This is a genomic window from Lysinibacillus sp. PWR01, from assembly GCF_043359455.1.
In the GTDB taxonomy this organism is placed as follows: domain Bacteria; phylum Bacillota; class Bacilli; order Bacillales_A; family Planococcaceae; genus Lysinibacillus; species Lysinibacillus fusiformis_F.
The window spans coordinates 1-57,671 of sequence record NZ_JBHERJ010000012.1 but is presented as its reverse complement, the minus strand read 5'-3'; the positions used below and the strand labels follow the sequence as shown (position 1 = coordinate 57,671).

The following is a 57,671-nucleotide window of genomic DNA, read 5'->3' as shown; positions in this document are numbered from 1 at the left end:
AGCTCCCATTTAATTTCTACTTTTGCATCGTGCATAGAAGCAATATTTGTAACTATTTTCTCTAAATATTTTCGCGCATCTACACGAATTTTAGCATCTAGCGAGCGAATCGTTCCTCCAAGCTCTGCTGTATCTGCAATAATATTTAAAGCTGTTCCACAATGAAACTTTGCAACAGTTAAAACAGGAGCATGTGTACTTGGAACTTTGCGCGACACGATTGTTTGCAGAGCTACGACAATTTCTGAACCTATCATCAATGGATCTATGGCGACCTCTGGTGTTGATGCATGACCGCCTCGCCCATAAATTTTAATTTCAAAATCATCTGCTGCAGCAGTGAATTTACCATCTTTCATAGCAAATTGCCCTACTTCATAATCAGGACTTACATGTAGAGCAAAAGCGTAATCTACATTTTCTACAATTCCTAGTGAAACCAGCTGAGCAGCCCCTCCTGGAGTTACCTCTTCAGCATGCTGAAAAACAAAACGAATTTCTCCATTAAAATCGGTTCCACGCTCAGCCAATGCCTTTGCGGCACCAAGTAACATTGCAGGATGAGCATCATGACCACATGCATGCATAACACCTGGATTCTTCGACTTAAATGGCAAATCTGTTTCTTCTTCAATCGGTAAAGCATCAATATCGGCTCGAAGTAAAATCGTATGCCCTTTACCGTCTGTTTTTGTCCCTTTTAAAAAGGCACATACACTTGTTTCTGTTAAACGCTTCACCTCTAAATGTGGAAACGTTATTAATTGATCATAAATGTATTGAGCTGTTTTATACTCTTGATGTGATAATTCAGGATGCATATGCAAATGTTGACGCCACTTAATAACCTGTTGTTTTAAATTTACTGTTTCAATCAATTTAAACACCCCTATTATATATTCTATTAAAACGGTCCATAGTTCATGAGATGAGCAATGACTAACAAACTAATCGCTAAGCCTGTCTGTATCAGAAAATAAGGAAATACCCACTTAACCCACTTTGAAAATGGAATGCCTGCTATTGCTAATCCCGCTAATAAAACGCCACTTGTAGGAATCACCATATTCGAGATACCATCGCCAAACTGGAAAGCCAATACTGCTGTTTGTCTAGTTACACCGATTAAATCTGCTAAAGGTGTCATTATCGGCATTGTTAACGCTGCTTGTCCACTCCCAGATGGTACTAAGAAATTTAAGCAAAGCTGAAGTAAAAACATTCCTACCGCGTTAATCGAAGCAGGGAGCACACTTACAGTATTCGAAACAAAATGAAGAATGGTATCAATTAATCCTCCATTTGTAGTAATCACCAGAATTGTTTGCGCAAATCCAATGATCAATGCCCCTTCCACCATATCTCGAGCACCAGAAATAAAACCTTCAGCCATTTTATTCGGACCAATTTTACAAATAATCGACATGATAATGCTACTTAGTAAAAAGACTCCGCCAATTTCACTTATATACCACTGAAATTTTATTACCCCTACAATCAATGCTACAAAATTCGCCAAAAGTACCAGTAATGCTAGCAAATGTCGTGGGCTCATCTTAAAGTCCAAATCAATTTTAATGCTTTCTTCACGTTTAAACTTTCCATAGATCCCTTTCGATGGATCACTCTTTACTTTTTTTGCATGTCTGTAAATATAAAGTACAGTCAAAATATAAAACACAATGAATACCACTATTCGATATGACATCCCTGAATACATTGGAAGCTCTGCAATGGTTTGGGCTACACCGATGTTAAAAGGATTTGTAATACCTGAGGTAAAGCCCGTTGCTAAGGTACCTAGCATTACGATGGCAAAGCCAGTAATCGCATCCATTCCGAGCGCCATCGTTAACGGGATAATTATAGCTATATATACAAGCGTATCTTCTGCGGAACCAATTAGTGTTCCTAAACTAGCAAATATTAAAACTAGAATAGGGATTAATACGTATTCTTGTTTTCCAAACTTTGAGGCCATAACCTTAATAAAAGAATCAATCGCCCCTGTCTTTTGCATAATCCCTAAAGCGCCACCGAATAAAAAGACGAATAAGATAATGGAAGCACCTTCAAGCATCCCCAAATGCACACTATTAAATATTTCAAGAAAACCAACAGGATTTGAACTAATATATTGAAAGGATTCTGGATCTACAACCATTCTTCCATTACTCTCGACTCTTTCATACTGACCTGCTGGTAATATATAGGTCAATAAAGACATAACTAAAATAATAATAAACATTAATACAAATGCATTAATTCCTTTTATGCGTGGTTCATCTATCTTTTTTTCTTGCTGCAGGTTTACCATAACTTTCTCCCCCTAACAATTATTTTCTTTAATCTTTGAACCGAGACATAGGGCAAAATATCAATGAATTACTTTCTTAGAAACTCTAAATTTCCATCCAACGGAAAAACATTCCGATTAACGGAAACTTTATACAAAGAATAAAAAATAGAAATGAAAATGTCAATATTTTTTGATAATTCCGTCAAATTATTTTTTACTACCTCAATAAATGATGAAAAACAAAAAATAATAATAATTTCTTCAAAAATAGGAATAATTTATGTGATTTCTACATATAAAAAAGACTGCTCCACCTATTTGTGGACCAGCCTTTATCGTTATAATTCTATGTTCTTTATACTTTTATTATAGCATAAATTTACAATAATTTCTAGACTATACTTCTTTCCGAAGTAGATGTATGATAAATTTCCTGATTCAATCCCCCCTTATCACCTGCGTTTAGATACTTTCACTTTATTCAAAGGGTGGTTGGACAACCAGTTAAAAAAGTATCACAATTACCTTCTTCTCACCATCTATAGAGGTGAGGGTTACTGTTAAAGGAAGCGAATAACTATGGAGAGGAATGTGAGTAAACGTTGGAAAATCAAAAAGAATGGCTAGAAGAAAAGCATCACCTTGAGGATTCTTTAAACATCATTGTTCACAAAATTAAAGAGTTACAGCACAAAGAAAAAGGCTTTAAAGAAAATGCTGTCGCCTTAAAGAAATCCTTTTGGAACGATGTTAGAGTCAATTTAGATACTGCTGAGGATGTCGACGAAACCTTTTTTGCAATTAAGCAACAGGCGGAGCTTTTATCTGACTCAGAGCTTGCACGGGAACGTGCAATTCGCAACGTGAAGGTGTATGAACGTTTACAACAGTCACCCTATTTTGCTCGTATTGACTTTTTACAAAATGGTCAACAAGACCCTTTAAAAATTTATATAGGTGTAGCCACATTATTGGATAAACAGGATGAAAATATCGTCATTTTTGACTGGCGAGCGCCTATATCAAGTATGTATTATGATTACACACCTGGCGATGCTTCCTACGAAACGTTAGGTGAAGAAATTCATGGAGAAATGCTGTTAAAACGGCAATTTATTATTAAAAATGGTCAACTACAATCCATGTTTAACACAGGCCTTACAATTGGTGATGACTTATTGCTTGATATCCTTGCACAAAATGCAAATGAGCATATTCGTAGTATTGTTGCAACAATTCAAGCAGAACAAAATAAGATTATTCGCCATGTAAATTCACGCTATCTTATCGTTGAGGGCGTTGCAGGTAGTGGCAAAACAGCTGTAGCCTTACAGCGGGTAGCCTATCTATTGTATCGTTATCGTGATGAAATGACTGCCGATCAAATTTTGCTAATTACACCTAATCAACTTTTTAATCAATATGTTCATTCAGTCTTACCTGATTTAGGTGAAGACAATATGCAGCAATTAACGTTTATAGAATATGCTGAAAAACGATTAGGTAGACAGTTTCAATTGGAATATCCTTATGAGCAACTTGAAGACCTGTTAACAGAAAAAGATAGTGCTCATTATCAAACAAAATTAAGCATCATTTCTTTTAAAGCGAGTCTTGCTTACAAACATTTGATGGATCAATATGTTAGTTATTTATCCCATAAAGATTTGTTATTTAAAAATATCGTTTTTCGTGGAGAACGAATTATTACTGCAAAAGAAATTAATGAATACTTTTATTCTTTCCCTTCCACCATGTTGATACCGGATCGCCTACAATTAGTAAAAGAATGGTTATTGCAACAACTAACAAAATTAGAAAAGGCTGAACGTACAAAGGAATGGGTAGAAGAAGCAACTGAACTATTAGATAAAGAAGACTACTCCAAATCTTATAGTGAGCTTTTATATGAGGGACGCTATACTGAAAACTCATTTGATGATTTTGATCAAGAACGCTCTAGATTAGCGAGACAAATTGTCAAAAAACACTTTAAACCATTACGTAACTCCGTTAGCCAGTTAAAGTTTGTCCATATATTGGGTACGTATCGACAGCTCTTTGATTTGAATAGTTCTATTAACAAGGATTTACAGCACCTTATGCCAGACAATTGGGGGGATATTTGTCAGCAAACACTCCCTAATTTAGCAAAGCGTTTGATTGCCTACGAGGATGCTGCGCCATTTTTATACTTACAGGACAAAATTGAAGGACAGCAGACCAATAGGATGATCCGTCAGGTGTTAATTGATGAAGCACAAGACTATTCACCATTCCAACTGACTGTTTTACAGCAGTTATTTCCAAAAGCACGTATGACCATTTTAGGTGATGGTCATCAAACGATTCACCCGCATACCTTTAATAATCCTTCCCTACTCGACCCTCAATTATATGGTGAGCAGGCAGAAAAAATGATTTTAACGAAAAGCTATCGTTCGACAAAGCAAATCATTCAACTCACTTCCAAAATTTTGAATGATGGTAGTGAGGTAGAAGCATTTAACCGAACTGGCCCTGAACCATCGATTACTATTGTGCCAAATGAACTCGAATTAATGGATCAAATTATTCAAAACATCAACCATTTATCTACCAAATTTGAAACAATTGCTGTCATCTGTAAAACTGCAGCCGAATGCTCTGCTGTTTACAAGCAATTAAACAATCGAGTAGATATTCAATTGATCAACCATAATACGAAGCAATTTAAAAAGGGTATTTTATTACTTCCAGCTTATATGGCGAAGGGCATCGAATTTGATGCGGTAATCATCTATAATGCATCTGCCGCTAATTACTCAAGAGAAAGCGAACGGTACTATTTTTATACAGCCTGTACAAGAGCTATGCATGAATTGCACATTTATTCCATCAACAAATTAACCTATTTCCTTCAATAATAGGGACCAGGAGAATCTGTAAATAATAGATTCTCCTGGTCCTAGTGTTGAAAAGCAAAACAATCAATAGAATTTTTGTGAAAAGTGAAAATGGTTTCCGTTGCAGGCTACTTGCTTTCCTGTGGGCGAGCGCCGAGCCGCTTCCTCTGCTACCGCTCCGTTTAGTGGCTCGCCTGTCTCGCTATCCCACGGGAGTCAAGTAGCCTTCCACTCCAACCCACAAAAGTGTTACCTTTTTAGCAAAGGTTTTCAAATATAATGAAGATGTTCACTACTCTTTATGGAGGGGTGTTATCACTACACATTGAAAATAAGAGTCAATCCTATCTCTAATTATACAAATGATGAGCTATTTTGGTCGCTTCGGCTAGTAGGAAAGATAAGGTTGCACATGGTTGAGTGGAGTGGAGCCAGCGTCACTCCTAGGGGATTTAGCGTCACAGAGGAGACCCTGGAGCGAACGCAGTGAGTGAAGCGGCTCATCGGACGCCCCCTGGAAAGGACGTTGGCGGAACGGAAATCAACCCCTCACTTTGCCAAAAGTTCTTTTTCTGCTAGTGACATGATCTTTTTTCAACAACTTGAACAGGAAAAGCTGTAAATAACAGATCCTCCTGTTCTCCATGCTGTCTTTATATATAGAACGTATAATCTTCTGGAATGACACGTTTTAAAAATTTCTTTGTGCGCTCTTCTTTGGGGCTGACGAAAATATCATGAGGGTTGCCTTCCTCTACAACAACTCCTCCATCCATGAAAATTACACGATTGGCAACATCTTTGGCAAAGCCCATTTCGTGTGTCACCACAAGCATTGTTGTACCTTCAGCAGCAATATTTTTCATGACCTGTAGAACCTCACCTACTAATTCAGGGTCGAGTGCGGACGTTGGTTCATCAAATAAAATAATATCAGGATTCAATGCTACTGCACGTGCAATACCAACACGTTGCTGTTGACCCCCTGACAACTGACTTGGATAGGCATTATATTTTTCTGTTAAACCTACCTTATCAAGAGCCTTTTTACCAATTTCCACAGCCTGTGCCTTCGGAATTTTACGTCCAATGATTAACCCTTCCGTTACATTTTCTAATGCCGTTTTATTTGTGAATAGATTATAGTTTTGGAAGACAAATGCGACACGCTGGCGAATTGCATGTACGTCTTTTTTCTTTACATGTTGAAAATCAACTTGAATATCTCCAAATGTCGCATGGCCTTGATCAGCCTTCTCTAAAAAATTGATACAACGTAATAATGTTGTTTTTCCTGAGCCACTGGGGCCTAAAATAACAACAACATCCCCTTTATCAATAGCTAAATCAACACCCTTTAAAATTTCATTGCCACCAAATGATTTATGAATATTTTTAATTTCTAACATGCTCGTTCACCCCTTAGGCATTTGCCATTTTGTATTTGCTTAAATATTTTTCATAGCGCTTAAACAAGTATTCAACCGTGCTACATAAAATTAAGTACACGATAAAGATATCCAGATAGGCTTCCACATAATTGTAGCCAACGTTTGCGGCTACTTTTGCCTTCAGCGTAATTTCAGGAAGCGACATTGCATAGCCTAGAGACGTAGCTTTAATAAGATTGACAGTAGCTGTACAAATATTTGGCAATGCCACTACTAATGCTTGTGGAATGATAATTCGAGTATATGCTTGGAATGTTGTCAATCCCACTGAGTGAGCTGCCTCTAATTGTCCCTTTTCAATCGTACTTAATGCAGAACGAAACACCTCTATTAAAATTGCTGTTGAACTGAATGCAAACACAATAAACGCATACCAAATTGGATTGATTTTATAAATATCATACGCAATATGATACTTTTCAAAAATAATTTTTAACATTAACGGTATACTGCTATAGATAATAAAAATTTGTATAATGATTGGCGTTCCTCGCACAAAAGAAACATATATTTTTGCTAGATGATGGATAACTGGAATTTTATTAATCCTAGTTAGTGCCAGCAAAAATCCAAGTGGCAAAGCTATCGCCAATGCAACAACTGTGACAAGGAGTGCGATAGGAACACCAGATAATGCTACGAAAAATGTTTCAAGTAAAAATTGATAATTCACATTCACGCCTCCTTAAGTTGTTTCTAAGGTCTTCTTACCCTTACCAAATATTTTTTCTAACATAGTAAATATTTTTTCTATAATAATAGATAGCACCCAATAAATAATAGCCAATGCAATATAAATTTCTAAAGCATGCGCATTGATGTTACTCGCAATAATTAAATTCGCCTTGCCTACAATATCAATTAAACCGATTGTATAAGCGAGCGCACCTTCTTGTAATAAAGCAATCATGCCATTGCCAAAGTTCGGCAAAGCTACGACCAGGGCCTGTGGAAAAATAATTCGACGATAGGCTTGGAACGGTGTTAGCCCCACACTAACAGCTGCTTCAAACTGCCCTTTTGGAATAGCTAAGTAGGCGGATCGTATCACCTCAGACATTATTGCTGCGAATTGTAAGGTGAATGTGACGACAACAAATATGGCCGTTTCAATTGAGTGGAGATTAAGACCAACATTTTCTGCTAATGCTGGGACCCCATAATAGACAAGAAATAACAAAACAATGGAGGGTGTACAACGCATAATCGTTATATACAGATTGGCGAATTTAGTTAGCCACTTGACTGAAGATAGCTTAGCAGCCGCCAGCAATAAGCCGAATAGGGTACCTAAGATAATGGAGGACCCTGCAACTAAGAACGTAATTTTTAAAAATGGCAATAACACTGGGATTGCGTTCCAAATGTAGGTTGCGTCAAAATATTTATCCATTTCCTCACCAACTTTTGTTTTTATGAATAAAGACTGCTGAGCATTACTGACTCAACAGCCTTACTATTCGTTCCGTTTTAAACTAACGATTTACGTTTTCCAGTACTTCAAATAAATCACGGCCATAGAATTTTGTACTTAATTCATTTGTTTTCTTTTGTTCTTTAACCTGTGCTATTGCTTTATCATAAGCGTCAGCAAATTCCTGCTCTTTTTTATTGAACAGTGGCCATGTTTTTATAACAGCAAATTCGTTATAGACAACGTCATCTTTTAGGTTATAATATGGGCCATCTTCTGCAAGTACTTGTTGTTTAAATGGGCCTTCTATCATGACACCACCATCAACACGGCCTTCATTTACCCACTGCACTACATCGACAGTAAAGGCGTCACCGGCCTCAAGTTTTACTTTATTATCTGGATTTGCCGTATTATACTCATCGATAATTGTATATTGAGCATTATTTGCAGCAATCGGTGCTAAAGAATAGCCCTTTTTCGCAAAATCTGCTAATGTTTTCACGCCTTCATCCTCTTTACGCAAAACTAAACCTGCGCTACTTAAACCTAGGAATTCCTTTGGGAAAATAAATTTCTCTGTTCGTTCCTGAGTAAAGAATGCGTTTTTAACCCCTACTTGATATTTCCCTTGCTCCACACCAATTAATAAATCATCACTTGTTGTACCTACATACTCAAATTGATAGTCAGGTAGCAATTCATCTACTAATTTCATTACTTCTACATCATAACCAGTTGGATTTCCATTATCGTCGATGTAACTAATAGGCTTTGAGGCTTGATCGTAGGCTACTTTTACTGTACGTACCTTTTCACCATCACCTGAGTCTTTATCTGCTGATTCTCCTGAATTACAACCTGCTAATAATGCTATAGATGCCAAACCAATTGCAGCAAATTGAAAAATCTTATTCTTCTTCATATGTCATTTCTCCTTATTTTTCACGTGATTTAATGATTGATTTTCATATAATTTCTGCTGTTCAATAGCGGCAGTCGCTAATTTAATAATCGTCATATCATCCATCGGTGGATTATGAAGCCCTGCACGAACATTGCGGTAATAACGCTGTAATGGATTGGATAGTTGTAAGCTTTTTGCCCCCACTACACGCATCGCTTTATCGACTATATCTATTGCCATGTTTGTTACTGTGTGTTTAGCAACAGCCATTTCATTTGTTATTAGTCCACGTCTAGCAGGATCATCGTAAGCTTCAGCCACTCCGTATAAGACAAAACGTGCTTGATGGAGCTTTAATTCAATATCCCCTAAAAGCTGTTGTACGTTTGGCAACGTACTAATTGGCGCATTCAGGCTATTCGGTTGATGGTGATTAGCAAAATGAATAGCATAATCACGGGCTGCTTGTGCAATGCCTAAGTAAGTTGCTGGGATATGGAGTATCCAGCCATTTATTTTGCCACCACTCGGATGACTTGGTAACTCTACTAAATGCTCTGTTGCAACAAGCACATCCTTTAACACAAGGTCGTGGCTGCTTGTGCCTCGCATTGCAGACATCTCCCAATTCTCCTCAATGGATAGACCTGCTGCATCCTTATGAATGAGGAAGAAGCCAACTTGCTGCTTTTCTTCAATCCAAGCGGAGGTAAGGAAATAATCGAGCACCGGAGATGCAGTCGTAAAAATCTTGCGCCCATTTATTAGCCAGCCACCTTTAGTAGAAATGGCATTTGTCCCTGGCCGCCCTCCTCGCGTTGGGCTACCTGTTGCCGCCTCACTAACAGCTCTATTAATCATGGCACCTCTCTTTATTTCTTCAGAAAAAGCTATTAATAGATCATCAGTCCATAGTTTAGTTTCATAAATTTCACCAACAACACCTAATGTCCATCCAAGGGAAAGAGAGGCATTTTCGTCATAGCTTGCTAGCGTCTCTTGTACAAGCACCATATCATAAACAGATAACCCTTCTCCGCCATATTGTTTCGGTAAAGTAAGTTGAGGATAGCCAATTTGTAAAAGTAATCGATGAGCTTCGAACGGAAAACGAGATTGCTCATCTACCTCAACAGCCTCTGCCTTGATTGGCTCTGCTATAGCAGCTAGTTGATCTAGCCAATATCGTTGTCGCTCTGTTTTTACAAATAAATTCTTCAAATGAATCTCCTTCTTCCCAATATATATAAATCGTATAAATTTACTAAGGATTGATAATGAAAAAAAATCTCTTGCTACATGAATGTAGTGAGATACTATTTGGTACTGAATTTTCTGATTCGTTGACACTTATAATACTTTTCGCATTAGAAAATGTCAATGGGTGAAATTCAAGTTTTTTTGTAAGTTTAATATGTATTACAAAGTTTCAACTTTTACCTTTAATTTATGCACCAAGCTTTTCTTACAACATATGCTAAGACTAATGAAAGAGGTGCATATATGACCAATAATTTAAATTCGCCACTAAACGGTGGAATCATAACCCATTCGGCTCCACAAGTTATTCAAACTAAGTTTGGAGATATTAACGGGGATGGTTTTTTTGAAACCATTTTTTTAATGGGCACTAAACAGCCTGATAGTCCTTTCTGGAGAAATCTAACACTGTCTATTTTTTATGGTCAAACAAGACAAATGGAGCAAATTCCATTGAAACAAAATATGGGCTATAATCCGACTATTTTCTTGGGCGATTTTACTGGTAATCATATTGAGGATATTCTGGTTGTGTCTGATACAGGAGGTAGCGGCGGAATTGTAAATGGTGAGATTTTTTCCTCCATCAACAATCAAGTTCGTTCCATCTTTGATGCAGAGTCTTTTAATAATAAACTTAAATATAAGGTCAATTATGTAGATCATTATAAGGCTGTTGTTCAGAGTTTTAATCCTGCTATTAAATACACAATTGATTTACAGTATAAAGGAACCGACTACTTAGCTGAAATTTATAATCCAGATGGCACCTTGAAGCAACCGATTGAAGGCTGGGTAGATCCTTTTGGAGGACTATATCCTGTTGATTACGACCGAGATGGAACGTATGAAATTTTAGGATATCAAGAAATTGCAGGTAGATATCATGCTGATGGATTAGGCTATGTAGAAAATATTTTAAAATGGAATGGCCATGAATTTGTAATAGAACGACAAACGGTTGGTATTTTTGGTGAGGATTTATCATAGACGACAAATCTAGCTATTAAACAATCTAAAACAGGAATCTGCTCATTTTTACTTAACTCTAACAAAAAACAAGCAGATTCCGTTATTTATTTATTCTTTTCAACCAAGGCAAAGTAGTTATTTTCAGGGTCAGCAAAGTTAAAAACCCTACCCATTGGCATCATGACTAGATCTCCTACTTTTACGCCCTTTGCCTGAAAATCTTGGTACATCTCTTCAATTTTATCAGCGTAAAACATAATAGAAGGTGTTCCTAAATTTAGATCAGGTTGCATTTTAGCAATAATTTCTTTGTTATGAAGCACAAAGGATGTTTGAGCTTCCTTAGTTGGTGCAATTTCAATCCAGCGCATGCCTGCCTCTTCCTGTTCAGAAATGACCACAAACCCCACTTTTTCTGTCCAAAACTTAACAATTGCATCTTGATCATTAACATATAACATTACTTGTCCTATTTGATGAATCATGACTTCATTCCCTCCTCTTTTGAGCATTAGTATACATCAAAAAGCAGCTTTATATAGCTTCTAACGCCATCAATTTAGGGAAATTTCAAACAATTGATAATGATATACATTACTAAGAAATAATTAATTCAAAGTACTTAACTTTTATTTTATTTCTGATAGAATGAGTATTATTTACCTTTAAGGGAAAAGTATAGAATAAAATATTATGTGAGGATAATACAATTGAAACAACTAAGTTTAAGAAAAAAGCTTATTTTTTCGTTTTTAGCCATGCTTCTCATCCCAACACTCTTGATTGGAATAGTATCTTACCAAAGTGCTGAACAGCAAATTTCAGAGGAGCAACGCGCAAGTGCGACTGAAAGTGTACGCATTCTAAATTCCAATATTACAAACATGATTGAACCTAAATTGAAAGATGTACAATATTTTTCACAGAAATTTAGTGAAACTTACTTTCAAGATGAGAGCATTTTAGAACTGAAGTCATTATTAAGTGAATATGTCAACATGCACCCTGAAGTAGATCTGATATATATTGGAACTGCTGAAGGCAAACTGTTTGATCAGCCTGTTCAAGAGTATCCTGATGGCTTCGACCCTCGGACAAGACCTTGGTATAAGCAGGCTTTAGCTAATAATGGGAAGACCTCAATTACTGCACCATATGTTACACAATCTACAGGTGAAATTGTCATCACAATTACTCAGGCATTACCGGATGGTTCTGGCGTATTAGGATTAGATCTAAATATTTCTACATTAAGTGACATTACGAATAATATTCGTATTGGAGAAACGGGCTTCGCTTCTCTTTTAGATAACAATAAAATTTACATTGCTCAGCCAGATAAAGAAAGTGGTACAGAGGCAACGGAAAGCTACATAACAAAAATTTATGAGCAGGAAAGCGGTACTATCATTGAAAAAGACCGTCACTTACAATTTGTTACGAATGAGTTAACGGGTTGGAAAGTAATTGGTACAATGTTTACTGCGGAAGCTGCAAAAGCTGCAGCATCCACATTGAATATAAATTTAATTATCATTATTGTTTCCATTCTCGTTGGCGTTATTTTCATGCTCTTTATGATAAAGTCTATTGTTAACCCAATTAATCAATTGAAGCAAAGCGCATTAAAAATTAGTGACGGTAATTTAACGGAGTTTATTGAAATCCATTCTAAAGATGAAATAGGTCAGCTTGGAGAAGCCTTTATCTCTATGAAGGTGAGCTTAAAAAAATTAATTCGAAATGTTGATCAAAGCTCACAACATGTCCAAACAGCCGCTCAAAATTTATCTGCTAATGCAGAACAAAACATCGCTGCCTCAGAGCAAGTTGCCGATGCCATGCACCAAATGGCAATTAGTACAGAAAAACAAACAACAGGTATTGATCAGAATGCCATTTCAGTTGAAGAAATTGCTAAAGGCGTTGTTGAAGTGGCAGACAGTTCCATGCAGGTTTCTGACCTATCTAGTCATGCTATCCAATTGGCAGAAGAAGGTGGACAATCTGTCAAACAAACGGTACAGCAAATGAATTCTATCCATAATTCTGTAACGCAATCAGATACAATGATTAAAGCACTGTATGATCGCACGAAAGAAATTGGGTCCATTTTAGAAATGATTAGTGCTATATCAGATCAAACGAATTTACTAGCGCTTAATGCAGCTATAGAAGCTGCTAGAGCAGGAGAACATGGCAAAGGCTTCGCGGTAGTGGCAGATGAAGTACGCAAATTAGCAGAGCAATCTCATCAATCAGCAGAGCAAATTTCTGCGCTTATAACTACTATTCAGCAAGATACGGCAACATCTGTAGAGACAATGGTCAAAGCGTCGACAGATGTTCAAGAGGGCTTACAATTGACAGAAGAAACAAGTAGAAAATTCGCGAGCATTATCGAAAGTCTTCGAAACATCGCGCCGAAAATGGAGGATATTTCAGCATCTGCTCAAGAAATGTCTGCCGTTGTAGAAGAAGTTTCAGCGACTGCTATTGAACTTTCCGATCACGCAAAATTAAATGCTGCTGCTACAGAAGAAGTTGCTGCTTCCACGGAACAAACTTTATCTTCTATGCAAGATATGGCTTCGTCTGCCAAAACCCTACTTGATATGGCGGATGAATTGCAGGGTTATGTTAATCGTTTTAAATATTAATTATTTAACTGCTAGATCTGAGTTCACGATAGTATTGAACTCAGATTTTTTCTATTCCAAAAGGATAGGAAATTACAAAATAAGATATTTTTCTACAAATAATAGCGTTGCATAACTTTATTTTCCAGATTTTTCAGAAAATTGTGTTGATTATTATTCATTTTCCTCTTAGAATCAGATTAAACATTTGAACGACTTAGGAGTCTACTAGTGTAATAAAACTCATCTCGTAGTTAATTCTATTACACTTCAATAATGTCGTTTAAGGAGGAATACTATATGAAACGAATTAGTTTAAGAAAGAAACTCATCTTTGCATTTTTAGTCATACTTCTCATTCCCGCACTTTTAATCGGGTATACCTCCTTTAAAAGTACCAAAAATCAAATACTCGAAGAGCAGCAAGCAAGCGCCAAGGAAAGTGTGCGTATGCTTAATAGTAATATTACCAATACAATTGCTCCTAGAGTTCATGATATCGAATATTTTGCCAAGAAAATAAATCAGTCTTATTTACAAGATGATAAAAAAGCTGAATTAAAAGGTCTTTTTCAGGAATATGTAAATACACACCCAGAAGTGGAGCTAGTATATATAGGGACTGCTGATGGGCGAATCATTGATGAACCTGTCCATGACTATGCAAGTGATTATGATCCTCGTAAACGTCCTTGGTATATAGAAGCCATGGATAATAAAGGGCATGTATCCATCACTTCTCCATATATCTCAAAATCAACAAATAACATCGTTGTAACAGTTATGCAAGCTCTTCCTGATGATTCTGGCGTGATTGCCTTAGATTTAAATATCTCTCTTCTAAGTGCACTGACAGATCAAACACGTATCGGAGAAACGGGCTTTGCCTCTCTGTTAGATAATAATAAGTTATATATTGCTCAAAAAGATAAGGAAAGCGGCACAGAGGCAACAGAAGATTATGTTTCAAAAGTTTACGAAAAGCAGGAAGGTATTATTACTGAAGGTGACCGTCATTTACGCTTTGAAACAAATGAAATCACAGGCTGGAAGATAATTGGTACAATGTTCATTGCAGAGGCTACTAACGCTGCTACCTCAACCTTTACTATTACATTACTTATTATTGGTATTTCTATTATTGTTGGTATTATCTTTATGCTCTCAATGATTAAATCTATTGTTAACCCAATTAAACAACTACAGCAAAGTGCTCTTAAAATTAGTGAAGGTGATTTGACAGAGTATATTGATATTCATACCAAAGATGAAATAGGACAGCTTGCTGAAGCATTTGTCTCAATGAAAGTTAGCTTAAAAAGACTGATCCGCAATGTTGATCAAAGCTCACAACATGTTCAAACCTCGGCACAAGGTCTTTCAGCGAATGCTGAGCAAAATATCGCTGCATCTGAGCAAGTGACAGAGGCTATGCAACAGGTAGCGATTAGTACGGAAAAACAAACAACAGGAATCGATCAAAATGCTGTTTCTATTGAGGAAATTGCAAAAGGTGTTGTAGAGGTAGCAGATAGTGCCCTACAAGTTTCAGACCTATCCAGCCAGGCCATCCAATTAGCGGAAGAAGGTAGTCAATCTGTTGAGCACACTGTTAATCAAATGGTATCCATTCATGATTCTGTGGCTCAATCCGATACGATGATTAAATCCCTATTTGATCGTACAAAAGAAATTGGCTCCATTATAGAAATTATTAGCGCTATTTCAGACCAAACAAACCTTCTTGCTCTTAATGCTGCTATTGAAGCAGCACGAGCAGGTGAACACGGTAAAGGCTTTGCAGTTGTAGCAGATGAAGTACGTAAATTAGCGGAGCAATCTCATCAATCAGCAGAGCAAATTTCTACTCTGATTACTGGCATACAACAAGATACTGCTAAATCTGTACAAACGATGACGAAAGCTTCTGCAGACGTTCAAGAAGGTTTACAGCTATCCGAGGATACGAAAAAGAAATTTACAAGTATCGTTGGAAGTCTTCGAGAAATTGCTCCTAAAATGGAGGATATATCAGCTTCAGCACAAGAAATGTCTGCCGTTGTAGAGGAGGTATCCGCTACTGCTATTGAACTGTCAGATCATGCAAAACTAAACGCAGCTGCATCTGAAGAGGTTGCCGCTTCAACGGAACAAACATTATCTTCTATGCAGGAAATCGCCTCTTCTGCTAAAACATTGCTTGATATGGCAGATGAATTACAAGGCTATGTAGATCGTTTTAATTACTAAATAAGAAAGCACGATGATACTTGGTTTAGCCCTATCATCGTGCTTTTATCTTGTTATTTAATTATTCATTTACCTCATGGCTAAATTGCCATTCAACGCCAAATTTGTCTGTAAGTGAGCCGTAACATTTGCTCCAAAATGTTTCTTGAAGCTCCATTCTCACGTTACCACCTTCTTTAAGCTTATCAAATGCTTGACGCATTTGCTCTTCATCATCGGATACAACAGCTAATGTGACATTATTCCCTGTGGAAAATGGCATGCCTGGAAATGTATCTGAGAACATAATTCTACTACCGAATACAATAAGTCGTGTATGCATGACAAGATCTTTTGCTTCTTCTGGTAATGGATAGTCTGGATTTTGTGGTGTCTCTCCAAACGTCATAATTTCAGCCTTGTCCGTATTAAAAACGTCTTCGTAAAACGCAACTGCCTCTCGACAATTTCCATTAAAATTCAAATAAACCTCTACTGCCATTTTCAACACTCCTTTGTCATTTTTTGAAACAATTCTATTGTACATGGATTACAAAACATAACACAAATTATAACTAGAATATTTCATCTTCAAAGTAAGTTGGCTCCTTTCTTTTTAAATTTTTTATTTATTTTCACAAAAGCTTTGACATTTACTCAAAAATCATGTAAATTACCAAATGGCGAACAATTTAAATTAAATCTTAAAAAATATTCGTATTTTAGGAGTGTATATAATGGATAACGTATTTGACTATGAGGATATTCAACTAATTCCCGCAAAATGTATTGTAGAAAGTCGTTCAGAATGTGATACTTCTGTTACTTTAGGTGGTCACACTTTTAAACTTCCAGTAGTACCTGCAAATATGCAAACAATTATCGATGAAAATCTTGCAAAGAAACTTGCTGAAAACGGTTACTTTTACATCATGCACCGTTTCCAACCAGAAACTCGTCGAAACTTTATTCTAGAAATGCAAGGAAATGGCTTAATTGCTTCTATTAGCGTTGGTGTAAAAGAAGAGGAATATACATTTATTGAAGAATTAGCAGCTGCTAATTTGGTACCTGATTTTATTACAATTGATATTGCACATGGTCATTCAAATGCTGTTATTCGTATGATTCAGCATATTAAAAAGCATTTACCAAAAAGCTTTGTTATCGCAGGTAATGTAGGAACACCTGAAGCGGTGCGTGAGCTTGAGAATGCTGGCGCAGATGCAACAAAAGTTGGGATTGGACCAGGTAAAGTATGTATTACTAAAATCAAAACAGGTTTTGGTACTGGCGGCTGGCAACTAGCTGCACTACGTTGGTGTGCAAAGGCTGCTACAAAACCAATTATTGCTGATGGTGGCATTCGTACACATGGAGATATCGCTAAATCTGTACGTTTTGGTGCTTCAATGGTAATGATCGGTTCATTATTCGCTGGTCATGAAGAGTCACCTGGTGAAACAATCGAAATCGAAGGAAGAACAGTGAAGGAATACTTCGGCTCTGCTTCTGAATTCCAAAAAGGTGAACGTAAAAACGTCGAAGGTAAGAAAATGTACGTTGAACATAAAGGTAGCATCAAAGATACATTAATCGAGATGCAACAAGATTTACAGTCATCTATTTCATATGCTGGTGGCACAAAGCTAGAGGCTATTCGCAATGTTGATTATGTAATCGTGAAAAACTCTATTTTCAATGGAGATAAAGTGTACTAATTAGTGTATACCCGCTAACATCACCCCAATTAAGAGCTATTTACTCTTGATTGGGGTGATTTTTTGGAGACCTACCTCTTTTAATGTGATGAATTAAAATATGGTATTTATTTTCAGAATTTTCTATTTTATTAAAAAACTATATATTATAATAGAACTATATTGAAGTAATGAAGGGACGGAGGTTGTTTCTAATGAAGTCAGTACGTAATAAACTTGTTAGTCTTGCCATTATAGTTATTCTACTATCAACAGGACTAGTTGGAACCGTCAATTATATTGTGGTGAAAGGAGAACTCGATCAGGTAGGTCGAGATAGTCTTAAAAATGGCACACTTGGCATACTTGAATTAATTGCACAGTTAGACACTCAAGTTCAAAATGGGAAAATAACGCTAGAGGAAGCTCAGGAAAGTGCAAGAACACAGATTGTTGGTAAAAAAATTGAAGATAATAAACGATCCATCGATAATCCTGTCAAATATGGAGATAATTTTTATTTCTATGCTTTCCAAGATAGCGGTATGGTTGAAACCCATCCATCTCTTGAAGGACAAGATATTTCAGATTTACAAACAGGTGATGGACGCTATTTTGTAAGAGAAATGATTGAAGCAGCAAAAGCCGGAGGAGGATATGTACGTTATGATTGGGCTCTTCCCTCAAACCCTGAAATAGTTGCGCCTAAAATTACTTATGTGGAAATGGACAAGCATTGGGGTTGGATTATAGCAGCTGGTACATACGAAATGGACTTTAATGCAGGTACTAATAATGTTTTATATTACACACTGGGTATGACAATCCTTGCAACGATTATTGGTGTATCACTCTTCTGGTTCTTCTCTGGACGAATGACAACCTATATACGAAAAATTATGGTGATCACATCTGATATTGCTAAAGGCAAGCTAACTGGTGATGACATACCTGTTACTACAGAGGATGAACTAGGCATACTAGCTAGTAACGTGAATAATATGAAACATAGCTTGCACGAAATGGTCAACAACACGAAGGATAGTGCATCCCAAATGAGAGTTTCTTCAGAAATGCTGAGTGCCATTACAGAGGAAACTACTGCCTCTGCTGACGAAATTCATCAAGCAATCAATGACATCTCTAAGGGAGCCGTTGTACAAGCTGAAGAAGCAGAAATGGCCATTAGTAAAGTTGAAACTCTGTCCTCACTTATCTCAAATGCTACAGATAAATATGGTGAGATTACTGAAAATATGAATATCATTAATCAATCTCAAGAAAATGGTAGACAAAAAGTAGATGTATTACTGCAAAATTCAAGTGAATTTACACAAGTAATTGAGGAGTTACGTACAAATTTCTCAAGCTTGACGAGCCAAATGAAAGAAATTCATCAAGTGGTACAAACCATTACATCCATTTCTGAACAAACAAACCTATTAGCACTAAATGCAAGTATTGAAGCAGCTCGTGCGGGAGAACATGGTAAAGGATTTGCTGTCGTAGCTGAGGAAGTACGCCATTTATCAGAGGATACAAATGAAGCCACTAACCGTGTTAGAAATCTATTACAGCGTATTGAGGTTGATACTGCTAATTCAGATGCAAAAATGATACACACGCTCCAACTTTCACAAAATCAGGCAATGTCGATTACGGAAGTAAAGGGAGCCTTTACTTTCCTAGCAGATTCCATTCATGATATTACAAAGCACCTTGTTTCTCTAGACAAAGGAATGAATGACATGGCGGAAAATCGAATAGTTGTGATGAATGCTATTAATGAAATAGCAAGTGTCGCTACACAATCTGCCGCGGCTACTGAACAAATTAACGCCTCCATTGACGAACAGAAGTCAGCGGTGACGTCTATCATGCACTCCTCTATGGAGCTTCATACTGAGGCAGAGCGTATGTACGACTTAGTAGAACGCTTTACATGACAAATACCATATAAAAAAGAATGCTACGCATATCCGTAGCATTCTTCTTAACATTATAGTTTGTTAATTACTGCGTGGATTGTTTCCTTAAGTTCTGCATCATGATCAGCAAGATCTACAAGGTTTCCTAGACGTTCACGTAATACAGGGCGCTCAATTACTAATTTTTCATCAAGTACTTGTACCAATAGCTCGATAATAAGACGATCACGAACATTTAACGCTTCTTCTAAACGTTCTGGTGTAATTTTCGCATCAGTTTTTGCAGCTTTTGCCATTTTAAAAACCCCTTTTATATTTTATATTCATGCACATCTATTTTAGCATACCACTAAATTATTTTGAAAACTTTCTTTCATAAAAATATACCAAAACTTTACAAAAACAACAGAAAAGATTTACGGCAAATTGTTATATTTATATCATAATACTCTACTACTCAACCATATGATGATGTATTTACTAAAATCGATTGGAGGAATTGGATGAATCAAAAAAGTACGACTTATTTACAGCTCATTAAAGCTGTGCCGAAATCTCTACAGCTCTTTCTCAATGTTTGCCTTGTACTATTAGCACTGATTCTTTCTTTTTTGTTATTTAAGGAGCTAATTGAATTTCTTAAAATATTACTATTTGCTAAGGAAGATGGTGATTATAAACTATTCCTTGCCAATATTCTTATTTTCTTTTTATATTTTGAATTCATCACAATGATTATTAAATATTTTAAGGAGGACTACCATTTTCCACTCCGATACTTTATTTATATCGGTATCACAGCGATGATTCGATTAATTATTGTGGAGCATGACCACCCTCTAAATACTCTAATCTATTCATTAATTATCCTAATCCTAATCATAAGCTACTTTATTATTAATATCACGCCACTTGAAAGACCAACACGTTCATCCATTCTCATCAAAAAAGATTAAAAGCTCTCACTACCATTCTAAAATGCCGATATACATGTAGGCTTTTCAAACACATAGAAAAATTGCTGTAAAGCCTGTAAATATTGATTATCACTAACCTGTATTCGACTAAGCATAAATAGCTCTTGGACCGTTACTACACCCATTACCAGTGATGAAAGCTCAGCCACATCTAACGTGACTTCAACGTCATAGCTACCACTTTCTATTATTTTAATTGTGCCGTTAACAGCTTCAACAATGAGTTGCTGATTATTTTTAGCAAGTAACGAATCCGTAACATTCAATTTAAATGTCAAGGTGACACCGTTAAAATTGCGTGTTCTTAGCTCTTCAAAAAAGCCTTTCACATTAATAATACGGTACATTAGTCCAACCCCAGACACAGCACTTGCGTGGTAGACACTTGGAATTAAATGATTTGTCCCATTTCTTACATCTCCTAAAAAGAAATGTACATTTTCTTCTTGTGTATTCCATTCAATTCGGTTTACCTGGTCTGCTTGACTGTTTAAAAATGTACTAAGCTCTAACAAAGCCTCAGGAGTCTCGTAGATCCACTCTTTAATCACCAAATTATTTAGCATAAAATTACTCTCGCTTTGCTTATTAAATGAAAAAACAATATAGCCCTGTACTGTACCCTCCTGTTCCATTGCAATCACATAGTTGTTTGGATTATTAAAAATAAAGGATAGCTCCTGTTGTGTTTTAAAAAACATCCCATGTTTTTTAGCTACTACCCTGTTGTAGCAATCTATTAGCTGTTGCTGATCTGCAACTGTCAAATATTTTAGATGCTTTTTGGTAGGCCCTTTAGGGAAGCTTAAAGGCTCTACCAAGTATTGATAGATTTTCGGTCCATAGCCAAAACCCATTTTCTTATAAAAATCTGGTCTAAACGGATACAAAGCCACAAAATGAATATCTTTTTCTAAAAAGATGTTAAAGAAATGTTGGATTAATTCTTTTGCAACCTTCTCTTTTTTATGTAATAAGTCAACTGCAACAAGCCCTACCCCACCGATTGGTAGCATTGTAGAGAACAGGTTCATTTGAAAGTCATGTAGTCGCATACCGCCAATGAGCTTGTCATCTTCCCATAGTCCATAATAATGAAGAGATTCATCATTGCTTTGATTTTGCATAAAGTGCTTTGTCAGCTGTTCTTTTGTTGTGTGTGCCCCATCCATTCTTCCTGGATAGGCTCCTACAACGATATTCACAAAGGATACAAAATCTTGTTCTTTCACTAATTTCTCCACAACTCTCATCATGTCCCCTCCATTTTCACATTGTTGCATGTTATTTATGAATTTTTATACCCCATAATAACATATATTACCACGACAAAATAATGAGTACTGAAAATGAGTAAAGGAGGAAAATGTATGACTTTAATTGATTCTTATATTCACGAAGTGTCTAAAAGGCTACAAAAAAATAAACGTGAGAAAATCAAGGTTGAACTAAAAGCTACAATTGAGGACATGTTGCCAGAGCAATATTCAGAATCCGAGGTGAAGGAAGTACTCAAGAAACTTGGAAGCCCTGTAGAGGTTGCTGCAAGCTATCAGGATACTCCCCGTTTTTTAATTGGTCCAGAGATTTTTGATCAATATACAAGAACCATCAAGCTAGTTATTCCTTGGGCAATTCTCATTACGATCATTGTTCAAGTAATAGAGAAAATGGTGCTCTATTCGGGAGAAGAAGCACTTCTCACAGCCATTATTACAGCCTTTGTGGGAATCATTGTTGCCATTATTGCTGTATTATTTCACGTATTGTTTTGGGTTACAGTTATTTTTATCATTAAGGAACGCTCTGGTGCTGAAAAGATTTCCCTACCCATTTTGAAAGATACCAAGCAATGGTCACCTGATGATTTAGTACAGATTAAAAAGATTCCCAAAGATAAAATCATTACTTTAAGTGACACAATTTTTAGCCTTCTAGGAATCATTATTTTTTCTTTTGTTTATTGGAATGCCTATCGTCTTTTAGGTATTTATACAACAAATGACAACGGGAGCTTGAAATTTGTTATGCCAATCTTTAATCAAAATATTTTACAATCGTTTGTTCCTGTAGTCTTACTATGTATTATCCTTAGTCTCACTTTAACTTTTTTAAAATGGCGTGCGGGTCAGTGGACAGTGCCTATCGCCATCACTAATGCACTACTTCAAAGTGTAGGAACGATCGTGTTTATTTTAATGGCGATGCACCAAGATTTTATTCATAGTGCCTCCATTCCATACATGGCTGCTATCCTAGAAACAACATCAGCTAAGGTTGCCTTTACTATAGATAAAATCCTACTATTTAGTATAATTATTGCTGTTTTAGCAAATGCATTTGATATCTATCAAGGATTTAAAAAAGCGAGAGTATAAAATCCCCCTATTGAAATCGCTAAAATACCTTTATTCTCTGATGTTTTGTATAATGATAAAGTTGAAAGTATTTTTATATACATGAAAATAATCTGCACAATTCAATCAGAGTAAGGGGAAATTACTATGACCATTCTTCTAGTAGATGACAATCAAGTCAATTTATTTGTCATTGAAAAAATACTAAAAAATGCAGGTTATGATAACTGTGTTTCTCTTTCATCTGCTTATGAGCTATTTGATTATTTACAATTAGATGCACCCAATCCGACAGGAAATTCAGTAGATTTAATTTTGTTAGACATTATGATGCCGGAAGTAGATGGTATTGAGGCCTGCAAACGTATTAAGCAAAATGAGAGATTGAAAGATATTCAAATCATATTTGTCACAGCACTCGAGGATAAAAATAAACTGGCAGAAGCCCTAGACATCGGTGGCGTAGATTATATTACAAAACCAATTAATAAAACAGAGTTACTTGCCAGAATGCGTGTTGCCTTACGTTTAAAAGCGGAATTAGACTGGCACACACAGCATGAAAAGAAAATACAATATGAACTAGATTTAGCCACCCATGTACAAAGAAGTCTTCTTAGTCCACCATTAAATGAGAAGGACATCCGTATTGAGGTTTCCTATTTACCCTCCTCTAATTTAGCAGGGGATATGTATTATTGGTACAAAATAGACGATCATCGTTATGCCATCATACTATTGGATATGATGGGTCACGGTATATCTGCAGCGCTTGTTTGTATGTTCATCTCCTCTGTTCTAAGAGAGGCGGTTAAGCAATTGATCGAACCCGAACTTGTCATCAAGGAACTGAATCGTTATATGACACTATTGCAAGATGGTAAAGAGAATAATCTTTATTATTTTACAGCGATTTATTTAATCATTGATACAGAGCACAAAACAGTCGAATACATAAATGCTGGCCATCCTTCTGGCTATGCACTAATCGATGAAAAAACATGTATTCCATTAGATCAGGGTAGCTGTGCAGTCGGCTTCTTCGATGAAATTAAAGTGAAAAAGCAATATATTCAATATGAGCATGATATTCAAATTGTGTTATTTACTGATGGTGTATTAGAGGCGATGGGACCTTGTGAAATAGAATCCGAAAAGCATTTGCAAACGCTAACATCCTCCAAGTGGGATTATTCGCAATGCCTAATCGATAACCTATTACCTAAGGATAAACAAGAAAATCAGCCTGATGATATGTGTGTATTAATGATTCAAGCTAGCACTAATTCTCTATAAATAAAAAAGCAGAGGCTATCAGTTATAGATAGCCTCTTACTCGTTAATACATTTTTTGATAAATTCTTTCGTTGCCTGCAATTTCACTATATTTTGAAATGACCTCTTCAAATCGCAATGTTTCTTTATCCCCTAAGCATAAAAATCCTTCGTCACTTAGACTTTCATAAAACAATTGATGTACCTGACTCTGCAGCTTAGGTGAAAAATAAATAAGAACATTTCTGCACAGGACGACATGAAATTCATTAAATGAATGATCTGTTACTAAATTATGTTGAGCAAAAATAATATTTTTCAATAATGTTGGATGGAAGTAAGCATATTGATAATCTGTTTGATAGTATTCTGAAAAAGCATGGGCACCTCCAGCCAGCATATAGTTTTTCGTATATGCCTGCATTTTATGAATGGGAAAAGCACCTTTCTTAGCCTTTTCTAATACTTGCTCATTCATATCTGTTGCATAAATAACAGCTCTCTCTATAAGCCCCTCTTCCTGCAGCAAGATAGCCATAGAATATACTTCTTCACCTGTCGCACACCCTGCATGCCAAATACGGATTTCTGGATATTTTCGTAAAACTGGGATGACCGTTTCACGAAAAGCCTTAAAAAAGCTAGGGTTACGAAACATCTCCGTTACATTTATCGAAAAATCATTCAATAACTGCTCTAAAAATTCTTTATCATGAATGACCTTTTCCTGTACGCGTGAAATCGTTGGAATGTTATTGATCCCCATTCTATTGTAGATTCTACGTGAAATGGATGAACGATTATATTGACGAAAATCATAGCCAGATAAACGATAAATAGCCTCTAGTAACAAATCAATTTCTAAATTTGTCTGCTTATTTAATTGTATATTTTGCTCCAAAGGCTGAAATTGTTCCATGTTCATTAACTCCCCTTAGAAACCAACCATACTCTTAAAACTGATATTAATTGATCTAAATTTAATGGCTTACTAATATAATCAGATGCACCTGCCTGCAATGATTTATCACGATCATTTTTCATCGCCTTAGCAGTCAACGCAATGATTGGCAAATCAATACGCTTCATTTGCTGACGAATTATAGTCATCGCTTCATAGCCATCCATATTAGGCATCATGATATCCATCAGAACAAGATCAATATCAGGATTAGCTTGCAAGACCTCTAAACATTCTAGCCCATCTTTGGCAACTAGAATATGCATACCTCTTTTTTCTAATGCTGTTTTCAACGCATAAATATTACGGTTATCATCATCAACGATTAAGATATTCTTCCCTTGGAAAACCTCTACCTCTTGTTGAAGGGCTTCTTCCATTGCTTGTGGTTGCTCTGGTGCTTCTTCCTCTTTCACCGTCGTAGCAGCCACTTCGTTCATGGCAAGCTTTTGGCAATGCTCCTCTTCGATTCCATTTGGTAGACTTGGAATTGTTAATCTAAAGCTACTACCTTGTCCTTCAGCACTTTGCAACGTAATCCAGCCACCAAGTAATTTGGCAAACTCCTTACAAATAGAAAGTCCAAGGCCTGTTCCACCATATTTTCGAACTGTAGCTCCATCTGCTTGCTGGAATGATTCAAAAATCAGCTGATGTTTGTCTTTCGGAATACCTATTCCTGTGTCTGAAACAGTAATTTCTAGCCAATCTGTACTTATATCCTGCATATTGTTTGTTAGTTGTTGTGGTGTAAGCTGGTTAATGTCTAATGTGACAGATCCATGCTCAGTAAATTTAAAGGCATTAGATAATAAATTCTTTAAGATTTGCTGGAATCTCTTTTCATCTGTATAGAATATATCTACTACATGATCTGCCTTTGAAATATGGAATGCTAAGTTTTTCTTCATCGCAACTGGTGCAAAGGTATGTTCAATTTGCACAGGTACTTCGCTCATATTGACTTCATTAAAAATAATATCAAGCTTTCCAGCCTCGACTTTAGATAAATCTAAAATGTCATTGATTAGAGCAAGCAAGTCCTCCCCAGAAGAATGAATAACTTTAGCAAATTCTGCTTCCTCGTCTGTTAGGTTGTGTTGGCTATTTTCTGCTAGCATCTCTGATAAGATTAATATGCTATTTAAAGGTGTTCTTAATTCATGTGACATATTAGCTAAAAATTCGGATTTGTAATTGGAGTTAAGAATAAGTTGCTCTGCACTTTCTTCTAATTCCTTCTTCGCCTTCTCTAGCTCTCTTGATTTAGACTCAGCCTCTTTCGTGCGCTCTTCAAGCTGCTCATTAATCATTGTCAGCTCTTCCGTCTGCATTTGTAATTCCTCTGATTGTGTCTGAAGCTCTTCTGATTGAACCTGTAATTCCTCTGTCATTGCTCTCGATTCATTTAATAGACGAACAATTTCCATACGCCCTAGAACGCTATTCACTGTTAGTCCAAAGGTTTCAGTGACTTGTCTAACTAATTCTTGCTGTAACTTACTGAATTTAGCCATTGTTGCTATTTCAACAACCGCTATGACTTCATTTTCAAAAATAATAGGGATCAATAAAATATTTTGTGGTCTTATTTCACCTATTCCTGTTCTAATTAAACGATAGTCTTTTGGAATATTATCATAGAATAACACTCTTTTTTCTAATGCACATTGACCGATTAATCCCTGTCCTATTTTAAAGCTCTCCATGCCAACACCATCATCTGTGTCAGCAAAAGCAGCCTTTTTCACAAACTGTACTTGGTTCTCTGTTACTTCCCGAACATAAAATGCGCCAAGGGATGCTTGGGTTTTCTGTGCTACTTCTGATAGGAAGGTCTCCGCTAATTTTGTAATTGCTGAAATACCTTGATAATTTGTCACGATTTCAGCTACATTGCTTTGTAGCCATTCCCTCTTTTCGACGGACTCTAAAAGCGTATTCGTTGCATTAGCAAGTTCATTCACTTCATCGTTGGTATTCACATGGATTCTTCTTGTAAAATCACCTTTTGTAGCTGCTATTTCTTGAATTGTTTGTGTTACTTCCGTTATCGTTTTTACAATTGAACGGGAAATGCCACTAGCGATAGCAATAGCTATTGTAGAAACTAAAATTAAGATCCCAAATAAAGCACTAGTTAATTTACTATTTTGCTTGTCTAACTGATTTGCCTTTGCCTGTGTATAAGCATTTTCAGTGGCACGGAATGAATCGAATAGTTTGCGCATTTTTTCCATATCCTGACGACCATTATCCACTTTAAAAAAATCATTTAATGCTTCTACATTATTATCCTTTTTATATTGAATAGTTGGTTCGCCTGACGTTGCAACCCAATGTTCAATTGTTTCCTCTATCTCTTTAAGTTTGTCCTGCTGAGCTGGTTTATCTTTCATTTGTTGATAGAGTTCATTAAAATCTATTTTCCAATTTTCAGCTGCATTATCATAGGGTTCCAGATAACTCTGCTTACCCGTAATGATGAAAGCCCGCTGACTTGATTCCATATCCAAAATATATTTTTCAATTTCATTCGTTAAAGTTAGAACATTGGAATCGTACTTAATAATAAAATTTCTTTCCTTCTGCAAAGATGTAATTTGATTATTTAATATGACAACCGTGGCAAGTAAGCAAAGAATGATTACGATATAACCTAATGTAATCTTTGAGCGTATACCCATTTTTAATCTATTTAACATTTGGTTTTCCTACCCTTACCTTTCTTTTACTTTATTATGATTACTAGTATACATCTAAAAATAACTCATTTTATCCTCTTTTAGATTCTTAATAAAGAAATTTTGCTGATTTTGTATTAATAAGTCTATGCATTTTTCATATACATTTTATATTGAACCATTTCTAATTAAGGAGAGAAAACATGTGGATATTATCGTAAGGCCAGGAGATTCACTTTGGCATTTCAGTGAGGTATTTAAAATTCCTCTTCAACTCATTTTAGATTCCAATGAAGACATAAATCCTCAATTTTTAAGAGTTGGACAATGGGTTCGTATTCCTGGTTTTGTGACCAACAACTATCAAATTAAACAAGGAGATTCTTTTTGCCAGATTGCCCAAAGCCGAAATCTTCCCCTAGTCGCCCTATTGCTTGTTAATCCTGATCTCAATCCAAATCGCTTACAAATCGGTCAAATGATTCGCATACCCCAACGTATCACATGGCGTTTAGTTGATGGTAAGCAAAATTACACGTATACCCATATGATGAACGATCTCAGAAAGCTCCTTGACGCATATCCTTTTCTTCAAAGCTCAAACATTGGCAGCTCCGTTTTAGGGAAAGAGCTACCTGAGCTGTCAATTGGCCATGGTGCAAAACGTGTACACTATAATGGCTCCTTCCATGCAAACGAATGGATTACTACACCTATTATTCTAACATTTTTGAATGACTATTTGCTCGCCCTCACCAATCATAGTAGTATTCGTGGAATTTCTCCATCTTCTCTTTATCAGCAAACATTCCTTTCTATCGTTCCTATGGTAAATCCTGATGGCGTAGATTTAGTAATACAAGGCCCTCCAAATGATGAAGCATTAAGAAATCAACTAATTGCATGGAATAATGATAACGCTGATTTTTCTGGCTGGAAAGCAAATATTCATGGAATTGATTTGAATGACCAATTCCCTGCCAAATGGGAGCTTGAAAGTGCCCGTAATCCAACAACACCAGGGCCAAGAGATTATGGTGGTGAAAGACCACTATCTGAACCTGAAGCCATTGCAATGGCTGATTTGACCAAGCAGCGTGATTTTTCAAGAGTATTAGCCTTTCATACACAGGGACGTGTTATATATTGGGGCTTTGAAAATCTAGAGCCCCCCGAATCAGAGGTGCTTGTAAATGAATTTAGTAGAGTAAGTGGCTATGAGCCCGTTCAATCTGCTGGAAGTTATGCTGGTTATAAGGATTGGTTTATTCAAGATTGGCGTAGACCAGGCTTCACTGTTGAATTAGGAAGTGGTACAAATCCTTTACCAATCAGTCAGTTCGATGACATTTACGAGGAGTCTTTAGGGATTTTTCTTGCTGCATTGTATATGTAAAAAGAGTAGACGAACTCCATTCGCTAAGAAATTGTCCTTAAGGGCTTTTTAGCGAATGGAGTTTTTTTATAGGAAGGTCTCATCATCATTGTAAAAAAAGGGAAATAAATTACTTTGACAGACAGAGTAATGTTTGCTACTATTACTCTGACAGATAGAGCAATAAAAAAAGTAGGTGACTTATGGTTCGCAGTGATATTATCCGAGGACATTTGGATTCGATTATTTTACGGTTAATTTCAGAAAAAGACCGTTATGGCTACGAAATTTCTCAGGAAATAAGTCTCCGTACAAACAATCGGTTTCAAATCAAGGAAGCAACTTTGTATGCAGTTTTTCAACGTCTCGAAAAAAAGGAAATTATTGAAGCCTATTATGGAGATGTCTCGCATGGAGGCAAACGAAAGTATTACCGTATTACATCATTAGGTAAGGCCTATTTAAATGAGCTAGTGAAAGAATGGTCGGAAGTAAAGGAAATAATCGATTTATTTATGGAGGGCTTAGAATGAAAAGAATAAAAAACCATATTGATGAGCTTTTTAAAGACATTCCTCGAAATAACGAAACGGAAATGGTTAAACAAGAAATCATTGAAAATCTTGAAGAAAAAGTATTTTACTTGATAGACCAGGGTAAAGAACAAGAGGATGCCATTAATAAAGCCATTGTAGAATTTGGAGATATCGAAGACTTAAAGCAAGAGTTAGGTGTTAAAGAGCCGGCAAAGAAAAACATGGCCAAATTAAACTTAGAGTTCTCAATTTGGGGTAGTGGCTTAATTATTGCATTTTTTATTTTTATTAATCTTTATTACACACCACATATTATTTGGGCAATCTATCCGATTTTCGCCATTCTTTGGTGGCCTTTATCGATGTACTTCGTGTGGTCTCGTAAGAAATGGGGTGAATAAACATGAGGAACTTTATAAATTTTTCTATAGTGGGGAGCTTGATGACAATGATTTTTTTAGGGGTTGTTAATTATACGACATCTCCTCAAACAATGTGGTTTGTATATCCATGCTTATTGCTACTACTTTGGCCCATTACGTTATTCTTTATGGCTAATAAATTGTATAAGCAATACTCAATTGTTTGTAGTGCCTTAATTATTACATTTTTAATAGTTGAAAATTATATTTACGCACCAGATCATTTATGGTTTGTCTATGCGATTTATCCAATTATCTGGTGGCCAATCCTCATGTACTTAGATGAAAAGGCAAAAACGTTAAAAACAGCTCTAATTGGATGTGCTTCTACCATCATCTATTACACTATATTGAATATGATTGTATCTCCTCACTACCCTTGGGCAATTTATCCTGCTTTTTTAGTGATATGGTGGCCTCTAGCTTTATATCATGCGCAACGAAAAACCTTTGTAGCATTCTCAGTTACAGCTACGATACTAATAAGTATCTTTTTCATTACAGTAAATGTTGTTTCTTCACCAAGCGTTATATGGGCGATTTACCCTATTTTTGTTACCCTTTGGTGGCCTCTGAGTATGTATTTTTATGTGTATAAAAGAAAAATGTATCATGCTAGCTTTATGAAACGCATGTAAAGAAGGTATTGTATGAAAAGGATTAAAAAGTTCATTAAATATCTTGTCTTGATTATGACTTCCTTACTATTATTAGCACTTGTATTTCCAACATGGACATCATCTATAAAAGACATGAACAGCATCAGTACGCTAAAACAGGTAGAAATTAACGGCAGTGACCATGAAATCATGATACGGGGCCATAACAAAAATAATCCTGTAATCCTCTTTGTCCATGGCGGACCAGGTTGCTCTGAAATACCCTACGCTAAAAAATATCAAGATTTATTGGAAACCGAATTTACAGTGGTGAATTATGATCAAAGGGCTAGTGGGAAGTCTTATCATTTTTTTGAGGACTACTCCAATCTTTCATCTGATTTGCTTGTGGAGGATTTACTAGCACTGACTGACTATATTGCTAATGATCTAGATAAAGAAAAAATCATCTTAATTGGTCATTCCTACGGTACATATATTGCCACACAAGCAGCTGCTAAAGCTCCTGAAAAATATGAGGCCTATGTAGGGATTGGTCAAATGAGTAATACCATTGAAAGTGAGATGGACAGTTTACACTTTACGATCAAACAGGCTCAACTTAAGAGTAACACAGAGGATGTTGCACATTTACAAAGGTTAATGGAGGAAATTAGTAGTGGTAAAACATTTACGCCTCGTCATTTAGTGAGCAAATACGGTGGAGCTACAAGACTCATTACTAACCCTGATGGAAATATGTTAGGGATGCTTTTTAGTACCGAATATAATTTGTTAGATATTATTCGCTATAGCAAGGGGATATCCCTATCCTAAGAAGTTTTAGTAAACGAAGTCTTACAGTCCCCACTTCCTGCGAAAGTTAATTCACTGACTCTTCCCTTCTATTTTGTAATGGGAGATTATGATTATCAAACATCATCGAATAGCGCTAAAAAATACTTCGACCAAATTATCGCGAAGAAAAAAGAATTCATAGCATATGAACAATCTGCTCACTACCCCCAGTTCGAAGAAAAAGAGAGATTTTTCGAATGGATGGGTACGACTTTTAAAAAATAAATATTTCTTAAAATAATTCTACACTTGGTACCATTTATTTAATTGCTATATAATTTAATTATTAAATATTTTAATGGACGTGATTATATGCCAGAAAATCTAAACAATGTAGAAATTATTATGAAAGAAATGCTGGAAATACAGCAGAAGTCGAAAATGTTTGTAGATCTTTTATCTGAAGGAGAAGCGTTATCACAAAACCAATTAATATTGCTCCTACAGCTAAAAATAAATAATGGGATGAAGGCAACAGAAATTGCTGAATTCTTTAGTGTAACACCTGGAGCTGTAACTTCCATGTGCGATAAACTGGAAAAACTCGAACTCATACAAAGAATTAGGGAAAATAATGATCGACGTGTAGTCAAAATGGCTTTAACCAATATTGGTGACATGAAGGTTCAAGAAATCTTTTTAAAGTTTTCTCAGGATAAACTCATAGACATGGCCAACATCTTACGCGAAGTAAACCTATTAATGAATAAAATTTTTTAGGATTTCAACAAATTGAAATCCTTTTTTTATTGTTTAATTTAAGCAATGCTTTTGTTCTTGACAAATGGAAGTAGCATATAATTTAATTAATATATATTTTAATAATTAAAATATATATTAATTAAATCATAATGAGGTGACTTTATGTTTCAAAAACTCCGTACCCTTACACAAACGAACGGCACAATTAAACATTTGAATGCTGATTATGAACAATTAAACATTCGAGGAGTTGTATCTTTACATCAAGAAGTACACTTAATAAAAGTGTCCACTCATGGTCATAGCTCCTTCTATTATCCAGTTACAGCGCAGATATTTAATAGCTCTGGCTCGTGTAAGTTAAAGGATTATTGCCAAATCGGAGAACTTACAAATGCCGGGAATATTAAAATACGTAATGGTTTTATCAAAAAAATCAATAGTTCTGGAAAGCTAATGGTTGAAGAGAAATTACAGAGCGAGCAATTTGATGCCATTGGAATAGTCAAGGCTGTGGAAATAATCGCAAATCACTTTCATTTAAAGTTATCGGGAGAAAGCGAAATTAACAGGTTAAGGGCTGAAAATGTGATAATAGAAAAGGATAGGATTACCCTTCTTCCGTTATTTAAGAAAATATTACGTTGTCACACAGTTAGTGGAAAACACCTACAATTATCTAATACAAATGCAGAGTTTGTGGAAGGGGAAGTCGTCCATGTTGGGGAAAATAGTGTGATCGGGACACTTTACTATACGGATGATTATTCGATAGCTTCGAGTTCAAAGGTGCACCACATTATACGGAGGAAAAAAGAATGATACTTCTAAAAATGCTAAAGACTTTTTTTTGCTCCTTAGCTTTAGTGGTATTATCTGTACTTTACGTTGGATTACTTTTAAGCGCTGGCTTATCAATACTCGCTGGTTTTTTACGAACATTCGGAGTCGATCAAATTAAAATGGGCCTTTGGTATGACTTAGAACTTCCTGTTATGTTCAGCATCCCCTTCGCCCTGTTAATAGCTCTTCTATTGTTCTTTTGTGCCACATATATTAAACGTTGTATTGTTTTTTGTTTGTCAAACCTTCGAATATAAAACAATAAAAAAGTAAGCATATTTTTTAGATCGAATATGCTTACTCTCAACGACTTTAAATAAGTTGATTCACAATTTTATCAGCAGTTTTAAGCATTGCTAAAGCTCTCCTTCAAGAAAACGGATAAGGTATATTTCAGGTCTACCAATAAATTCTTTAAAACTACATAAATTAGCATACTCCTCATGCTCCACATCATAGCACCCTATTTGGCCCTCTCCTTTTGGGTTCCAGACTATTTGCAAATCAGAGTAATTGTCGATATTTGCGGAAAGAAGGAGGAGCTTTCTATGACCTAGTATCATCTCAATTGTATCAGTTAGTTTGAAAAAATCGATATAGTGAATGTCATAATCATTTGGTGCAAGCTCAAGATGCAGTCGATCTCCTGTCAAAAAATTCATCAATTCATCTGGTAACTTGTATTTTTTCAATGTCTCTTTTTTGTTTTCAATAGTGTGGAGTTCTATTGGTTCTAGAGCCTTTAAGTAATTTGCTAGTTCCATATTTTTCATACGTACAGCAATTGTATAAGCTCTCTCGCCATCTTTCTCCGCTAAAGTGACGTTTGCACCTCGTTCAATCAAATAGTTCACCATAGCTATATTTCCCATTCGTGTTGCAACTGTTAATGGTGTTGCTTTATAGGGATAGACCATATCAGGCTTTTGATAATTAATATCTACTCCTTGATCAAGTAAATAAGTGACTGTTTTTTTATCAAAATTCGACACAGCCTGACGCAATACTGGACCTCCATGCTGCTTTATATCAAGTCCAAGTTCATGAATAAGAGAGATATTTCTTTTATTGCCATAGTAGGCCTGAGAATAGGCTCCAGATCCAACTTAATTATAGCCATCTAATTTGGCTCCTTGTTCAACAAGGTAACGTACTATATTTTCTTTACAATATCGAACAGCCCTTAAAAAAGAAGGATTTTTTTCCACATTTAAATTAACTCCATATTCAACTAATAATTTTACTACATCCAATCTTTGTGCAATCAATGCTAAATCCAATGGGCTTAATGATGTATGCTGACTTAAACATATCTCTTCTTCAATATTCCAGCCCTTATCCCTCGCAACTTGCAAAGCCGTAATATTGCCAGTATAGATATACATTGCAAGGTCCGGTGGTTCTGGAAATGTTCCAATATCTTGTAGCTTAATCATCTATAGATTGGCTCCCTTCTTAATGTATATACAAAGTATAGAAAACTACCATCTATATCACAATGGGACATAGAGCTATAGTGTCATAAAACACAGGGCAAGATTTATAGCAAATTTGATGGTTCCTTTATTAAAAAGATGGCAATTGGATTCGAAATTTCCCAGGAAAGAATTTATTTTAAATTAAAAATAGCTCTCAATCAGAATAGATTGAGAGCTCAGACTGTAGACAAACTCAATGAATTTTGAGTTTGCCTACAGTCTTTTTTCTTTTACAATAAAATAAAGTAAAGCCGTTGATTTCCACTACGGGCGGACGCTTTCCGCGGGCGGGGTCGAGCTGCTTCCCTCGCTTCGCTTAGTCCAGGATCTCGACTTTCCCGCTTTTCCCGCAGGAGTCGCCACCCTTCGTTCCAATCAACTTCTACATAAAGAATTCCTTATTCATCTATTGATAAAAAGTACACTTTCGAGGTGATCAACCATGATGACGAAAAATCAAATCAATGAACGTGAACAATTAGAAATGCTAACGATTGATCAATTAGTTCCCCAAGATCATTTAGTACGAAAACTAGAGGCGGCTATTGATTTTTCATTTATCTATCCTTTAGTAGAAAACCTCTACTCTGCTAAAGGACGCCCTAGTATTGATCCTGTTGTTCTCTTTAAAATGACGTTTATTCAGTACGTTTTTGGTATACGGTCCATGCGTCAAACCATCAAAGAAATTGAAACGAATATGGCGTATCGTTGGTTTTTAGGGTTTGGCTTCCATACAGAAGTCCCGCATTTCTCTACCTTCGGTAAAAATTATGTCCGTCGCTTTCAAGACACTGATATATTTGAGCAGATATTCTATCGTATATTAAAAGAGATTATGCATCAAGGACTCCTCCATGCAGACCATTTATTTATCGATTCTACGCATGTGAAAGCGAGTGCGAATAAACGAAAGTATGATAAAAAAGTTGTGCGAAAAGAAACACGGGCTTATGAAGAGAAACTTCAATTAGAGTTAAATATTGATCGTGAGGAACACGGAAAAAAGCCCTTTTCCCCGGAGAAATTTGAAAAAGAAGAATGGAAAGAAATAAAGGAAAGCACGACAGATCCTGAAAGTGGGTATTACGTGAAGGATGAACGTACGAAACAGTTTGCGTATTCTTTTCATGCAGCGACAGATGAAAAGGGCTTTGTCTTAGGTGCCATTGTGACTCCGGGAAATGTGCACGATAGCCATGTATTGCAGCCACTTGTTGAAAGAGTCATTCAAAACGTTCAAAAACCAATCGCTGTTGCGGCAGATGCAGCCTATAAAACACCAGCCATTACGAACTTTTTATTAGAGAATCAAATGTTGCCTGTTCTTCCGTATACACGTCCTAAAACGAAAGATGGTTTCTTCCGAAAGCATGAGTATATATATGACGAGCACTATAATTGTTATCTTTGCCCACAAGGGCAGATATTGAAGTATGCAACAACGACGAAAGAAGGATATCGGCAATATAAATCGAATCCTTTGATTTGTGCGAAGTGTCCAAGCCTTTCCCAATGTACAGAAAGTAAGCATCATCAAAAACTCATTCAACGCCATATCTGGGAGTCGTATGTGGAGGAAGCTGAACATTTACGCCATTCCTATGACATCAAACAAATCTATGCAAAGCGCAAAGAAACGATTGAGCGTGTCTTTGCCGATGCAAAGGAAAAGCATGGTATGCGATGGACAACCTTAAGAGGTATAAAAAAATTGTCCATGCAAGCGATGCTTACTTTTGCTGCCATGAATTTAAAGAAACTGGCTACTTGGACGTGGCAAGTAGCTTAAGAGAGCAACTATGCTCGAAGAGTATGTTGGATTTGGTAATCTATTACCAAATATCAGGACGACATAGGAAGAAAAATGATAAAAGCCCTCGAGAGTGAACTTCTCGAGGGCTTTTGTCTACAGTCTGAGCTCTCAATCAGAATAGATTGAGAGCTATTTCTTAAACGCTTACCATGACTTACTTTTATTTTAAGCCAAGTGCTTTATCTGTTGTTGCATTTATTTCTTTTAGAAGCTCAGGGTTTTCTGCTAATGATAGACCATAAGATGGAATCATTTCTTTAATTTTTGGTTCCCACTCCTTGATATGTTGAGGGAAACATTTATTTAGAACCTCAAGCATAACATGTACAGCTGTAGATGCACCTGGTGAAGCTCCTAGTAAAGCTGCAATCGAGCCATCAGAAGCACTTACAACTTCTGTACCGAATTGAAGTGTTCCTTTACCGCCAGCTTCTGTATCTTTAATTACTTGTACACGTTGTCCAGCTACGATAATATCCCAATCATCACTTTTTGCATTTGGAATGAAATCACGTAACTCTTCCATACGTTGTTCTTTTGAAAGCATAAGCTGTTGGATTAAATACTTTGTTAAGCCCATCTCTTTCACGCCCGCAGCTAATAAAGTTGTGATATTATGCGGTTTTACAGAAGCAAATAAATCCATATTTGAACCTGTTTTTAAGAACTTAGGAGAGAAACCTGCGAATGGTCCAAATAGTAATGATTTCTTGTTATCAATATAACGTGTGTCAAGATGCGGAACCGACATTGGTGGAGCACCAACTTTTGCTTTTCCGTATACTTTTGCATGATGTTGTTCAGCTATTTCTGGATTATTACATGCTAAGAATAGACCGCTAATTGGGAATCCACCAATATGTTTCCCTTCAGGAATACCTGATTTTTGTAGTAATTCTAGGCTTCCTCCACCAGCTCCAAGGAAGACAAATTTTGCTGAATGATATTCCATTTTACAGCCGTCTAAATCGTGCACACGTACTTCCCATGTACCATCACTAGCTTGTTTCAAACTTTCAACACTATGATTATAGTTAACATCTACATCTTTTGCTTTTAAGTGATCAATTAACATACGTGTTAAAGCACCAAAGTTAACATCTGTACCAGTGTCAATTTTCGTTGCAGCAATGTCTTCACCAGCAGGACGATTTTCCATAATAAGTGGAATCCATTTTTTTAGTGTTTCAGGGTCATTAGAAAATTCCATTCCTTCAAATAAAGGATTTTTTGTCATCGTTTCATGACGTTTCTTTAGAAACTCAACATTTTCTTTCCCTTGTACTAAACTCATATGTGGTAAAGGCATAATGAAGTCTTGTGGATTATTGATCAGCTTATTGTTTACAAGATACGACCAAAACTGTCTTGAAACATGGAACTGTTCATTAACATTAATCGCTTTTTTGATATCGATTGATCCGTCTTTTTTCTCTGATGTGTAGTTCAGCTCACATAATGCAGCATGTCCAGTTCCCGCATTGTTTAATTCGTGAGAACTTTCCTCGCCTGCTTTTTCAAGCTTTTCAAACACTGTAATTTTCCAATCTGGTGCTAATTCTTTGAGTAATGTTCCCAAAGTTGCACTCATGATTCCGGCACCAATTAAGATAACATCTGATTTAATTTGTCTGTTACTCATTTTTACCTTCCTTATATGTTAAGATTTGCAGAAAGGATGTAAGCACTCCCACTTTAGAAGTACTGTAGCCATGGAGCAACCTCGGAGCACACCATTTCTGTATCAATTATTACCTTATTGCAGTTTATCACAATTAGTTCAAGAATAAAATATCAACTATTTATATGAGAGTTATCAGCTTTTTTCGAGACTTTCCGGTCATAATTCAAGCAAAAAAATCACTTTTTGTTCTAGATAAAAATTGAATTATTTAAGCTTATTGGAATAATCGGCCTAAAAATGGTTGACATTTTCATAAAAAATAGGTTCTTTTTATTATTATATCTGTATAATAACATATAAATATGGAGTTCGTCTTGTATCTGAACTAACTTTCCTTTACCCAAAGATTAACTTTCGATTGGGCTTTTTATATGCCAGCCATCTATATGAAAACCGCCCATTTGTCTGAACACATACTCCACTACTGCTTCATATAACGCCATCATCTTTTCAACATTGTCCTCATGCATTGCTCTCATAAAAATTTCTCTAAAGTCCTCATCTGGAAATGCTGACTTACTATATTTTTGCAGGTAAATTGGATCTTCAAGATAGGCATAGATTTGATAAAAGGGTATCGTTTCTAGATTTAAATACTGACAGTACAACAAAAATAAATTGGCTAATGAGTTATGGTAGGTAAAGGAAAAGTTCATTTTATCTTGCTCATAACAATCCTTTAAATTATCTAGTGCATCCCATAGTTCATATTTTTTTATTTCTAAGACCGTTTTATTCATTGTTTTATATTTTTCTTTGAGCCATTCTTCTGCTTCAAATTTTAAATCATTTATTATTCCAGTATAATCAAATAAAATTCTCCCTGTTTTAAATTGGACCATCGACATGGTTCTTCTTTTTTTAAAATCATCTTGGAAATACCCACGAATTTGACTTGGTGGATTCGCAAAGTATTCAATTAAAAAACCATCAATAACACGATTCCCTCTTTCCCTCCACCCCACATTATCCGCCAAAATAATATGAACATCGATATCAGAGCGCTTAGAGGGATTTCCAGTAATATAGCTCCCACATACGAGCGCTCCTATAACTTCCTCTTTATCTTGCCATTCTTTCAGGAACGTTTCTAAGGCTATTTTCCATTTTGCCATTGATCATTCACTCCCTTTTTAATTGATTTATTTCTACAATACTATTGAAAAAACAGAAAACCTTTAATACGTTTTCTGTTTTTATCTGCTTCTTATTTAATTTCTTCAACAGTTAATTTCTTTTGGCTAACTTCATAAGTGACTACCACGTTTTTAATAATCGCCGTATCCTCATAGGAGAGACTAGCTTCAAATTCTATTGTAGCATCTCCCTTCCATCTAAGATGATCCACATAGCTATAGTTTTCATGATCTGTTCGTATCCACGTATCTAACCCTTGCTCAGCACCATATTTAACTCTTGAAGATTCTACTAACTCTGGGCTTACCATTCGCTCTTCCACATTGATGACTTCAACAAATTCACTTTTATTAGAGTTCGTGACAATAGCAATTAATTTCTGATCAGGTGAAGGGATTATTTCTTTAATATACATTGATGGACTGGAGAAGCTAGAATATGCCTCTAGCACATCATCTTTTATACGCCAAAGAACATTTTGGCTTCCGTAATCTGAAAAATTATTGAATAAAGTAAAGAAGACGCTCCCATCTGCTAATTTATATACCTGCTGACTTTTAAGGCTTCCTGATAAAATATCGACAGCAAAAATAGCCGCATTCGCAATTTTTTTGTTATCACTTTGTATAAATGGCTGAATAGCCTTTAACGCCTTATTCCTCAACTTTTCATCATTATAGCTCTCTACTAGTCTATTTATTGCAATATAGATATACTCCTCTTTGTCACTATCTAGAGCTTTTAGAAATTTATCTGCATCATATTTTGTAGCTGGCATTAGTTCCATATCCTCTGCTGATAAATAACGAATATAAAGCTCATTATTTTGATGTTTATAGTAAGCTGCTGCTATTGTGGCAGTAAAAACTGAGCTTACGATCATCATACTTATTACCACAGCGAGCCATTTTTTAGAAAAACTTTTCTTCTTTACTCCATAGTTGGCTGCTTCAATTAACTCTTCCTCTATAAATCCAATTTCACGATATAACTCCTCTTTTTTCATATATATAACCCCTCGCCTTCCAAATAAAATCTTAGTTTATTACGTGTCCTAAATAAGTTGGACTTAACTTTACTACTACTCATTTGAAAGTGTAAGGAAATATCTTTTATAGAATAGGAATACCAATATCGCTGAATAAATATATTTCTAGATTGTTCATCTAAGGTATATAAAAATTGGCTAATGTATTGAGCAAGCTCTCCCGCTTCATAGGATGTTTCTACCGTATGAGAAGAAGCTAGACATTCTTCCAGCTCTGTGAGAATGACCTCAAACTCATTATTTCTCTTTTTGGCTGTATTATAGCTATGCTTATCAAGTGCAATATTACGTATGATTCTCCCTAAAAAAATAGATAGTTTTCTTGGTATCTGTGGAGGGATTGTATTCCATGCAGCTAGGTAGGCATCATTCTCACATTCTTCAACATCCCTCAAATTTGCCAAGATTCTTCTTGCTATTACTCTACAGTATACTCCATATTTTTTCCTTGTTTCCAAAATAGCCTGCTGTGAGCGTTGTATATATAAAGCAACTATTTTTTCATCGTCCATTTGCATTTTCTCCTTTTATGTACTCTTACTTATAAAGTAGATAATCCAAACAATTGGTTGCATGTTGTGACAAAAATTCTGCTAATGAAAAAACCGCACTCTTTTAGGTACGGTTCTCCACATTTCAAAATAAATTAGTTAAAAATGTTTGTATTGATGTAGGTAATAGCTGAAAGAATAATCCCTCATATTTAATATCCAGTATACCAGCGACGACAATAACAACGAAAATTAACAATAGAAAGATTTTCTTATTTTTAGAAATCCAATTCAATAGATGCCACTCCTCTGACATAATAGTAAGCATGTTTAGTATAAGTTGATTGCTATCAAATAGCATCCTATTCATTGTCTGTCACCTAATTTTATAATGCTACATAAATTAAAATGATACGCTAAAAACGAGAAATATGTAAGAAGGGAATGGGTATGGTCAATTTTAAATCTTTTCGAGGTGTTATCACTCAAATCAGTGATTTTCCTGTTGGGCAAAACGGAGATAAGAACGGTTGTTATAAAATAATGACCTTAGAAGATGGTGCTGGTGGAGTTGTCAATTTTATTATTTCTCCCTCCACCTATTTTGTTAATCGTGAAATTGTCACAACTGGTGAATGGGTAACAGGTTATTATGATGGGGATGCACCTGTACCGATGATTTACCCGCCTCAATATCGTGCTTTGATTATTGTTAAAGAAAGCAATTATCATAATGTAAAGGTAGATTTCTTTAATCAACAATTACTGAGTAGTGATGGACAATTACAATTAAACCTTTCTCCTACTACGGTTATTTCACTTAAAAATGGGCAGCCTTTTACCAATAGTCCTGCCAATCGAAACCTCATTGTTGTTTATGGCCCTACCACTAGGAGTATTCCTGCTCAAACCACTCCCTATGAAATCATTGTTTGGTGTTAATTTAATCATATTTGAACAACGGCTTAAACCTCACTACGTGAATTTAAGCCGTTGTTGACTGTTATTATTTATTCAGTATCATTTTTCATTTCATGTAATTGTTGTTTAATCTGCTCTAGATATTCTTTATTTTGCTGCACAATATCCAAATGTTCACCATATTGTTCTGCATTGAAACGTGCATTTTCAGCATGCTTAATCTGATTAAATGCATGTTCTATTGCTATTTCCTCTGGATGTGACTTTGCATGCTTTAATAGACGATCCGCCTTTTGCACAGAGTTACTAAACAATGTGCTAGGATGATCCTGCTTCCAACTTGTATCGGAGTGCTTAGCCAATGTATATATCTTCCCTTCTCAATGTTTTCTTTGCTCTAGATGTAGTATTATAAAATGCTCTGATAATATGTATGGAAGAAAATAAACACAATATTTCCCAGGTTATAATAAAAGAACTAAGGCACATGCCTTAGTCCTCCCCTCAATGTCATGAATAGTTGTCAAATATAAATTAGTGCCATGCAGTCCTCTCACTGACTGGTTGCTTGATACCTGTTTTTCCTTGGGTTTCAGCAAAGTTGTTGATTTGTGCTGAAGCTGATTCAAGCTCAAATTCAGCACCAAACTCCTCACGATGAAGTGTCTGACGCTGTTGATTTGTTTTATTTGCACTTTTCGTACCATTTGATTTGTTACGATTTGTATCCATATTTGACATAACCATCCTTCATCGATTATTTGAAAAGCTTTAAAACCTTATATATGGTTTACGAACTTTTCATTCTAAAGTTTGTCCAAGGAGGAAAAAAGAATGTGCATTAATTATTTTTTTTAGCTAAGTATAGAGTTGAGGATTTTTCAATTTTTGATTGTTAGTAAGTCGCTTGCAATCTTATTTTCTTTCTGACTATAATACTTGTATACAAGTATACTCAAAATCAAAAAGGGTGATATTATGAGGGAATATAATGATTATTTATATCCACAAAAATGGCTTTCTAAGGCTTCTACAGGTGATCGCGTAGCATATGAACTTAGAATGCGTATTATTTCAGGTTTAATTGAAAGCGGTACCATTCTTTCAGAAAACAAACTGGCAGCTGATTTTGAAGTAAGCCGTTCACCCATTCGTGAAGCCTTAAGAATATTAGCTTCTGAAAATATTATTCGATTAGAGAAAATGGGTGCTGTTGTCATTGGTTTATCTGAAAAAGAGATTGAAGAAATTTATGATGTTCGATTGCTGATTGAAACATTTGTGTTTGAACGTCTCATAAAAATGGATACAACTAGCTTAGCACTAGAACTTAGCAAAACATTAGAAATGATGAAAGTTGCCATTAAGTATAACGATGCAGACGAATTTTCTTATCAGGATGTTATGTTCCATGAGACAATTATTCGTTCCATCGGACATTCCTATATCACCATGATTTGGAATAATTTAAAGCCAGTAATGGAAGGCTTGATTTTACTATCTATGCGCATGCGCTTTAAAGAGAAATATGAGGATTTTACTCGTATTGTGAAAAATCATGAGCTCTATATTGACGCTATTAGAGCCAAAGATCGAGAGCTTATGATTAAATCCTTACATGAAAATTTTGATGATGTTCAAGGCAAAGTAGAAGATTTATGGCGGTCACAGCAAATGCTATCTAAAGGGGTTGAGCCACAAAATGACTAACTATATGTTAGGTGTTGATATAGGGACTACTAGCACTAAGGCCGTATTATTTAGTCAACATGGGAAGGTTATTCAACAAGAAAATATTGGGTATCCATTATATACACCGGATATTTCGACAGCAGAACAAAATCCAGAAGAAATCTTTCAAGCTGTACTACAAGCCATTACCAACATTATGAAAGTCCATTCTGATAAACCATTACTATTTGTTTCCTTTAGTAGTGCTATGCATAGTGTGATCGCTATGGACGAAAATGATCAACCGTTAACACCTGTCATCACTTGGGCGGATAATCGTAGTGAAGCATGGGCACATAAAATTAAAACTGACTGGAATGGCCATGAAATTTATAAAAGAACAGGTACACCTATTCACCCAATGTCACCACTAAGCAAAATTACTTGGCTTGTGCATGAACATCCTGAAATCGCGCGCAAAACGAAGAAATATATCGGTATTAAAGAATACATTTTTAAAAAGTTTTTTGATCAATATGTCGTCGATTATTCATTAGCTTCATGTATGGGTATGATGAATCTCCATACATTAGATTGGGACGAAGAAGCTTTAGCTGTTGCAGGTATTGCGAAAGTACAATTATCCACACTCGTACCAACAACTCAACTATTTTTAAATTGCAATGACCTTTTAGCTAAACAAATTGGTATTGACCCACAAACACCTTTTGTCATTGGTGCAAGTGATGGCGTGCTCTCTAATCTAGGTGTAAACGCCATTCGAGAAGGCGAAATTGCTGTCACTATTGGGACAAGCGGTGCTATCCGTACCATAATTGATAGGCCCAAAACAGATGTAAAGGGTAGAATTTTTTGCTATGCACTAACAGAAAACCATTGGGTCATTGGTGGACCCGTAAACAATGGTGGTATGGTATTACGCTGGATTCGCGATGAGTTTGCCTCTTCTGAGATTGAAACAGCTAAAAGACTAGGTATTGATCCATATGAAGTGTTAACGAAAATTGCTGAACGTGTTAGACCTGGTGCTGATGGGCTGCTATTCCATCCCTATCTATCAGGTGAACGTGCGCCTTTATGGAATCCAGATGTCCGTGGTTCATTTTTTGGTTTAACTATGTCTCATAAAAAGGAACATATGATACGAGCTGCCCTCGAAGGGGTTATCTACAATCTATATACTGTCTATTTAGCATTACTGGAATGTATGGAAAGCCCTGTCACTCGTATTCAAGCAACAGGCGGGTTTTCACGCTCTGAGATTTGGAGACAAATGATGGCGGATATTTTTGAATCCGAAGTGGTAGTACCTGAAAGCTATGAAAGCTCCTGTCTAGGCGCTTGTATTTTAGGCTTATATGCTACAGGAAAAATTGATTCCTTTGACGTTGTCGCTGATATGGTTGGTGACACTTATAAACATACGCCAATCGAAGAAGCAGCCAAAGAATATAGACAGCTACTCCCAATTTTCATTCGTTTATCTAGAGTTTTAGCAGACGACTATACGTCAATTGCTCAGTATCAAAGGAGCTTAATTAAGCCCGACTAAAGAGGAGGAGAATACATGCCATTAGTTATTGTAGGTATTGGTATTATTGCGCTGTTAATTTTAATAATGGGCTTTAAATTAAATACGTTTATTTCATTAATCATTGTTTCATTCGGTGTTGCTTTAGCTCTTGGGATGCCTTTGGATATTATCGTAAAAACGATTGAAGCAGGGTTAGGTGGAACATTAGGTCACTTGGCACTAATATTTGGTCTTGGAGCGATGCTAGGAAAATTAATTGCCGATTCTGGCGGTGCACAGCGTATTGCCATGACCCTTGTGAATAAATTTGGAGAAAAGAACATTCAATGGGCAGTTGTAGCAGCATCCTTTATTATCGGTATCGCTCTTTTCTTTGAAGTAGGTCTTGTGCTATTAATCCCAATTGTCTTTGCTATTTCAAGACAATTAAAGGTTTCTATTTTATATTTAGGAATTCCAATGACCGCAGCCTTATCTGTCACACATGGATTTTTGCCACCACATCCTGGACCAACTGTTATTGCTGGCGAATTTGGGGCAAATATTGGTGAGGTGTTGCTTTATGGCTTTATCATCGCCATTCCGACTGTTATTTTAGCTGGACCATTATTTACAAAATTAGCGAAAAGGTTAGTGCCTGAATCATTCAACAAAACTGGAAATATTGCCTCTCTAGGTGAACAAAAAACATTTGAACTAGAGGACACACCGAGTTTTGGAATAAGTGTTTTTACTGCACTATTACCCGTTATTTTAATGTCCATTGCTACTATTATTACACTGTTACAAAAAACAATTGGCTTTGAAGATAATGGCTTCTTAGCAGGTATCCGCTTCATCGGTGAAGCTGGTACATCCATGTTAATTTCCTTATTAGTTGCCGTCTATACAATGGGTATCGCAAGGAAAATTCCTATTAAGCAAGTAATGGAGTCATGTACAACAGCAATATCCCATATCGGTATGATGCTCTTAATTATTGGGGGCGGTGGTGCCTTCAAACAAGTTTTAATTGATGGTGGTGTCGGTGATTATGTAGCTGAACTCTTCCATGGAACTACCTTATCGCCAATTTTACTAGCATGGATTATTGCGGCTATTTTACGCATTTCATTAGGGTCAGCTACGGTTGCTGCTTTAACAACAGCTGGGTTAGTCATTCCAATGTTAGGTCAAAGTGATGTAAACCTTGCCTTGGTTGTGTTGGCAACAGGTGCAGGAAGCTTAATTGCTTCACATGTTAATGATGCAGGTTTCTGGATGTTTAAAGAATATTTTGGATTGAGCATGAAGGAAACATTCGCTACTTGGACCTTGCTAGAAACAATTGTATCTGTGGCTGGTTTAGGGTTTATTTTATTACTTAGTTTATTTGTTTAAAAAATGTTTAAAAAGGAGCAAGTACAATGTTAAATACAATTGGCGTTATTGGATTAGGTGTTATGGGCAGTAATATCGCTTTAAACATGGCTAATAAGGGCGAGCAAGTAGCCGTTTATAATTACACACGAGATTTAACCGACAAACTTCTACAAAAAGTTGAAGGACAATCGCTTACTCCTTACTATGAAATAGAAGAGTTTGTACAAGCTTTAGAAAAACCAAGAAAGATTTTTTTGATGGTGACAGCTGGGAATGCTATTGATTCAGTTATTCAATCAGTAGTGCCTTTCCTTGAAAAGGGCGATGTCATTATGGATGGCGGCAACTCTCATTATAAAGATACAGAGCGTAGATACGATGAACTTAAAGCTTTAGGAATTGGGTATTTAGGGATTGGTATTTCTGGTGGTGAAGTAGGAGCATTGACAGGACCATCTATCATGCCCGGTGGTGATCAAGAGGTTTATAACAAAGTAGCACCTATACTGACAAAGATTGCAGCACAAGTGAATGATACACCATGCTGTACGTATATTGGTCCAAAGGGCGCAGGTCACTTCGTCAAAATGGTACACAATGGAATCGAGTATGCAGATATGCAACTCATTGCGGAGGCCTATACGTTTTTAAGAAAAAATATAGGATTATCCGTTGAGGAAATTGCTACTATCTTTGAAACATGGAATCAGGGTGAATTGAAAAGCTATTTAATCGAAATAACAGCTGAAATCTTAAGGAAAAAAGATGAGATAACAGGATTACCACTGATTGATATGATACTTGATAAAGCTGGTCAAAAAGGTACTGGGAAATGGACAAGCCTGCAATCTATAGACAATGGTATTCCTACATCAATTATTACGGAGGCCTTATTCGCTCGCTATATTTCATCATTAAAAGAGGAACGAATTCAAGCAGAGGCAATACTATCTGGACCAAATTATAAACAGCAAAATTTAGATAGAGATGTCTGGATTGAATACGTCCGCCAAGCGCTATATATGGGGAAAATATGTGCTTATGCACAAGGATTTACACAATATAAAATGACATCAGAGCTTTATGAATGGCGTTTACCATTAAAAGATATTGCATTAATTTTCCGTAGTGGTTGTATTATTCGAGCAGATTTTTTAAATGTTATTAGTGAAGCCTATCAAAAGCAACCTTCTCTAAATAATTTATTAATTGATCCATACTTTGCAGAAAAGTCGATGGACTATCAAAATGGATTAAGAAAAATAGTTTGTGAAGGCATCCAAGCAGGAAACGCGTTCCCTTGCTTGAGTGCTTCTCTCACATATTACGATAGTTATCGAACAGGTTCATCTAATGCTAATATGTTACAGGCACAACGTGATTATTTCGGTGCGCATACGTATGAACGAATTGATGCACAAGGTGTTTTCCATACAAATTGGTAAGTAAAAAGCTAAAATATACATCATTGCCTCAATGATTGTATATTTTAGCTTTTTTATTCTAGAAAAACATGTACTCGATTACGGCCTGCTTGTTTTGCCGCATACAGTGCTTTGTCCGCATTGTTTAAAAGCTGATACAGTGTCTCTTGTCCCTTTGTACCTTCTGCTACACCACAGCTAATAGTAGCACGAATTGCTCCCTCAGTAGTCATAAGTGGCTGGGATTCTACGCTATTACAGAGCAAATTAGCTAATGCTTGCCCCTCTAATAATGTAGAGTCCTTGAGTGCAAGAACAAATTCCTCACCGCCATACCGTGCAAACAGTTCTCCTTTTTTCAACACACTCTGACAAACCTTTACGACATGAACTAGTAATTGATCACCGATAGCATGCCCATACGTATCATTGACGTTTTTAAAATGATCGATGTCCATTAAAATGACAGTAAAAGCTGAGGATGATTCTCTTGCCTCGCTGTAAGCCTGATTACATTGTTGAAAAAAAGCTCGACGATTATAAATTTGTGTAAGTTCATCGTAAAAAGCGAGTTGCTCTAACTGTCTTTGTAGCTCCTTCAACTCTGTTATATCAGTGAAAATAAGTAATAACCCCTTACCATGATTAACATGTTGCAGCTCTGTAACACGCACTTGATAAGTATGATCAGAAAGCACCATCTCGATGTCTTGTGTATTCACCACTGCCTCCAATGTAAATGGCATCGGTTGTCCAGTTACTTTAATCCATGTTTCCCCAATATCCCTACTAATCATGGATCTAGTTAGCTGAGGAAATACCTTGCTGCAGGCTTGATTAAACTCTATTAATCGAGCAGATTCATCTAACACAATAACCCCATCATTGATACTATGAAATATTGCATCCTTGGCAACAGGCATCACCCTAAATAACCGTGAGGAATTAATAGACCATAAATATAAAAATGAAGAAGCCCATAATACCATAGGGACAGGATCAACTCCTTGAGGTGTTAAGCCCAATAAATAGATGAATGCTGTTATCATAGGAATAAGTTGACCACACATTAAGGCAATTAATTGTTGCCGGTAGGCCTTAGTAGTCTCTTTCCAATGGATTAATACTAATAAGAAGGATACGAACATACAGCCAAAAGTAAAGATGCCATGAATGATATACCATATGCCAATTTCCTGATGAACATAAGGTTCCCCTAATATAGGATCTATTTCAAATACTCTATAATGAAAATGGTGTATATCATTTGTAACAACCATGATTAAGCTAATAAATGGAATGGCAAGAAGAGCCATTATCTTTTTCCTTGTCAGATGAAAGCCTAAGTATTGCATGATAAACAATAATCCGAGAGGCGTTGAAAAAGCCATACCTACATATTGGATGGCCGTCCAAACCTTTATGGCACTTAATGTTGTAGCGATTAAACCAAAAGCAGAGGCAAAACAATATACCGCAATTAATGCGGTATAACTAATAAACAATTGAGCAATTTTTGTATAATTGTAGCGTTTTAGAAATACGTATAAACATAAATACAAATTTAGTACACCTGATGTGCAGCTAAGAGTAATGAAAGCAGTCAATTGCGAATTCATGTCTATGTACCTCTTTATATTTTTAATTTTAATGTAGCATACATATAAAATTTTGTGGATTTATTTATCGATTAATTTTTTAAGGAGTAACGAATATGATCAATAAGGATAACTCAGAAATCATTTTCTTTTCTGATCCAGTTGAAAATCTAACCCACCCCTTTTATAAGAAACAAATTGTATTCACAGGCGCCCTTTCTACCATGACACGATCCGAAGCCTCCAAACAAGTAAAAGCATATGGAGGGTATTTACAGGGAGCTGTTACACAACATACTGATTTCGTTGTGCTTGGTAATAAACGTAGGGGGATAAGCGCCAAGCAGCATAAAGCTGAGCAGCTAATCCGTGAGGGGCAAGACATTCAAATATTAATAGAAGATGATTTTTTATGGCTTATTTCGATCCCAAAGAAAGATGATAAGTAAAAAGAGTATGTAAGGTTGTTCTTCTTACATACTCTTTTAATTTTTTACTTTATCGGAACAGCAATAGGCTTTAATGTATATGGCTCTTTTATCGGTTCTAATGCCCCTGTACTATCCTTAATTTTGTATACACCTACTACAGGGGTAATCATAATCGAGGTAGCTTGTTCATCAAATTTGTTTGCAACAATACGAGGGAAATTTTTACGCCCTTGAAAATCTGTACTATGACCAGTTCCTCTAAAATGAATGACATTATAATCATTCCCTAAGTCATCTGTCACAATATAGTCAATGAGAACTCCTCGCCAAGCTTCATTTTCTTTTTCCACCAAGACTTCTTCGGAAAGATAAAATGTTGTAGCGATAGGTGTTTTCGTTATTTTAAAAGCTTCAATTTTTATACCTTCCCCTTCTGTTTTCATACTATCCTTTTCCACCCTTATTGTTTCACTTTCAAGCTTCTCTAAAGTAAATTCAAATGCCCAGTCTCCTGCTACTGAATTATTTACATTATTTAAATCAACAATTTGATTTCCTTGAAAATTAATGTGAACTTCCTCGGGCTTAGAGCCTCTAATGAGTTCAAAAATATACAATACTGCATACTCATTGCTGTTTATCTTTTGAACCATATAATTTGTTGAATAGCCGCCATATCGATACCTATTTCCAAATTCCTTAGCAGTTAGTTCACGATTGTCACCATATAAAACTGGCCTTTCTCCTAAATCCTTTTCACTTTTAATAGTGTAAGCAATAGTAATATTTTCGCCATCATATATAGCATCTGTAACAGTGACTTCAACTTCATTACTTTCTTGGCTCACTCCGACACTTGTAGAATACTGATCATAATTGTTAAATACATACCTTTCATCATCAATAAACAATTCGAATATACTTCCGATAAACGGTAAATTTGCAGCAAATGTAGGAAACGTATAACCAAGTGTCATACTGGATGCAATAAAAAAAGTAGCTGCAACAATAAAATTTTTAATGAAATGCCTTTTCTTTTTGACCATCATGACATTTCTTTTCACTCTCTCTTTTTCAAGCGAGCTCACTTCCATCGGCTCTATATTTATATCAAGATTTAAATCATTAAATTGTTTATATAGCTTTTTCATGTCATACTTCCCCCCAAACGAATTTGCTGTAATCGTTTTTTCCCACGATATAATCGATTATCAATAGCGGCTTTTGTTAAACCACAATGAATAGCAATTTCTTCGTTTTTCATATTTAAAAAGTATTTCATCGTAAAAATATCACGGTCTAATTGCTCTAATTGCGTCATCATGATGAGCACTTCCTCCGTTGTTGTCTTGATTAAGTATTCCTCTTCAGCCGATATTGCGGCTTCACCTGTTTCATTTAGCTCATAAAAATATGGCGTTTTAGACAACCTTCTTTGTTTCGAAATGGCTTTAAACTTTGCTATCGTGCAAATCCATCTTCTAAAATCCTCTTTATCGCCTCTAAATTGTTTAGCATTTTCATAAGCCCCTAGAAATGTATCACTAATACATTCCTCTATTATTTGAGGATCATTATAGGATTTTAGAGCATTATAAATAATCGCTTTGATAATCCCCATATATTCATCAATGACATATTGAAGTGCTTCTTCTCGTTTTTTCTTAAGATGTTTTATAAAATTTTCATCTGTTACCCTCATGCAAACACCCTTTCTTCCACAAACATAAAGGATCCTTTATATAAAACATCGCTCAATCTTAAATTTCTTCTCATATTACTCAAAAATATTTATAATTTCAATTTTTTAACAAATATAAAAGAGGCTGGGACAAAACCCACCTCTACCTTAAAAAGCCTGTGAAATTTTACGATCAGTAAAATTTCACAGGCTTTAAATTTTTCATAAAAAATAAGGATCACTTCTGATAAAATTAAGTCACCACAACAAAATTATACAGAAAGAAGGATCCTTATGTTTAAAAATTATAACATGAATCAATTAGTTTTGCCTTTAGATTTAGAAGTAACATTACAAAAAAGCGATATTGCCTTCCATGTCCACCATTTAGTTGAAAGTATCTCGCCTGAAGCGTTTGAACCATTCCTTCGAAATGAAGGCTGTCCCGCCTACCATCCACGCATGATGCTTAAAATTATCTTATGTGCTTATACACAATCTGTCTTCTCAGGGCGTAAAATTGAAGCCCTATTAAAAGATAGTCTTCGGATGATGTGGTTAGCTCAAGGGTATGAACCAAGCTACCGCACGATCAACCGTTTCCGTGTGCAACCAGAAATGAAAGAGTTGATCCGCCAATGTTTCATCCAATTCCGTTGCCAGTTGGTTCAAGAAGCATTAATTGATCAGGAAGCTATTTTTATTGATGGAACAAAGATCGAAGCCAATGCGAACAAATTTACTTTTGTGTGGAAAAAATCCATCGAGAAATATCATAACGGATTAATTGAAAAATCAAACCAGTTATACGATGAGCTACTCGAAAAAGAAATCATACCCGAAATGGAACGAGAAAATGGAGAAGAATTAGCAGTAGAAGAGCTCGCCCAGATGGTAGAAAAAGTAGACGAAGTGATTTCTGAGTATGATCAAAAAATAGAGGGTTCATCGGATGTAGCTGAACGAAAAGCTTTAAGAGCCGAACGGAAATTTCCAAAGCAAGCTCGCAAACAATTAATCGACTATATTGTACGTAAACTAAAATATCAAAAAGACTTTGAAATCTTTGGCATGCGAAATAGTTATTCCAAGACGGATTCAGATGCCACATTTATGCGAATGAAAGATGACTATATGAAAAATGGTCAATTGAAAGCAGGTTATAACATCCAAGTCGCAACAGAAGGTCAATATGTACTTGCCTACAGTATCTATTCGAATCCAACAGATACACGTACCTTAATCCCGTTTTTAGATGAAATCGAACAACATTATTTTGAGTTACCAAAACACATCGTCGCAGATGCTGGATATGGCAGCGAACAAAATTATGATGATATCCTTTCGAATCGTAAACGAGAAGCCTTAATTACATATAACTTGTATTTAAAAGAACAAAAGCAAAAGTATAAACAAAACGAATTCAATACAGCCTACTGGGATTATGATGAAGAAAATGATCAATACACTTGCCCGAACCAACAACAACTTGTATGTAAGTATCGTACCACGAAAACAGATCAATATGATTTCACGCGTGAGTTTAAGGTATACGAATGTGAAGACTGTTCGAATTGCCCATTCCGTTCATTATGTACAAAAGCAAAAGAGGGAAATAATCGTAAGTTAATAGTGAATGAGAAGTGGGAACAGCAAAAAGAATATGTACGAACAAAGCTTTCAGAAGAGAAAACGAGTGCCCTCTATCGAAAACGCAAAGTCGATGTGGAACCAGTTTTTGGATTCTTGAAGGCTAATTTGCGTTTCACTCGATTTTCTGTACGAGGAAAATCGAAGGTAGAAAACGAAATGGGGCTCGCATTACTGGCCGTGAATTTACGAAAATACACGGCCAACAAACAAGAGCATATAAAATTAAATAGTAAAAAATGGAGAAAGGAGAATTTGAGCGAACTCAAATTCTCCTTTCTGCTTATTCGAAGCTAGTTATGTCCCAGCCTCTTTTTAATGTTTATAGTATAGATTTTAACCAATAGCATTGGGAAGAAAACTATTTGTTTACCTTAGATGCTGGATAATCAAAGCCCTTTGTATCCACCTCTACCTTTTTCATCTGCTGATCTTCTAGTGGTTTATTTGTAGCATCTCGCTCTGCTCCAACAATGGCATCAACTGTTTCCATACCTGCAATCACCTTGCCAAAAGCAGCATATTTTCCATCAAGATGTGATGCTTCCTTTACCATAATGAAAAATTGTGAGCCTGCTGAGTTTGGATCATCTGAACGAGCCATCGAAATAACACCACGTTCATGCTTCATATTATTTTCAAATCCATTTGAGGTAAACTCACCATCAATCGAATAATCAGGTCCTCCAGTACCATTCCCTTTAGGATCTCCACCCTGAATCATAAAATCAGGAATAACTCGATGGAAAATAAGACCATCATAGAATCCATCTTTTACTAAAGCAATAAAGTTAGCTACTGTATTTGGTGCTACAGTAGGCTCCAATTCAATAACAATTTTTTCATCATTGCTCATCGTAATCGTCACAATTGGATTTTCCTTCACTTTTGACGCATAATCCATTGTTTCTTGTGTTTCTTTAGCTGTTTTTCCCTCAGTTTTCTCACTATCCTTAGCTGTACCACAGCCTGTCAAAACAACAATAATGGCTAGCAGAGATAGCATAAAAAACAAACCTTTATTACGTACGAACATATCCTTTTCAACTCCTCTTGTTAAGCATCAATTCATTATAAAACTATCCAAACTGTAGGACAAATCCAAGAGAGACAATGACAGAATATTCCTGTCATTGTCTCTTTTTATTTCTACTATATTAATTTCGTAGTTTGCTATTAATTCACATTATTTCAATAAATCATAATTCCCTTGTCTAGTACAGATTGATTTTGTACCTGATTCCCTAAAATATATAGCTTTTTTAAGTTAGGCAAATTCACTAAAGGTTCTACATTCGAAATGGCATTATTTTCTAAATGGAGCACCTCTATTTGTTGCCAATTTCCCAAGAAATTTAACGATTGTAGTGAACTATCTTGTAAAGTGAATGAACGTAAATTTGTAAAGCCAGCAAAGTAAGGCATGATCTTATCTACTTCTTGCACCCATTCCCCATTACCAATTTGAATGGAAACATCATTTAAAGTTAAATGCTCCAGCACGTTGTTCGTAAATGGCTTGCTATTCACCTGAAAATTACATTCATTACAGTTTAACATTTTTACATGCTGCAAATTGAATAAGTCATTGGTTTCATAAAAGAGGGTCTCATTTAAATTGATTGTTTGCAAATGAGGTAGGTCATTTAATGAACGAATACCTGTAAGAATTCCATACTCCATGACTGTAAGCTGTTCTAGCTGTGGGTATTTCAGTAGTTCTGCACCATTCAATTGCGAATCCGATCCACTTATAGAAACCGTCAAATCTCTTAAAGCGGGTGCTTCTAGCTGTGGTAAAAATGAACTCTTCAGCTCTGCTTTTTTCAAATGGGGCGCTACAATCGATGAAATATCACCATGATAGCCAGTTAACGATAACTCCGTCAATGACGTTAGACTGTTAACCATATCCAACAATTCCACTTGACCAGGAGAAGCTAAACGTAGCTTTGTTAAAGATGACATATTTCTAAGTCTATCTAAATTGATGATATTCATGTTTTCAAGATCTAAAGATTGTAGTTTAGGCATATTTTGTATAAAATCAAGCGTTTTTAAATTTCTTACTGACGTAAGCTTCAATTCTTGTAATTGAGTCAATGAGTATAGTGGGCTAAAATCTGTAGCTTCACTAATGTCTATTGCTAACGATTCTAGATTAGTTAGTGTAGACAGCCACTTTATATCATTAATTGACTTTAAGGAAAGTGATTTCAGCGATAATTTATTTAGAATCTGAAAATCTGTCACCTCTTCAGCCACATAAGATAGTTCTAGAGATTGAAGATTGGGGAACTCTAATAATAAAGCAAGTTCATCATTACTTCTAATTTGGATAGAGAGCTCTTTAACATTTGACTTATCACTAAAATATCCTGCGATTTTACTAAATGATTCATTAAAACTACCTGTATAACTTTTTAAGTTTTCAAGATGTTGGAAGCTTACTTTTTCACTTTGTGATATTTCATAATCATTCATGAGCTTTAAAACCGTTAATCCAGTAAAGGCCTCAAAGTCCTTTTGTTCAATTTTTTGCGTATTTAATAATTTATCCATAATGATATAAGTAGAAATTTTAGCTTCCTTATTTGTAAAAGGATCTTCTAGACTATAATCAAAATGCCATTGATCGTCAGAATAGTAGGCAGCCAAATATCGAATACTTGCAATCTCTTCTTTTGCTGGCATCGTCCCACCTTTATCAAAAATATCTTTTAAAAAGAACAGAAGAACTTCACTTTCAGGCATTGTTCGAACGGATAGTTCTTCACGGTTTCCATCCTCTATTTGATTACTACTTAAAAGAAAATACCCAAGGAATACACACATCATGACAATTGGTATCATAAAGAGCAGCTTTAAATTTGTTTTTGGACGGGATGTTGTATGAGGAGAAGCTGTTCCATAATAATTATTAATCGTTTGATCAACATAATAAATTTTATTCTCTTTCAACATGATTTCCGTATCACAAAAAGGACATTTGAATGTTTGCTCTTCTTTATATTCAATTTTCCCATTACAATTTGGACAATTTAATTTAATAAATTCCACTGGCAGCCCTCCCAACTCTATTTTCCATTAAGCTTAGTTGTCTAAAAAATAAATGTCAATATTTATGAAATATAGGCAAACTACCTGAGACTAAATCCGCAGTGCAGAGCCAGATTTTTCAAATTCTAACTTATTATATTTTTTCCTCTAATCTAAGAGAACCTAAGTCTAAATACGATTATGCATTTCCATCCTTAAGCTAAGCCAATTAACTATGTAGAAATAATGTAAATATGATATCTTTTTGCAAGGTAGTATTTTGGAAAGAGAGGATATTTATCAATGAATCAAAATAATTTCTGGCTTGATTTACCACGGCCATTTTTCATTTTAGCTCCTATGGAGGATGTGACAGATGTTGTATTTCGTCATGTCATTCAGGAGGCAGGGAGACCTGATGTATTTTTTACGGAATTCACCAATACGACGAGCTATTGTCATCCAGATGGCTTAGATAATGTACGTAATCGCTTAGCTTTCACAGAAGATGAGCAACCCATTGTTGCACATATTTGGGGAGACACCCCTGAACATTTTCGTCAAATGAGTATTGGTATGAAGGAATTAGGTTTTAAGGGAATTGATATTAATATGGGCTGCCCAGTTGATAATGTAGCAGAAAGAGGTAAAGGAGCTGGCTTAATTCTTCACCCTGAACTAGCCGCAGATATTATTCAAGCAACCAAAGCAGGTGGATTACCAGTTAGTGTTAAAACAAGACTTGGCTTTACGGATGTAGCAGAATGGCGTGAGTGGCTTACCCATATTTTAAAACAGAATATCGCCAATCTTTCTATTCATCTCCGTACACGGGAAGAAATGAGCAAGGTCGCTGCACATTGGGAATTAATTGCAGATATCAAAAAACTACGTGATGAAGTTGCTCCTCAAACATTACTGACAATCAACGGTGATATTCCTGATCGTTTAACAGGTCTAAAACTAGTTGAGCAATACGGTATCGATGGTGTAATGATTGGACGCGGTGTGTTTTCAAACCCATTTGCCTTTGAAAAGGAACCTAAAGAGCATAGCGCCAAAGAATACCTTAACTTACTGTACTTACACCTTAATCTTCATGACCACTATGCCAAGGAATTCGAAACGCGTTCATTTAAAGCATTACAGCGTTTCTTTAAAATATATGTACGTGGCTTCAAAGGGGCTAGTCAATTGAGAGTTCAATTACTGAACGCAAATTCTACTGATGAAGTCCGTGAAATACTAGCTGCGTATATTACTCTCGAACTAACGGAGTAAACCTTTATTATAAGTTGCGATAAAAGAGAGGATGTCAACGGCAGAAAAAGCAACTTTGCAAGGTGAGGGGGTGATTTCCGTTCCGCCAGCGTCCTTTCCAGGGGGCGTCCGATGAGCCGCTTCACTCACTT

Annotated in this window: 49 protein-coding genes and 2 pseudogenes (1 of these 51 running past the window's edge); 25 read left to right on the top strand and 26 right to left on the bottom strand. The window is 35.9% G+C overall.

What is annotated here, in order from left to right; genetic code table 11:
• Both ACEVFT_RS01535 and ACEVFT_RS01530 read right to left on the bottom strand, forming a co-directional pair.
• On the bottom strand, positions 1-887 hold the 5' portion of the coding sequence (locus tag ACEVFT_RS01535) for a M20 metallopeptidase family protein (protein WP_393947752.1). Its footprint begins 292 nt before the window's first position; the window shows 887 of its 1,179 coding nt (coding positions 1-887); the start codon lies at positions 885-887; its stop codon lies beyond the left edge, outside the window.
• A 17-nt stretch (positions 888-904) separates the two neighbouring features.
• Positions 905-2,317, bottom strand: coding sequence for a YfcC family protein (locus ACEVFT_RS01530; protein WP_205446217.1), 1,413 nt, complete (start codon positions 2,315-2,317; stop codon positions 905-907).
• Positions 2,318-2,901: 584 nt separating this feature from the next.
• On the opposite strand from ACEVFT_RS01530, the gene helD reads away from it, so the two are divergent.
• A complete protein-coding gene (gene helD, locus ACEVFT_RS01525) occupies positions 2,902-5,205 on the top strand; it encodes an RNA polymerase recycling motor HelD (RefSeq protein ID WP_393947750.1) in 2,304 nt (767 codons plus the stop codon).
• A 632-nt stretch (positions 5,206-5,837) separates the two neighbouring features.
• Here helD and ACEVFT_RS01520 read toward each other — a convergent pair.
• The 5 genes from ACEVFT_RS01520 to ACEVFT_RS01500 form a co-directional block, all read right to left on the bottom strand.
• A complete protein-coding gene (locus ACEVFT_RS01520) occupies positions 5,838-6,593 on the bottom strand; it encodes an amino acid ABC transporter ATP-binding protein (protein ID WP_393947748.1) in 756 nt (251 codons plus the stop codon).
• Positions 6,594-6,606: 13 nt separating this feature from the next.
• Complete coding sequence (locus ACEVFT_RS01515; protein WP_342442054.1) at positions 6,607-7,308, bottom strand: amino acid ABC transporter permease; 702 nt, start codon at positions 7,306-7,308, stop codon at positions 6,607-6,609.
• Positions 7,309-7,320: 12 nt separating this feature from the next.
• The gene (locus tag ACEVFT_RS01510) at positions 7,321-8,028 is read right to left on the bottom strand and encodes an amino acid ABC transporter permease (protein ID WP_393947747.1); all 708 of its coding nucleotides are present in this window, start codon (positions 8,026-8,028) and stop codon (positions 7,321-7,323) included.
• A gap of 82 nt (positions 8,029-8,110) precedes the next feature.
• Positions 8,111-8,974, bottom strand: coding sequence for a transporter substrate-binding domain-containing protein (locus tag ACEVFT_RS01505; protein ID WP_048395478.1), 864 nt, complete (start codon positions 8,972-8,974; stop codon positions 8,111-8,113).
• A 3-nt stretch (positions 8,975-8,977) separates the two neighbouring features.
• Complete coding sequence (locus ACEVFT_RS01500; protein WP_048395476.1) at positions 8,978-10,177, bottom strand: acyl-CoA dehydrogenase family protein; 1,200 nt, start codon at positions 10,175-10,177, stop codon at positions 8,978-8,980.
• A gap of 282 nt (positions 10,178-10,459) precedes the next feature.
• Between ACEVFT_RS01500 and ACEVFT_RS01495 the strand changes: the two genes are divergently transcribed.
• Positions 10,460-11,206: a hypothetical protein gene (locus ACEVFT_RS01495; RefSeq protein WP_349725843.1), complete on the top strand. Its 747-nt coding sequence runs from the start codon at positions 10,460-10,462 to the stop codon at positions 11,204-11,206.
• Positions 11,207-11,292: 86 nt separating this feature from the next.
• Here ACEVFT_RS01495 and ACEVFT_RS01490 read toward each other — a convergent pair whose 3' ends face one another.
• Positions 11,293-11,673 carry a VOC family protein gene (locus ACEVFT_RS01490; protein WP_315060868.1) on the bottom strand — a complete coding sequence of 127 codons (381 nt, stop codon included), beginning with the start codon at positions 11,671-11,673 and terminating at the stop codon, positions 11,293-11,295.
• 225 nt (positions 11,674-11,898) lie between these two features.
• On the opposite strand from ACEVFT_RS01490, the gene ACEVFT_RS01485 reads away from it, so the two are divergent.
• Both ACEVFT_RS01485 and ACEVFT_RS01480 read left to right on the top strand, forming a co-directional pair.
• On the top strand, positions 11,899-13,848 hold the full coding sequence (locus tag ACEVFT_RS01485) for a methyl-accepting chemotaxis protein (protein WP_393947744.1): 1,950 nt from the start codon (positions 11,899-11,901) through the stop codon (positions 13,846-13,848).
• A 279-nt stretch (positions 13,849-14,127) separates the two neighbouring features.
• Complete coding sequence (locus ACEVFT_RS01480) at positions 14,128-16,077, top strand: methyl-accepting chemotaxis protein (protein WP_259950955.1); 1,950 nt, start codon at positions 14,128-14,130, stop codon at positions 16,075-16,077.
• 61 nt (positions 16,078-16,138) lie between these two features.
• Here ACEVFT_RS01480 and ACEVFT_RS01475 read toward each other — a convergent pair whose 3' ends face one another.
• Entirely contained in the window at positions 16,139-16,558 is a 420-nt protein-coding gene (locus ACEVFT_RS01475) for a VOC family protein (protein WP_016992246.1), read from the bottom strand.
• Positions 16,559-16,793: 235 nt separating this feature from the next.
• Between ACEVFT_RS01475 and guaC the strand changes: the two genes are divergently transcribed.
• Positions 16,794-17,777 carry a GMP reductase gene (guaC, locus tag ACEVFT_RS01470; RefSeq protein ID WP_004233490.1) on the top strand — a complete coding sequence of 328 codons (984 nt, stop codon included), beginning with the start codon at positions 16,794-16,796 and terminating at the stop codon, positions 17,775-17,777.
• A 194-nt stretch (positions 17,778-17,971) separates the two neighbouring features.
• On the top strand, positions 17,972-19,702 hold the full coding sequence (locus ACEVFT_RS01465; RefSeq protein WP_205446230.1) for a methyl-accepting chemotaxis protein: 1,731 nt from the start codon (positions 17,972-17,974) through the stop codon (positions 19,700-19,702).
• 53 nt (positions 19,703-19,755) lie between these two features.
• Here ACEVFT_RS01465 and ACEVFT_RS01460 read toward each other — a convergent pair whose 3' ends face one another.
• On the bottom strand, positions 19,756-19,980 hold the full coding sequence (locus ACEVFT_RS01460) for a hypothetical protein (protein ID WP_004233486.1): 225 nt from the start codon (positions 19,978-19,980) through the stop codon (positions 19,756-19,758).
• Between the two features lie 207 nt (positions 19,981-20,187).
• Here ACEVFT_RS01460 and psiE point away from each other — a divergent pair, with 207 nt between their 5' ends.
• Positions 20,188-20,640: a phosphate-starvation-inducible protein PsiE gene (psiE, locus tag ACEVFT_RS01455; protein WP_342442063.1), complete on the top strand. Its 453-nt coding sequence runs from the start codon at positions 20,188-20,190 to the stop codon at positions 20,638-20,640.
• 17 nt (positions 20,641-20,657) lie between these two features.
• Here the strand turns inward: psiE and ACEVFT_RS01450 are convergent, their stop codons facing one another.
• Entirely contained in the window at positions 20,658-21,914 is a 1,257-nt protein-coding gene (locus ACEVFT_RS01450; RefSeq protein ID WP_393947742.1) for a GNAT family N-acetyltransferase, read from the bottom strand.
• A gap of 117 nt (positions 21,915-22,031) precedes the next feature.
• Between ACEVFT_RS01450 and ACEVFT_RS01445 the strand changes: the two genes are divergently transcribed.
• Together ACEVFT_RS01445 and ACEVFT_RS01440 are read left to right on the top strand one after the other, a co-directional pair.
• Entirely contained in the window at positions 22,032-23,039 is a 1,008-nt protein-coding gene (locus ACEVFT_RS01445; protein WP_205446232.1) for an HAAS signaling domain-containing protein, read from the top strand.
• A 126-nt stretch (positions 23,040-23,165) separates the two neighbouring features.
• Complete coding sequence (locus ACEVFT_RS01440; RefSeq protein WP_393947740.1) at positions 23,166-24,314, top strand: SpoIIE family protein phosphatase; 1,149 nt, start codon at positions 23,166-23,168, stop codon at positions 24,312-24,314.
• Between the two features lie 43 nt (positions 24,315-24,357).
• Here ACEVFT_RS01440 and ACEVFT_RS01435 read toward each other — a convergent pair whose 3' ends face one another.
• Both ACEVFT_RS01435 and ACEVFT_RS01430 read right to left on the bottom strand, forming a co-directional pair.
• Positions 24,358-25,212 (bottom strand): CheR family methyltransferase, encoded by an 855-nt coding sequence (locus ACEVFT_RS01435; protein WP_393947739.1) that lies wholly within the window; start codon positions 25,210-25,212, stop codon positions 24,358-24,360.
• A 5-nt stretch (positions 25,213-25,217) separates the two neighbouring features.
• Positions 25,218-27,959, bottom strand: a complete 2,742-nt coding sequence (locus ACEVFT_RS01430; protein WP_393947738.1) for an ATP-binding protein — start codon at positions 27,957-27,959, stop codon at positions 25,218-25,220.
• 184 nt (positions 27,960-28,143) lie between these two features.
• On the opposite strand from ACEVFT_RS01430, the gene ACEVFT_RS01425 reads away from it, so the two are divergent.
• From ACEVFT_RS01425 to ACEVFT_RS01395, 7 genes and pseudogenes are all read left to right on the top strand, one after another.
• Entirely contained in the window at positions 28,144-29,334 is a 1,191-nt protein-coding gene (locus ACEVFT_RS01425; RefSeq protein ID WP_393947737.1) for a M14 family metallopeptidase, read from the top strand.
• Between the two features lie 182 nt (positions 29,335-29,516).
• The gene (locus ACEVFT_RS01420) at positions 29,517-29,846 is read left to right on the top strand and encodes a PadR family transcriptional regulator (protein WP_004233468.1); all 330 of its coding nucleotides are present in this window, start codon (positions 29,517-29,519) and stop codon (positions 29,844-29,846) included.
• Positions 29,843-30,250 (top strand): permease prefix domain 1-containing protein, encoded by a 408-nt coding sequence (locus ACEVFT_RS01415; protein ID WP_004233467.1) that lies wholly within the window; start codon positions 29,843-29,845, stop codon positions 30,248-30,250. The genes ACEVFT_RS01420 and ACEVFT_RS01415 overlap by 4 nt, the downstream gene beginning before the upstream one ends.
• A 41-nt stretch (positions 30,251-30,291) precedes the next feature.
• Positions 30,292-30,909: a hypothetical protein gene (locus ACEVFT_RS01410; protein ID WP_393947735.1), complete on the top strand. Its 618-nt coding sequence runs from the start codon at positions 30,292-30,294 to the stop codon at positions 30,907-30,909.
• A 12-nt stretch (positions 30,910-30,921) separates the two neighbouring features.
• Positions 30,922-31,953: pseudogene (locus ACEVFT_RS01405) on the top strand (alpha/beta fold hydrolase).
• Positions 31,954-32,040: 87 nt separating this feature from the next.
• Positions 32,041-32,448 (top strand): MarR family transcriptional regulator, encoded by a 408-nt coding sequence (locus ACEVFT_RS01400; protein WP_004233459.1) that lies wholly within the window; start codon positions 32,041-32,043, stop codon positions 32,446-32,448.
• Between the two features lie 144 nt (positions 32,449-32,592).
• Positions 32,593-33,252 carry a hypothetical protein gene (locus ACEVFT_RS01395; RefSeq protein WP_393947734.1) on the top strand — a complete coding sequence of 220 codons (660 nt, stop codon included), beginning with the start codon at positions 32,593-32,595 and terminating at the stop codon, positions 33,250-33,252.
• 377 nt (positions 33,253-33,629) lie between these two features.
• Here ACEVFT_RS01395 and ACEVFT_RS01390 read toward each other — a convergent pair.
• Positions 33,630-34,709: pseudogene (locus ACEVFT_RS01390) on the bottom strand (ankyrin repeat domain-containing protein).
• Positions 34,710-35,193: 484 nt separating this feature from the next.
• On the opposite strand from ACEVFT_RS01390, the gene ACEVFT_RS01385 reads away from it, so the two are divergent.
• Positions 35,194-36,543 carry an IS1182 family transposase gene (locus ACEVFT_RS01385; protein ID WP_279494669.1) on the top strand — a complete coding sequence of 450 codons (1,350 nt, stop codon included), beginning with the start codon at positions 35,194-35,196 and terminating at the stop codon, positions 36,541-36,543.
• A gap of 184 nt (positions 36,544-36,727) precedes the next feature.
• Here the strand turns inward: ACEVFT_RS01385 and ACEVFT_RS01380 are convergent, their stop codons facing one another.
• The 5 genes from ACEVFT_RS01380 to ACEVFT_RS01360 all read right to left on the bottom strand — a co-directional run bounded on the left by ACEVFT_RS01380 (position 36,728) and on the right by ACEVFT_RS01360 (position 41,297).
• Positions 36,728-38,209, bottom strand: coding sequence for a malate:quinone oxidoreductase (locus ACEVFT_RS01380; protein WP_221682430.1), 1,482 nt, complete (start codon positions 38,207-38,209; stop codon positions 36,728-36,730).
• Between the two features lie 389 nt (positions 38,210-38,598).
• Positions 38,599-39,366: a nucleotidyltransferase domain-containing protein gene (locus ACEVFT_RS01375; protein ID WP_221682431.1), complete on the bottom strand. Its 768-nt coding sequence runs from the start codon at positions 39,364-39,366 to the stop codon at positions 38,599-38,601.
• Positions 39,367-39,458: 92 nt separating this feature from the next.
• Entirely contained in the window at positions 39,459-40,394 is a 936-nt protein-coding gene (locus tag ACEVFT_RS01370; RefSeq protein ID WP_393947731.1) for a hypothetical protein, read from the bottom strand.
• A complete protein-coding gene (locus ACEVFT_RS01365; RefSeq protein ID WP_393947730.1) occupies positions 40,391-40,948 on the bottom strand; it encodes an RNA polymerase sigma factor in 558 nt (185 codons plus the stop codon). Before ACEVFT_RS01365 ends, ACEVFT_RS01370 begins: the two co-directional genes overlap by 4 nt.
• 124 nt (positions 40,949-41,072) lie before the next feature.
• Positions 41,073-41,297, bottom strand: a complete 225-nt coding sequence (locus tag ACEVFT_RS01360; protein WP_313150534.1) for a hypothetical protein — start codon at positions 41,295-41,297, stop codon at positions 41,073-41,075.
• A gap of 80 nt (positions 41,298-41,377) precedes the next feature.
• Between ACEVFT_RS01360 and ACEVFT_RS01355 the strand changes: the two genes are divergently transcribed.
• Positions 41,378-41,869: a hypothetical protein gene (locus ACEVFT_RS01355; RefSeq protein WP_393947728.1), complete on the top strand. Its 492-nt coding sequence runs from the start codon at positions 41,378-41,380 to the stop codon at positions 41,867-41,869.
• Positions 41,870-41,937: 68 nt separating this feature from the next.
• Here the strand turns inward: ACEVFT_RS01355 and ACEVFT_RS01350 are convergent, their stop codons facing one another.
• Complete coding sequence (locus tag ACEVFT_RS01350) at positions 41,938-42,210, bottom strand: hypothetical protein (RefSeq protein WP_393947727.1); 273 nt, start codon at positions 42,208-42,210, stop codon at positions 41,938-41,940.
• Positions 42,211-42,382: 172 nt separating this feature from the next.
• A complete protein-coding gene (locus ACEVFT_RS01345) occupies positions 42,383-42,589 on the bottom strand; it encodes a hypothetical protein (protein ID WP_393947725.1) in 207 nt (68 codons plus the stop codon).
• A 237-nt stretch (positions 42,590-42,826) separates the two neighbouring features.
• Here ACEVFT_RS01345 and ACEVFT_RS01340 point away from each other — a divergent pair, with 237 nt between their 5' ends.
• From ACEVFT_RS01340 to gnd, 4 genes are read left to right on the top strand one after another with little or no spacing between them, the layout of a single operon-like run.
• The gene (locus ACEVFT_RS01340) at positions 42,827-43,558 is read left to right on the top strand and encodes a GntR family transcriptional regulator (RefSeq protein ID WP_393947723.1); all 732 of its coding nucleotides are present in this window, start codon (positions 42,827-42,829) and stop codon (positions 43,556-43,558) included.
• On the top strand, positions 43,551-45,092 hold the full coding sequence (gene gntK / locus ACEVFT_RS01335; protein ID WP_281217172.1) for a gluconokinase: 1,542 nt from the start codon (positions 43,551-43,553) through the stop codon (positions 45,090-45,092). Before ACEVFT_RS01340 ends, gntK begins: the two co-directional genes overlap by 8 nt.
• Before the next feature lie 15 nt (positions 45,093-45,107).
• Complete coding sequence (locus ACEVFT_RS01330; protein WP_048395286.1) at positions 45,108-46,454, top strand: GntP family permease; 1,347 nt, start codon at positions 45,108-45,110, stop codon at positions 46,452-46,454.
• A gap of 26 nt (positions 46,455-46,480) precedes the next feature.
• Positions 46,481-47,881 (top strand): decarboxylating NADP(+)-dependent phosphogluconate dehydrogenase, encoded by a 1,401-nt coding sequence (gnd, locus tag ACEVFT_RS01325; protein WP_066038336.1) that lies wholly within the window; start codon positions 46,481-46,483, stop codon positions 47,879-47,881.
• Positions 47,882-47,934: 53 nt separating this feature from the next.
• On the opposite strand, the gene ACEVFT_RS01320 is transcribed toward gnd, so the two are convergent.
• Entirely contained in the window at positions 47,935-49,479 is a 1,545-nt protein-coding gene (locus tag ACEVFT_RS01320) for a histidine kinase N-terminal 7TM domain-containing diguanylate cyclase (RefSeq protein ID WP_393947721.1), read from the bottom strand.
• 95 nt (positions 49,480-49,574) lie between these two features.
• Between ACEVFT_RS01320 and ACEVFT_RS01315 the strand changes: the two genes are divergently transcribed.
• Entirely contained in the window at positions 49,575-49,907 is a 333-nt protein-coding gene (locus ACEVFT_RS01315) for a BRCT domain-containing protein (protein ID WP_048395281.1), read from the top strand.
• 44 nt (positions 49,908-49,951) lie between these two features.
• On the opposite strand, the gene ACEVFT_RS01310 is transcribed toward ACEVFT_RS01315, so the two are convergent.
• Both ACEVFT_RS01310 and ACEVFT_RS01305 read right to left on the bottom strand, forming a co-directional pair.
• Positions 49,952-51,040, bottom strand: coding sequence for a DUF4179 domain-containing protein (locus ACEVFT_RS01310; RefSeq protein ID WP_328023969.1), 1,089 nt, complete (start codon positions 51,038-51,040; stop codon positions 49,952-49,954).
• Entirely contained in the window at positions 51,037-51,591 is a 555-nt protein-coding gene (locus ACEVFT_RS01305) for a sigma-70 family RNA polymerase sigma factor (protein WP_054548839.1), read from the bottom strand. The genes ACEVFT_RS01310 and ACEVFT_RS01305 overlap by 4 nt, the downstream gene beginning before the upstream one ends.
• 273 nt (positions 51,592-51,864) lie before the next feature.
• On the opposite strand from ACEVFT_RS01305, the gene ACEVFT_RS01300 reads away from it, so the two are divergent.
• Positions 51,865-53,517 (top strand): IS1182 family transposase, encoded by a 1,653-nt coding sequence (locus tag ACEVFT_RS01300; RefSeq protein ID WP_374806382.1) that lies wholly within the window; start codon positions 51,865-51,867, stop codon positions 53,515-53,517.
• A 64-nt stretch (positions 53,518-53,581) separates the two neighbouring features.
• Here ACEVFT_RS01300 and ACEVFT_RS01295 read toward each other — a convergent pair whose 3' ends face one another.
• Positions 53,582-54,256: a peptidylprolyl isomerase gene (locus ACEVFT_RS01295; RefSeq protein WP_393947718.1), complete on the bottom strand. Its 675-nt coding sequence runs from the start codon at positions 54,254-54,256 to the stop codon at positions 53,582-53,584.
• A gap of 155 nt (positions 54,257-54,411) precedes the next feature.
• Positions 54,412-56,280 carry a leucine-rich repeat domain-containing protein gene (locus ACEVFT_RS01290; RefSeq protein WP_393947716.1) on the bottom strand — a complete coding sequence of 623 codons (1,869 nt, stop codon included), beginning with the start codon at positions 56,278-56,280 and terminating at the stop codon, positions 54,412-54,414.
• A 282-nt stretch (positions 56,281-56,562) separates the two neighbouring features.
• Between ACEVFT_RS01290 and ACEVFT_RS01285 the strand changes: the two genes are divergently transcribed.
• Entirely contained in the window at positions 56,563-57,540 is a 978-nt protein-coding gene (locus ACEVFT_RS01285; protein WP_393947714.1) for a tRNA dihydrouridine synthase, read from the top strand.
• Positions 57,541-57,671 lie beyond the last annotated feature (131 nt).

Bases quoted from the DNA above. Each gene is read 5' to 3' on its own strand.
- ACEVFT_RS01460 (WP_004233486.1), bottom strand. From the start codon at position 19,980: ATGGCAAAAGCTGCAAAAACTGATGCGAAAATTACACCAGAACGTTTA.
- gnd (WP_066038336.1), top strand. From the start codon at position 46,481: ATGTTAAATACAATTGGCGTTATTGGATTAGGTGTTATGGGCAGTAAT.
- ACEVFT_RS01285 (WP_393947714.1), top strand. From the start codon at position 56,563: ATGAATCAAAATAATTTCTGGCTTGATTTACCACGGCCATTTTTCATT.
- ACEVFT_RS01300 (WP_374806382.1), top strand. From the start codon at position 51,865: ATGTTTAAAAATTATAACATGAATCAATTAGTTTTGCCTTTAGATTTA.
- ACEVFT_RS01295 (WP_393947718.1), bottom strand. From the start codon at position 54,256: ATGTTCGTACGTAATAAAGGTTTGTTTTTTATGCTATCTCTGCTAGCC.
- ACEVFT_RS01400 (WP_004233459.1), top strand. From the start codon at position 32,041: ATGCCAGAAAATCTAAACAATGTAGAAATTATTATGAAAGAAATGCTG.
- ACEVFT_RS01520 (WP_393947748.1), bottom strand. From the start codon at position 6,593: ATGTTAGAAATTAAAAATATTCATAAATCATTTGGTGGCAATGAAATT.
- ACEVFT_RS01370 (WP_393947731.1), bottom strand. From the start codon at position 40,394: ATGAAAAAAGAGGAGTTATATCGTGAAATTGGATTTATAGAGGAAGAG.
- ACEVFT_RS01380 (WP_221682430.1), bottom strand. From the start codon at position 38,209: ATGAGTAACAGACAAATTAAATCAGATGTTATCTTAATTGGTGCCGGA.
- ACEVFT_RS01415 (WP_004233467.1), top strand. From the start codon at position 29,843: ATGAAAAGAATAAAAAACCATATTGATGAGCTTTTTAAAGACATTCCT.
- ACEVFT_RS01360 (WP_313150534.1), bottom strand. From the start codon at position 41,297: ATGAATAGGATGCTATTTGATAGCAATCAACTTATACTAAACATGCTT.
- ACEVFT_RS01395 (WP_393947734.1), top strand. From the start codon at position 32,593: ATGTTTCAAAAACTCCGTACCCTTACACAAACGAACGGCACAATTAAA.
- ACEVFT_RS01510 (WP_393947747.1), bottom strand. From the start codon at position 8,028: ATGGATAAATATTTTGACGCAACCTACATTTGGAACGCAATCCCAGTG.
- ACEVFT_RS01480 (WP_259950955.1), top strand. From the start codon at position 14,128: ATGAAACGAATTAGTTTAAGAAAGAAACTCATCTTTGCATTTTTAGTC.
- ACEVFT_RS01420 (WP_004233468.1), top strand. From the start codon at position 29,517: ATGGTTCGCAGTGATATTATCCGAGGACATTTGGATTCGATTATTTTA.
- ACEVFT_RS01365 (WP_393947730.1), bottom strand. From the start codon at position 40,948: ATGGACGATGAAAAAATAGTTGCTTTATATATACAACGCTCACAGCAG.
- ACEVFT_RS01445 (WP_205446232.1), top strand. From the start codon at position 22,032: ATGACTTTAATTGATTCTTATATTCACGAAGTGTCTAAAAGGCTACAA.
- ACEVFT_RS01320 (WP_393947721.1), bottom strand. From the start codon at position 49,479: ATGAATTCGCAATTGACTGCTTTCATTACTCTTAGCTGCACATCAGGT.
- ACEVFT_RS01475 (WP_016992246.1), bottom strand. From the start codon at position 16,558: ATGGCAGTAGAGGTTTATTTGAATTTTAATGGAAATTGTCGAGAGGCA.
- ACEVFT_RS01505 (WP_048395478.1), bottom strand. From the start codon at position 8,974: ATGAAGAAGAATAAGATTTTTCAATTTGCTGCAATTGGTTTGGCATCT.
- ACEVFT_RS01315 (WP_048395281.1), top strand. From the start codon at position 49,575: ATGATCAATAAGGATAACTCAGAAATCATTTTCTTTTCTGATCCAGTT.
- ACEVFT_RS01495 (WP_349725843.1), top strand. From the start codon at position 10,460: ATGACCAATAATTTAAATTCGCCACTAAACGGTGGAATCATAACCCAT.
- psiE (WP_342442063.1), top strand. From the start codon at position 20,188: ATGAATCAAAAAAGTACGACTTATTTACAGCTCATTAAAGCTGTGCCG.
- ACEVFT_RS01355 (WP_393947728.1), top strand. From the start codon at position 41,378: ATGGTCAATTTTAAATCTTTTCGAGGTGTTATCACTCAAATCAGTGAT.
- ACEVFT_RS01410 (WP_393947735.1), top strand. From the start codon at position 30,292: ATGACAATGATTTTTTTAGGGGTTGTTAATTATACGACATCTCCTCAA.
- ACEVFT_RS01530 (WP_205446217.1), bottom strand. From the start codon at position 2,317: ATGGTAAACCTGCAGCAAGAAAAAAAGATAGATGAACCACGCATAAAA.
- ACEVFT_RS01375 (WP_221682431.1), bottom strand. From the start codon at position 39,366: ATGGCAAAATGGAAAATAGCCTTAGAAACGTTCCTGAAAGAATGGCAA.
- ACEVFT_RS01385 (WP_279494669.1), top strand. From the start codon at position 35,194: ATGATGACGAAAAATCAAATCAATGAACGTGAACAATTAGAAATGCTA.
- gntK (WP_281217172.1), top strand. From the start codon at position 43,551: ATGACTAACTATATGTTAGGTGTTGATATAGGGACTACTAGCACTAAG.
- ACEVFT_RS01435 (WP_393947739.1), bottom strand. From the start codon at position 25,212: ATGGAACAATTTCAGCCTTTGGAGCAAAATATACAATTAAATAAGCAG.
- ACEVFT_RS01440 (WP_393947740.1), top strand. From the start codon at position 23,166: ATGACCATTCTTCTAGTAGATGACAATCAAGTCAATTTATTTGTCATT.
- ACEVFT_RS01345 (WP_393947725.1), bottom strand. From the start codon at position 42,589: ATGTCAAATATGGATACAAATCGTAACAAATCAAATGGTACGAAAAGT.
- ACEVFT_RS01310 (WP_328023969.1), bottom strand. From the start codon at position 51,040: ATGAAAAAGCTATATAAACAATTTAATGATTTAAATCTTGATATAAAT.
- ACEVFT_RS01330 (WP_048395286.1), top strand. From the start codon at position 45,108: ATGCCATTAGTTATTGTAGGTATTGGTATTATTGCGCTGTTAATTTTA.
- guaC (WP_004233490.1), top strand. From the start codon at position 16,794: ATGGATAACGTATTTGACTATGAGGATATTCAACTAATTCCCGCAAAA.
- ACEVFT_RS01430 (WP_393947738.1), bottom strand. From the start codon at position 27,959: ATGTTAAATAGATTAAAAATGGGTATACGCTCAAAGATTACATTAGGT.
- ACEVFT_RS01465 (WP_205446230.1), top strand. From the start codon at position 17,972: ATGAAGTCAGTACGTAATAAACTTGTTAGTCTTGCCATTATAGTTATT.
- ACEVFT_RS01450 (WP_393947742.1), bottom strand. From the start codon at position 21,914: ATGAGAGTTGTGGAGAAATTAGTGAAAGAACAAGATTTTGTATCCTTT.
- ACEVFT_RS01340 (WP_393947723.1), top strand. From the start codon at position 42,827: ATGAGGGAATATAATGATTATTTATATCCACAAAAATGGCTTTCTAAG.
- ACEVFT_RS01490 (WP_315060868.1), bottom strand. From the start codon at position 11,673: ATGATTCATCAAATAGGACAAGTAATGTTATATGTTAATGATCAAGAT.
- ACEVFT_RS01305 (WP_054548839.1), bottom strand. From the start codon at position 51,591: ATGAGGGTAACAGATGAAAATTTTATAAAACATCTTAAGAAAAAACGA.